Genomic DNA, 57,671 nt, shown 5'->3' with positions numbered 1-57,671 from the left:
TTGAGCTCGGCCTGGCTCATGCCCTTCATGTCCGGGAACTTGTCGTGCGAGGCCGCGTAGCCCCACATGATGTAGTCGTCCTCGACGCCGGTGCCGTCGAAGCGCATGACGTGCAGGATCACGAACTCGCCGTGCGGCCCGAACAGCAGCGTGATGCCGCCGTCGGCCAGCGGGGGCAGCAGTTTCGCGTTCTCCTCGGTCAGCGGCAGCTTGCCCGCGACCGACGTGATGCCGGTGTCGACCACCTTGGCGTGCGGCAGGTGCTGCCGGCGCACCTTCGACTGCGCGCCGTCCGCCCCCACCAGCACGTCGCCGGTCTCGGACGTGCCGTCGTCGAAGAACGCCGTGACCGTGCCGTCGTCGTTCTGGGTGAAGTGCGTGAACGTCTTGCCGAAGCGCACGACGTCTTCCAGGCCGCCGAGCAACGCCGTGCGCATCGCGATCCGGCTGACCGACTTCTCGCTGCGGCTGTCGTCGCGGTCCGTGTCGATCTCGCCGACCAGCAGTTCCTTGTACTTCTCGGTCCGCATGACGATGTGCCGCGGTGGCCGGGCGGTGGTGCGGACGAACTCGGCGAACACCTCCGGCGGCAGGCAGCTGTGCAGCGCCTTGCTGCCGTCCGGGCTGATCCCGACGCGATAGCCGATCAGCATGCTGCGCGGTGTCCGGTCGCGTTCGAAGACGGCGACGTCCACGCCACCCTTCTTCAGGCCGTGCGCCAGGCACAGACCGCCGGTCCCCGCACCGATGACGAGTACACGCATGACAACCTCCCCCTCACTAAATCTCTTAGTTGGGAAGATATTCAGTTATTGAGAGTCTTGTCAATCGTCCTGACCGAGTCTCCGGAGGCGCGCGGTGGCGAGCGCGAGCCTGACGTCGTCCGGTGCGAGCAGCTTGACCAGCTGTTCCAGGGCCTCGACGTCGTGTTCGCCGGAGTCGGTCTGGGTGAACGCCCAGAGCGCGTTGCCGTCGCCGCGCTGCAGGACCGCCTTGCGCACGCTGGTCGCCAGGTCGTCCCGCTCGGCCAGCACCACGGGCGCCTCGGAGCGCCGCAGCAGCGAGCCGCGGTACCGGCTCGCGGCCAGTGGCACGTCGGCGGCCTTCAACGCGGTCCGGACGGCGAGGAAGTCGGCCTCGACGTCCGCGGTGAGCCGGTACGGCCTGGTCGCGAGCACGTCCGGCCCCAACTGGGCGCGCAGCCGGTGCAGCTCCGCGCGCACGGTCGTCGGGTTGCCGCGTTCGCCGTAGAGCCGCAGCGCGAGCTGGTCGGCGGTCAGCCTGCCGTGCAACGCGAGCGCGCACAGGATCTCCGCGTGCCGCGACGAGATCGGCACCTCGCGGCCGTCCAGCACCACCTTGGGCTCGGGCAGCAGGAACGACAGCGACAGCACGCTGCGCCGCACGTGCCGCTGCCGGGGGATGCGCAGCAGGTAGCCGTCGGACAGCGGTTCGAGCACCGCCTCGCGGCCGTCGGGCAGTTCGACCCGGTCCGCGGACACGTCGACGCGCGAGGGCAGCAGCCCGTGCGGCTCGACGGCGACGACCCGGCCCGTCTGGCTGAGCAGTGCGCCCGGCTCCCCGCGCAACGCGATCAGGTGCCGCATGTTGCGCGACCGCAGCTCCTCGTCCTGCGAGTGCATGCGCGCGAGCATCTCCAGCTCCGCGAGGCGTGCCGAGGCCGACACCAGCGCCACCATCGAGGGGTGGACGGTCTCGATCGGGCCACTGAGGTCGACGACCCCGATCGTGGTCCCCGAATCGGGGTCGCGGATCGGGCTCGCCGCGCAGGTCCAGTGGTGGTAGGTCCGCACGAGGTGCTCGGCCGAGTGGACCGTGACGGGCGAGTTCAACGCCAGCGCGGTGCCCATGCCGTTCGTGCCCGCCGCACCCTCCGACCAGAGCGTTCCCTCCGCCAGGCCGACGTTCTCCGCGTAGCTGCGGGTGCACTTGGAACCCTCGCACCACAGGATGTGGCCCTGGGCGTCCGCGACGACCATGATGTGCCCGGCCTCCTCCGCGAAGCCCAGCAGCGTCTCGCGCAGCAACGGCAGCATCGGGTGCAGCGGGTGCCTCTCGCGCAGGTCGGAGAGCTCGTCGGCGGCGAAGACGGTCGGCGCGGTGTGCAGGTCCGGATCGACGTTGGCGGCGAGTGACCGCTGCCACGACGCGGAAATCACTGAGCGTGGCAAATCAACCGTGTGAGTACCACTCAACACGGCATCTCTGACTCTGCTCAGCAACAGTCTGTGTTGCCCGGGTTCGTGGGCCACCGATCCATCCACGGCTTGCAACGAGCATGCAACGTTCTGCTGCCTACTTTCTCATTTTCCCCACCCCGCTTGCGCGGTGGGCCGTCTCTGGCAGGGAGTCGAGGATGACGCAGTACGCGGCGCCGGGGCAGCCCGGCAGCGTGGTCGCGTACCGGGCGAGGTACGACCACTTCATCGGCGGCGACCACGTGTCGCCCGTGAGCGGCGAGTACGTGGAGAACGTCACCCCGGTGACCGGGGAGGTGTTCACCGAGGTCGCCCGCGGCACCGACGCCGACCGCGCCCGTGCGTTGCACGCGGCCAGCGGCGCCGCACGCGCGTGGGGCGACACCACGGCCCGAGAGCGCGCCACCGTGCTGTGCGAGATCGCCGACCGCATCGAGGAGCACGCGACCGAGCTCGCCGTCGCCGAGACGTGGGACAACGGCAAGCCGGTCCGCGAGGCCCTGGTCGCCGACGTGCCGATGGTGATCGAGCTGTTCCGCCAGTTCGCCGCCGTCGTCCGCGCCGAGAGCGGCGAGGTCGAGCAGCTCGGCCGCAACACCTGCGACTACCGCTCGTACCAGCCGCTCGGCGTGGTGCACGAGCGCCTCTCGTGGACGTTCCCGCTGCTCAACGCGTGCCGCGTGCTCGCCCCGGCGCTGGCCGCCGGCAACGCCGTGGTGCTGGAGCCCGCGCTGCAGACGCCGGCCTCGATCCACGTGCTGATGAACGTGGTCGCCGACCTGCTGCCGCCCGGCGTCGTCAACGTCGTCACCGGCTCCGACGACCACCCGGTCGCCATCGGCCGTTGCCCGAACATCTTCTTCGCCGACGTCACGGCGCAGCGCGACAACTTCCTGGACAAGGCGCTGGAGGGCTTCGCGATGTTCGCGGCCAACCAGGGCGAGATCGCGACGGCCCCGTCGCGCGCGTTGATCCAGACCGCCGCCTACGAGGAGCTGCTGCACCTCGCGACCGTGCGCACGCAGGCGTTGCGCGTGGGAGACCCGCTCGACACCGACACCATGGTCGGCGCGGTCGTGAGCCTCGCACAGCGCGATCGCGTTCTCGCGTACGTGGAGCGCGGCAAGGCCGAGGGCGCGCGCCTGGTGACCGGTGGCGAGGCCTCGGGCCACTACGTCCAGCCGGTGATCTTCGAGGGCGACCACCGCTCGGCCGTCTTCGCCGACGACGTCCTCGGCCCGGTCGTGTCGGTGACGAGGTTCGACGACCGCGACGACGCCCTGAAGATCGCCAACGAGGCCACCGCCCAGCTCGGCGCCGGCATCTGGTCCCGCGACCTCGCGCTGGCGCACAACGTCGGCCACGAGCTGCGCGCCGAACGCGTGTGGGTCAACAACTACTACGCGTACCCGGCGAGCACGGCCGTGCTCGCCGACTACCGCCGCGTGAAGCACCTCGTGGTCAGCTACTCCGACCGCGGGCAGGGGTACTTCTAGTCCTTCCAGGGCACCTGCTTGCCGGGGTGGAAGTTGATGCCCTGGACCCTCCACCGCGGTGCCTGCGCGCCGAGCCGTCGCGCGAACCCCGTCCAGTCGTGGACCTCCGCCGGTGCCCAGCCGAGCTCCGCTGCCACCGCGAGGCGCGGGAACGCCAGGTGCTCGACGTCGGCGGAGGTCTTGACGGTCTCCGTCCACAGTGGAGCCTCGACGCCGAGGACGTCCTCCTCGGTGACACCCTCCAGGTAGGCGCCGGGGTTCCAGTCGTAGGAGTCCCGGACGTCGACCAGGCCCGCCCACTTCAGGCCCAGTTCGGTGTCCTCGTCGTACTTCATGTCGAGGTAGACGCGGTTCCCGGGCGACATGATGACCTTGTGGCCGCGCTTCACCGCGGCGGCCACGTTGTCGTCGGTCGTCGTGGTGCCCCAGAACTGCGGGATCGCCTCGGGGTTCTCGCTGGTCTTGACGAACTCGTGCCAGCCGATGACCGTCTTGCCGTACTTCTCCACGAGCGGCAGCACGCGGCTCATGAACGTCGCGTAGTCCTCGTCGGAGGTCGTCAGCGCCTCGTCACCGCCGATGTGGAGGTACGGGCCGGGGGTGATCGCGGCGATCTCGCGGATCACGTCCTCGACGAACCGGTACGTGACGTCGTCGTTGATGGCCAACGAGCTGAAGCCGACGTCGATGCCGGTGTAGAGCGGGCGCTTCTCGCCGTCCCCGTTGAGCTCGGCGTAGCTCGCCTGCGCGGCGTTGGTGTGGCCCGGCATGTCGAACTCCGGGATGACCGTGATGCCCCTGGCCTGGGCGTAGGTGACCAGGTCGCGGTACTCGTCCTGGGTGTAGAAGAACTTGCCCGTGCGGCCGCCCACCTCGGTGCTGCCGCCGATGGTCGTGAGCTCAGGCCAGCTCTGGATCTCCAGGCGCCAGCCCTGGTCGTCGGTGAGGTGGAGGTGAAAATAGTTGATCTTGAACGCGGCGACCTGGTCGAGGTAGCGCTTGACCTGGTCCGGGGTGAAGAAGTGCCGCGTGACGTCGAGCATCGCGCCGCGGTGGTGGTACCGGGGGTGGTCGAGGACGCTCACCCCCGGGATCTGCCACTCGACCTGCTGCTCGGTTTCGGCCTCGATCTCGGCCGGGAGTAATTGGCGGAGCGTCTGGACGCCGTTGAAGTGGCCCGCCGCGAAGTTCGCCCGGATGACGATCCGGGTTTCGGTGACGTCCAGCAGGTAGCCCTCCTGGCCGGTTTCCGCGGGTGCGCCGTCGGTCAGGACGATGCCCTCGTCCGCCGTGGTGTGCTCGATCGGCAGGGCGAAACCCGTGGAGGGGCGCAGGATCGAGGCCAGCAGTTCGGCTGCGGCTGTTGCGTCCTCGGAGGTCGCGTGGATCTTGGTGTTCGGCGTCAGGGTGAAGGTGACGTCGGGCTCGGGCTCCACCCGGACCGGGTGGGGGAGCAACTCCTGCAGACGGCCAGCTGTCTCGGTCACCAGCACTCCTGATCCGGCGATCGCCGCCACCGCTGCTGGTGGCGGCCTTCGATCACCGTTTCAGGAGGCCGGTTTCGGTGTCAAGGTTCAGACCAATTTCGGTGCGCGCCGGTGGTCGGGCGTGGCCGCGCTGCCTCAGAGGTGCTCCTTGCTCAGCTTGCGCCACAGGGCGGGCAGCGCCGCCTCCGTCCTGTGCGCCAGCTCCACCTCCTTGCCGTACAACAGGCCGAACGTGAACCCGTTCTCATCGCCCCGGCCCAGTGCCAGCAGGACCGGGCGGGCCACCACCGAGTCCTGGTGGTCGCCCAGCAGCGTCTGCACGTCCTTGGCGCGCTTGCGCAACGCCTTGGCGTGCTTGCCCAGTGCGGGTTCCGCCACCTCTGCCGAGTAGCGCAGGCGCTTGGCCGCCTTGCGGGCCTCGTGCAGCGGTTCGTCGCCGTCGTTCTCGCCCAGCGCCGCTTCGATGCGGACGTCCAGGCGGTGGCGCGCCTTCTCCACCAGACGCGGGAGCACGTCCTTCGCCTTGCCCGACGCCGACGACGTGAGCGGCGGCGAGGTCAGCAGCTCGTCGATGGAGTTCAGCAGGGTGAAGTAGCGCTCGCTGTCCAGGGCGGCGACGGAGTCCTTGTGCGCCTGGGCTTCCAGCGGGGCGAAGTGGCGGGTCATGCGGGCGGCCACGTCGCCCAGGGCCAGTTCCGGCGGGAGGGCGTGCAGGCCGTCCTCGAAACGCTTGCGGAGGACTTCGAGGTCTCGCGAGGTGCCGAGGACACCGGCGAGCCACTTCAGTTCGTCGGTGAGGGCTCGGGTCTGCTCGCGGTCGACGATCTTGCCGAAGGCCTGGAGTGCCGAGCGCATGCGGCGGGTGGCCACGCGCATCTGGTGGACGGCGTCGTGCTCGTCGCGGCGGACGCGCGGGTCCTGGTTCTGCAGGGCCGCCCGCTGTTCGTAGAGGTACGCGAGGACGACGTCGCCCGCCGTCGGCTTCTTGCCCAGGGTGGGGCCGGAGTCCCGCTTCACGCCGATCACCTGGGAGAGCTTGGACTTCGACGACGACGGGTGGATGCCCGCGTCGCCCAGGTGGCGTTCGACCGTGTCGAGGAGCGCGCGGTCGCCGCTCTCGCCGAGTTCCACCTCGATCTCGCGCCACGAGGTGGTCGTGGTGGAGGAGCCCATGGTCTGGGCGGTGACCACGTCGTCGACGACCTCGGCCAGCATGTCGCCCTGGCCGTTCGAGAGCTGCCAGCGGCGGCGGTTGGTGCGGATCTCGGCCACGGGCGTGAGGCTCTGGCCTCGGGTGTGGGCGCGGACCAACGAGGAGAGGTCCTTCGGGGGCTTCTTCACCGTGCGGCCGAGAGGGACGCGGACCTCCTGGCGGGAGTCCTCACCCGCCGGCAGCTTGAGGTGCCAGCCCTCGTCCGAGCCGCCCGTCCTCCGGCGCAGGGTCACGCCCGCGCGGGCCAGTCGGTAGTCGTCGGTGTCGAAGTACGTGGCTTCGAGGTCGAACTCTTCCGGGCCGGTCGCCACGCCGGTGATCTCTGTGAGATCCGGCAGGCTCGCGTCCGATGGTGCCTCGTACTTGCGTTCGGTCTCAGTAACGGAGGTCGCCATTTTCTATTAATACCTCGTTTTGTCCGGGTTCACCCAGCGTCGTGACGGTGCGTGAGGGGTGGTGCCACGGGCGGGCGGAACCACGCCTCGAATGCGTGTATTGGGCGGGTACCCGCTTTGCGCGGTCCTCAGTGTCCGGTTCGCTGGTCGCGTGCCCACGGAGAAGGAACGGCTCGACGTGGTCGAGCCGCAGGTCGCCACCCTGATCAGCCACGTCGGTCAGCTCGGCGCCGAGCTCGAGCGCGTCACGGCCCGGCTGACCGTGCTGGAGCGGCGGCTCTCCGGAGCCGGCGACGGGCCGCTGGTGGACCTGGACGCCGTGGCCGACGACGTCGAGCCGGTGGTCGAGGCGCTGCGCAAGGCGTGGGACGCCGAGCAGGAGATCCTCTCCGGCCCCGCGCGCGTGGAGCTCCGGCAGGAGGTGCTCGAGTTCGACGGCCTCAAGGCCCGCCGCGACGACGCGCGGTCCAAGTTGGACGGTGGCCGGGTGCCGCGGTTCGAACGGGACGCGCTGTCGCACGAGGTGCGGCAGATGGAGTGGCTGATCAATGCGAACGAGGCGAGCGCGCGGCGGGCGGCCGAGCGGCTGGAGGCCGACGAGGACGCCTCCGGTGAGGAGTGGCGCACCGAGGCCGTGCTCGCGGGCGACAAGGCGCGTGAGGAGATCAAGGACGCGGCCGCGCGGCGCATCTCCGACGCGCTCGGCCAGTACGCGCGCATGCCCGTGTGGTTCCGCGTCGGACTGGGGGAGATCCCCACGCCGGACCCGTCGTTCTGGCTCGAGTCGGCGATCGCCGTGCTCGCGTACCGGCTGGAGTACGGCGTCACGGACGCGGTCACACCGCTCGGCACGCCGCCGTCCGCCGCCTCGGGCAGCCAGAACTGGGTGCGCCGCGCGAACGTCCACGCCGACATCACCGACCGCCTCACGACGCTGGCCGCGACCTTCCACCTGCAGTAGCCGACGGGATCAGCCCGTGCGCTGCGGCATCAGGTTTCCGCCGACCATCGTCGCCAGCACCGGGATGTCCGCGATCGCGTCGCTCGTGCGCGGGTCCTCGCCGAGCACGACGAGGTCCGCGAGCTTGCCGGGCGTGAGGCTGCCCAGCACGTCCTCCTTGCGGCACGCGTAGGCGCCGCCGAGCGTGTACGCGCGGATCGCCTCCTCGACGGTGACCGCCTCGTCCGGACCGACCGCCCGGCCACCGGACGAGCGCCGCCGCACCATGAACTCGATGGCGCGCAACGGCGCCCCGTCCGCGACGGGCCGGTCGGAGCTGCCCGCGACGGTGATGCCGTGGTCGAGGAACGAGCGCCCGCGGTACATCCACGGCGCCCGCCGGGAGCCCATGATCTCGCTGTAGTCGTCGCCGTAGGCGTGCAGGAACGTCGGCTGGACGACGGGGATCATGCCGAGCTCCGCGATCCGGCCGAGCTGGTCGGGACGGACGAGCCCGCAGTGCTCGATGCGGTGCCGGGCGTCGGCGCGCGGCCGTTGCCGCTGGGCCTCGGCCACCGCGTCCAGGGTGAAGTCGATGGCGCGGTCACCGATCGCGTGGATCGCGAGCTGCCAGCCCGCGTGGTGCCCGTCGAGGATCGCCGCCCGCATGAACTCCTCGGACTCGGCGAGCTGACCGGAGTTGTCCGTGCCCGCGTACGGCTCGGTCAACGCGGCCGTGCGCGCGATCATGCCGCCGTCGGTCCACAGCTTCATGGCGCCCAACGACAGCATGTCGTCGCCGAAGCCGGTGTGCAGGCCCAGGTCGATCGCGCGCGGGATCCCGTCGGCCGGGTCGGCGGCGGCGTCGTGCAGGACGTACGCGGACACCATGAGCTGCACGCGGATCGGCAGCCGGGCGCGCTGGTACGCGGCCGCTTCGAGGGGACTGCTGGCGATCAGGCCCGCGCCGATGCCCGCCTCCGCGCACATCGTCACGCCCTCGGCCAGCACCTGCCCGGCGCTCGTCCGCAGTTCGGCGACGATCTCGTCGAGCGAGTACGGCAGTCGCAACGTGCGCGCGGCCAGTTGCTCGTTCTCGGTCAGCCAGCCGTCGCTCGTGATGCCCGGGAGTTGGCGCAGCACCACGGAGTTGACGACGCACGCGTGCCCGGACAGGTCGGCCACGTACACGGGCCTGCCGCCGCTGATGCCGTCGAGGTCGGTGGCGGTGAGCGGGCGGTCCATGATCCGCGGGTCGTACCCGGACGCCTCGATCCATCCCGTGCCGGGAGCGCCGGCGAGCCGGTCGAGGACCCCGGACACCGTCGCCAGTCCGGTGACGTCGACCGTGCGGCGGCCGTTCCACGCCAGGTGGGTGTGGGCGTCGATGAAACCGGGCAGCACCACGGTGCCGCCCAAGTCGACGGTCTCAGCGGCGGGCAGGCCCTCGACCTGCTCGTCCAGCCCGGCGATGCGGCCCTGCCAGATGCCGATCGTGTGCGCGGCGGGGCGTGCCGGGTCCATCGTGAGGGCCCGGCAGCCCGTCAGCTTGAGGTCGAGTTCCACCCCGTGAGTGTCTACGCCGTCGCGAGAACCGGCACGGGGGTGTTGGTCAGCACGGACGCCAGGATCTCACCCGAGCGCACCGCGACGTTGGACAGGAGCGACGACGTGATGCCGTGCGAGTGCTCGGTGCCGCCCTGCAGGTAGATGCCGCCGCGCAACGACGTCTGCACGCGGTAGTCGCGGCCTATGACGAGACGGCCCCTCTGGTCCCGTTCGCACGCCGTCTCGAGAGAGCCGAGCATCGGCGCGGCCTCGTCGTAGCCGGTCGCGAGCAGCACGAGGTCGGTGTCGACGAACTCCTGCTCGCCGGTGACCAGCGACTGGATCACCGCGCGAGCGCCTTCCGCGGTCTCCTCGACCGCGACGAGCCGGGTCATCTTCATCATCTTCAGCCGCTCGGTGCCGAGCACCTTCTCCTGGTACGCGGTGCGGTAGAGCTGCGCGATGAGGTCGACGTCGACCACGGAGTAGTTGGTGTTGCGGTGGTAGTCCATCAACCGCTGCTTCACGTCGACCGGGGCGTCGTAGTAGTGGTCGACGGCCTCGGGGTCGAAGATCCGGTTCGCGAACGAGCTGTCGTCGGCGGGGGAGTAGCCGTAGCGGGAGAACACCGAGCACACCTCGGCACCGGGGAACTCGCGGTGCAGGTACGCCACGGCCTCGGCGGCGCTCTGCCCGGCACCGACGACGACGCAGCGCTCCGGGTTCTTCAGCTCGCCCACCCGGTGCAGGAACTCGCTGTTGTGCCACACGCGGTCCGACAGCGTGATGCCGTCGGGGACGGACGGCCTGAGTCCGGTGGCGAAGACGAGGTTGCGGGCGTGGTACACGTCACCAGTGGCCGTCGTCACCTCGAACAGGTCGTCCTGGATCGCTTCCACGCCAACGGCTTCGATGCCGTACGCGACCACGTCGTCGACCTGCGCGGCGGCCCACTCGAAGTAGTCGTGGAACTCGACGCGCAGCGGGAACAGGTTCTTGTGGTTGACGAAGTCGATCAGCCGGCCGCGGTCGCGGAGGTAGCACAGGAACGAGAAGCGGCTGGTCGGGTTCCTCAGGGTGACGAGGTCCTTGAGGAACGACACCTGCATGGTGGCGTCGTCGAGGAGCATGCCCCGATGCCAGCCGAAGGCCTGCTGGCGTTCCAGGAACACCGCGGTGACAGGGGTTTCGGCCTGCTCGTTGTGCTCGGTCAGAGCGATGGCGAGCGCCAGGTTCGAGGGACCGAACCCGATACCGACGATGTCGTAGATCGGATGCATGAGCACCGAACTTAGGGCAGCCTAAGCTTGCTTGGCAAGCCGTCAGTTAGGTTAGCCTGACCGTATCGCACCGAGGTGAAGGAGGACACCCCCATGAGGGTCGTCATGTTCGGGTTCCAGACCTGGGGTCATCGCACCCTGCAGGCACTTTTGGCGTCCGAGCACGAGGTCGTCCTGGTGGTGACCCACCCCAAGGGTGAGGGCGCGTACGAGAAGGTCTGGAGCGATTCGGTCGAGGACCTGGCCCGGGAGAACGGCGTCGACGTGATCGTCCGCGAACGCCCGGAGGACCAGGAGCTGCTCGACGCGCTCAAGGCCGCCGAGCCCGACGTGATCGTCGCCTGCAACTGGCGGACCTGGATCCCGCCGCAGGTCTTCGCGTTGCCCAAGCACGGCACGTTGAACGTGCACGACTCGCTGCTGCCGAAGTACGCGGGCTTCTCGCCGTTGATCTGGGCGCTTCTCAACGACGAGAAGGAAGTCGGCGTGACGGCCCACATGATGGACGACACGCTCGACGCCGGCGACATCGTGCTGCAGCGCTCGGTCCCGGTCGGCCCGCGCGACACGACCGCGGTGCTGTTCGAGAAGACGCTGGAGCTCTTCGGGCCGATCACGGTCGACGGCCTCGCCGAGATCGCGTCCGGCCGCACGGACTTCACCAAGCAGGACCGTTCGCAGGCCTCGTTCTTCCACAAGCGCGCGGAAGAGGACCTGCGCATCGACTTCACCTGGACGGCCGAGGAGCTCGACCGCCTGGTGCGCGCGCAGTGCGCGCCGTACCCCAGCGCGTTCTGCTTCCACCGCGGTCAGCGCCTGGAGGTCATCGAGGCGGACGTCTCCTCCGAGGTCTACGGCGGAACCCCCGGCCGGATCTTCTACCGCGAGGGCGACGGCGTGGCGGTCGTCGCGGGCGCCGAGGCACGGCGCGGCCGCAGCAAGGCGTTGCTGGTCAAGAAGGTTCGCACCGCCGATGGCACCGAGCTCAAGGCGCACGAGTACTTCAAGAACATGGGCGGTTACCTGACTTCCCGTCCCTGACACGACACGCGGAACACGGGCCGGGTGACCGGCTCGTGATCCGCATGGTCGATCATTGCCGCATGAATCGCGCGGCGGTGACGTCACTGGTGGTCTTCGTGCTGCTCGTGGCGTTGGGTTGGTACCTCACGAATCTCCAGTCCTCCCAGGAGAACCCGCCCACGCCGCCCGTGCCCACCGGTTCCGCTCCGGCCGGTTCGTCCGATCTGGGCGCCTTGGTGATCGCGCCGGAGGGCAAGATGGCTGGCTACAGCCGCGACCGCTTCCCCCACTGGGCCTCGCAGGGGAACTCCTGCGACACCAGGGAGATCGTGCTGCAGAAGCAGGGCACCGACGTCAAGACCGACAAGGACTGCAAGGCCGTCTCCGGCACCTGGAACAGCGTCTACGACGGCGTGGTGATCAAGGAGGCCGGCGAGGTCGACATCGACCACACCGTCCCGCTGGCCGAGGCGTGGCGTTCCGGCGCCGACAAGTGGACCGACGACGAGCGCAAGGCGTTCGCCAACGACCTCGGCGGCATCCAGCTGCTCGCCGTGACCGCGAAGTCCAACCGCAGCAAGGGCGACCAGGACCCGGCGAAGTGGAAGCCGCCGGTCGCGGCGTACGGGTGCACGTACGCGCAGCACTGGATCGCCGTGAAGATCACCTACAAGCTGACCGTCGACCAGGCCGAGCACGACGCGCTGGCCGTGTTGCTCAAGACCTGTTAGCCCGGCCAGAACCCCGGGTTCCGGGTGGGCGTGAAGTCGAGGAGCCCGCTGCGGAACCCGCCGGTGAGCAGGTCGAGCAGGAACGCGCTCACCGGTCCGTCGTGCTCTTCCCAGCTGGAGAACTCGGCGTCGCACAAGGCGATCGTCCACTGGTCCGGCTCACCGTCGGCGCGCCAGAAGAAGGTGACGCCCCTGTCCGCCGTGCCCCACGGGACGAGACCGTCCGGTGCCTCGTGCAGGGCGCTCAGGTAGTCGTCTAGCGACTCGTCGTCCGCGATGGGCGAGACCACCTCGACGACGTGGTCGAAGACGCCGTTGCCCAGCGCGGACATCAACTCCTTGTAGTCGCCGGGGAACACGAGCCCCAGGTGCTCCTCGGCCTCCGCCCACAACTGTCCGGGCACACCCTTCGGCTCCTGCCCGAGCAACCTGAGCAGGTCCGCGCTCCCCGGCAACTCTTCTCCCTCGTGTGCGGGTTGTGCGACACGGCCCGACCCCCCAGGCGGGCCGCATCGCCATCCCTCTCGCCCGGCCAGTCCCCACGACAGGCCGGTTTCCCCCTATCCGACCTGGACGGACTCGAACAGGCCGGACAGCTTCCAGTGCGTCACGTACCCCATCGCCTCGGCCGCGATCAGCACGTCGAGCTTGCCGAGGTTCGTGCGCGCCGGCATCTGGTACGCCTTGCCGCGCCGCGCGTCGAGCACCATCGGGACGGCGCCCGGCAGCGTGTCCGCGACCGTGTGCTGCAGGATCCGCAGCCCGACGTTGGCCGCCTCCCTGGTCAGCGGCACCTCCTTGGTGTGCACGAGCACCGCGTACGTCGTGCCGTCCTTCTTGCGCAGCCCCAGGTGCGGCCGCACCTTCAACGTGAGCTCACCGGCGCGGTAGGTGGCCCCCTCCACGGGCACGCCGGTCGCCTTGAACGACGTCAGCCAGGGCAGGAAGCCGTCGGCGATCTCCTCGAACGCCCGCGGCTGGCCCGTGCGGTTGGCGTTCTGGACCGCCTTCTTGAGCTCGATCTCCGGTTCGGTCGAGTTGACCGCTCGTCGCATGGCGTCGCGGATCGGGTTGTAGAACCCGCAGACCCTGGTGTCCGAGGCCAGGTACATCCCCCGCTGTTCCGACACGATGTTGATGCGTCCACGCTGACCGCTCATGACGTACTCGGTGAACGACAGTGCGGTGACGCTGACGTTGTTGTCCGGCAACGTTTTCTCCCCTCGTACCGCGAGCTTCACCTGACGTTATCCGAGGGGTCCGACAAAAACGGGGCTGCTCCGAACGGTCCAACCGTCACGGAATGTTGAACAATCACTCGATTAGGTGACACATAGAGTTGCGACCTCGATCGCAATCGGTGAACGGACCGTGACGAACCGGCAACCGATCACGGACATGACCGTTCGTCTGCCGTTCGCCGACGCTCACCGAACGCTCACCGCAAGACCAGCGGCTGTAACACTCCGTAGAAGATCAACACGGAAGAATGGACTTCGTCAGGAAGAGTTTCGGCGAGGGAGCACGATGGCGGTCAAAGCGGAGCGTTCACCCGATAGAGCGGGTGACGTGGAGGTTCCGCAGTCGTGGCAGCCGGCGAGATGGCCGGCCCACCCCGCCACCTGGCCGCACGCGGTCCAGGTGACCGTGATCCTCGTGCTGATCGCGCTGCTGCTGTGGGCGATCGCCGTGACCCTCGGCCCCGACCAGGCCTTCATCGTCGGCTCCGCGGGCGTCGCGGCCAAGCTGATCTGCATGTACCTCGACACCCGCGAGAGCAACTAGCGCCCGTAGCGCTCCGCCGAACGCGCTTTGGCCTTCGCCGCCTCGACCTCGCGGTCCTTCGGCGGCGCCGTCGTGACCAGCGCGTCGAGCAGTTCCTGCGTCGCCGCCGCCACGGCCGCGACCGCCTTGTCGAACGCCGCCTGGTTCACCGCCGACGGCTTGGTCGACCCGCCCACCTTCCGCACGTACTGCAGCGCCGCGGCCTGCACCTCGTCGGACGTGGCGGGCGGTTCGAAGTTGTGGAGCACCCGGATGTTTCGGCACATGCCTCCACTATGACCTGCTGGGCGGCGCCGCGCGGGTGTGGATGCGTTCTCCCTGCTTGCCGAACAGGCTGAGGATCTCGGCCGGCCGCCCGTCCGCGCTGCTGAAGCTGTGCGGCTGCCGGCAGTCGAACTCGGCCACCTCACCCGCGCGCAGCACGACCTCCTGGTCGCCCAGGCGCAGCCGGATCCGCCCGCTCAGCACGTAGAACCACTCGTACCCCTCGTGCACGCGCGGTTCTTGCAGGTCGGAGTCGGTGATGATCATCTTCCACGCCTGCAGCGGACCGATCGACCTGGTCAGCGGGATGCCGACACGGCCGTGACCCAGTTCGCGCGGCTTCATCACGACGCGCGGATCACCCACCTCGGGCGCGCCGACCAGGTCGTCCAGGGTCACCTGGTAGGTCCGCGACAACGGCATCAGCAGCTCCAGCGTCGGCTTGCGCTGGTCGGTCTCGAGGCGCGACAGCGTCGACTTGGAGATGCCCGTCATCTCGGACAACGCCGCCAGCGTCAGGTCGTGCTCCGCTCGCAGCGCGGCGAGCCGTTGCCCCACGGTTGTTGCCATAATGGCAACTTACTTTGCCAAAACTGGACTGTCGACCGCACCCTCGAACCATGACGTACGAAGTGGTGATCATTGGTGGGGGAGCGGCCGGGCTGAGCGCCGCCCTGATGCTGACCAGGGCGCGCCGCAGCGTGCTCGTGGTCGACGGTGCCGAGCCGCGCAACGCGCCGGCCGCGCACATGCACAACTACCTCTCTCGCGACGGCCTTTCGCCGTTGGAGCTGCTCAAGCACGGACGGGCCGAGGTCGAAGGATACGGCGGCGAGATCGTCAACGACGAGGTGCGCGGCGTGACCAAGACCGATGACGGGTTCGCCGTCGAGCTCTCCGGACGAACCGTGCACGCCCAGCGCCTGCTGTTCGCGACCGGCCTGGTCGACGAGGTGCCGGAGGTCCTGCGCGCCCGCTGGGGCCGTGACGTCTTCAGCTGCCCGTACTGCCACGGTTACGAGGTCCGCGACCAGAAGCTGGTGGTGTTCGGCGAGGAGATGAAGGTGGCGCTGGTCCGGCAGTGGTCGGACGACGTCACGCACGTCCCGTCCGTCGACGGCATCGAGGTCGTGGACGACAGGCTGGTCGCGGTGATCTCGAACGGCGAGCGCGTGCCGGCCGATGCGCTCGTGTACTCCGCACCGGTCAAGCCGCGTGACGAGTTCCTCCTGGCGTTGGGCGCCGAAACCGAGGAAACGATGATGGGCCCGTTCGTGCGCACGGACGCGAGGGGCCGCACGAGCGTTCCCGGCGTCTACGCGGCAGGCAACGTCACGGACCCCGCGGCCATCGTGATCGTCGCCGCCGCCCAGGGCGCCCAGGCGGCCGGGATGATCAACGTGGACCTGCTGGGGCTCATGCCGGCAGGCTGATCCGGAACGTGGAGCCCTCACCGAGTGCGCTGGTCACCGACAGCGTGCCACCGTGCGCCTCCACGAGGTGCCGCGTGATCGCGAGTCCGAGCCCGCTGCCGCCCGTGCGACGGCTGCGGGACTTGTCGGCCCGCCAGAACCGGTCGAACACGTGCGGCACGTCCTCGGGCGCGATGCCGCTTCCGGTGTCGGTGACCTCCAGGACCGCGTTGTCCTGCTCCCGGAACAGCTTCACGACGACCTCGCCTCCGGGCGCGGTGTAGCGGACGGCGTTCGCGACGAGGTTGCCGAGCGCCTGCCGCAGCCGCACCGGGTCCGCGGTGATGTGCACCGGCGTGGTCTCGGCGCGCAGCAGGACCTCGCGGTTCTGCTGCGCGGTGACGACCTGCTCCACGACGTCGTCGAGCGCGATCGGCTCGGGGTGCAGCCGCAGCGTGCCCGCGTCGGCCTGGGCGAGGTCGTGCAGGTCGTCGACGAGTCGTTGCAGCAGGAGGGATTCCTCCAGCAGCATGCCGATCAGGTGCGGGTCCGGCTCGGCCAGCCCGTCCTGCGTCGCCTCCAGCCAGCCGGTGATGTTGCCCAGCGGCGTGCGCAGCTCGTGGGCCACGTCGCTGACCATCGCCTGTCGCTGCCGTTCGGTCTCGGCGAGCTTCTCCGACATGGCGTTGAACGACTTGGCCAGCTCGCCGATCTCCCCGGCACCGCCGTCGACCCGTGCCGTGCGGTCGCCTTCCGCCGTGCGCTTGGTAGCAGCCGTGAGTGCGCGGATAGGCCGTACGAGCTGTGTCGCGGTGACCCACGACGCGAAGCCTGCGATCGCGAGGATTCCCAGCGCCACCAGCGTGATCCGGGTCGCACCGGTCGTCGACAGGTCGATCGGCCGGGGCTCGTCGCCCGTCACCTGCGTGAGGAACAGCTGCACCGGCTCGGCGACGTACGGCTGGAGCTGCTCGCGGCGCGCGGTGTCCATGCAGCTCACCACGTCCGGTGGGGAGTCGCGGACCATCAGGACGTCCCAGTCGAGCATCACCCTGCTCGGCGGCTTGTCCACGATGGACGGTTCACCCTTCTGCGCGGCGAGGCACTTGGTGAACAACGCCTGCAGTTCCTCGTACGCGGCGGTCTCCGTGGCCGTGAGGGTGTAGAGCCGGTCGCCGACCGTGCAGTCCTCCCACTTCGACAGGTTGCCGGGCTGGTCGTTGGAGAGCCGCGGCCTGCCGTTCGGTGCGTCCACGATGGTGATGTAGCGGTTGCATTCGCTGAGCTGCGCCGAATAGGCGTGCAGGAGCCGGTGCTCCTCGTCGGTCAGCTTGAACGGTCCGACCGCCCGCCGGTCGATCTTGCCGTTGACGTTCAACGGGTCGACGACCGCTCTGGGGGTGATGGGAAGCTGCGGCGAGTTCTCGTCGCCGGTGTCGACGAGCTTCCTGCCGGTGTGGTCGGCCAGCGCGATGCGCCGGTCGTACTTCCGCGCGATCTCGTCCGCCGTGCCCTTCGCGCCCGACCAGTCCTGGTGGGTCGCCGCGTACCCCACCAGTTCGTCGACGATCGCGGCATCGGTCTCGAGCGCCTCGCCCTGCTCCTGCCGGATCGCGCCGGTCGTCGCCTGGCTCGCGAGCCACGCCGTGACGGCGATCGAGCAGGCCGCGATCACCAGGGAGAACAGGAAGAACCGGACGAGGAGGCTTCTCATACGAGCTTGTACCCGATGCCGTAGACGGTGAGGAGGCGTTCCGGCCGGCGCGAGTCCTGCTCGATCTTGCGGCGCAGCTTCATCATGTGCACGTCGACCGTGCGCGCGGTGATGAACCCGTCCTCCAGCAGCTGTTCGCGCGTGAACACCCGTTGCGGCTGTGCGGCCATCTTGGCCAGCAGGCGGAACTCCGCGGGCGTGAGGCTCACCAGCTCGTCGTTGATGCGCACTTCGTGACGGATCGGGTCGACGGTCAAATCCCCGACCTTCAGCACCGTGGCGTTCGTCTCGCGCGCACGGCCGGTACGCCGCAGGATCGTGCGCACGCGCGCCACCATCTGCCGCGGCCGGAACGGCTTGGTGATGTAGTCGTCGGCGCCGAGGTCGAACCCGAGCAGCACGTCGTCCTCGGTGGACCGCGCGGTGAGCAGCACGATCGGCACGTCGGACTCGGCGCGGACGGCGCGCACCACGTCGATGCCGTCGACCAGCGGCATCATGACGTCGAGGACCAGCAGGTCGGGGTTGCGCCGCCGGGTCTCGTCGATCGCCGCGCGTCCGTCGTGGACGACCACCACCGAATGCCCGTCGTGCTGGAGGTACCGGCGCACGAGTTCGGCCTGGTGGACGTTGTCCTCGGCGACGAGGATGTGGGCACACACAGAGCGAGTATGCAGCTCTTCACGACAGCCAAGCGGAACGCAAACAGGTTCTTCATCAGTTCCGGCGAGCGTTGCCGTCATGAAGGTGCACCTCGCCCTGGCGGCCGTCGGCCTGACGGCCCTGCTGCTCACGACGACCCAGCTGGCAGGCGAAACAGCTCCCGCGGCCGCGCCGACCACCACCACCACCACGTCGTCCCCGGAGCCCGTCCCGGTCTCGCCAGCGCCGCCGGTTCGGGTGTACGCGTCCAGCTCGGACCTGCCGGACGGCCCGGAGTTCCCGGTGGCCGGCGCGGGCACGTTCCACGTGGTCCCGGGCAACGGCCCGGTCGTCGGCACAGGCCCGTTGCGCACCTACGCCGTCGAGGTCGAAAACGGCATCACGGTCGACGAACAGGCGTTCGCGGCGTTCGTGGACGCCACACTCACGGACCCGCGCGGCTGGACGGCCCGTGGCGCGCGCTCGGTGCAACGCGTGTCCGGCGCCGCGTCGGTGCGCATCCGGCTCACGTCGCAGCAGACAGCGCGTTCCGTGTGCGGGTTCGAGATCCCGGTCGACGTCTCGTGCCGTGACGGCAACTTCGTGTTCCTGAGCGCCGCCCGCTGGTTCCGCGGCGCGGTCGCGTTCCTGCCGGACCTGACCGCCTACCGGACGTACATGGTCAACCACGAGGTCGGGCACGCGTTCGGGCAGGGCCACGCGCCGTGCGGCGTGGCGGGTGGTCCGGCGCCGGTGATGATGCAGCAGACGTTCAGCGTGTCCAACGACGAGATCGTGCGCATCACGCAGGGCGTGCCGCAGGGCGCGGTCATCCCGCAGGACGGGAAGGTGTGCACGCCCAATGGTTGGCCATACCCGTGAGCCGCCGCGTCACGCGCTCACGGCGCACCGGCTGCGACATTCGCTCGGGCTGAACCCGTGCACGCGCTTGAACGCGGCGCTGAACCCGAACGCGTCCGCGTACCCGACCTTGCGCGCCACCGACGCCACCGTCGCCGACGACTCGGCCAGCAGATCGGCCGCCACGGCCATCCGCCACTCCGTCAGGTACGTCAGCGGCGGCACCCCGACCAGCTTGGCGAACCTGCTGGCCAGCGTCGTCCGCGCCACCCCGGCCTCCCGAGCCAGCAACGCGAGCGTCCAGGGCCGTTCGGGATGGGCGTGCATCGCCTTCAGCGCCGGCCCGACCACCGCGTCGGCCTGAGCGCCCAGCCACCCGTCCCCGTGCTCGCGGTCGAACCACTCCTTGAGCGAGCAGACCATCAGCCAGTCCAGCAACCGGTCCGCCACCACAGCCGGCCCGCCCGTGCCGATGGAGTCGTAGAACTCCGCGCACCCGTCCTCGCCGGGCGCCACGAGCGCCGCGGGCAGGATCTCGGTGAGCTTGCGCGCCACCGACCCCATGACGTCGTACGTGCCACTGATCATCGTCGCGTCCCCCAGCACCGCGACGGATCCCTGCACCACCAGCACGTCACCGGCCCGCGCGACCACGTCCGCGGCCCGCACCTCCCCGGCCGTCACCGCGCACAGGGTGAGCCCGCCGAACACCTCCGACCCCGACACCTCGGTCCGGCGCACCCCGGCCCCATCCGCCCGCATCCCCCGCAACAGCTCGTCGAACGGCTCCATGCCTCCAAGATACGGCCCGAACGATCGAACATCATCGATGAACTCTCGCCCATGTCGCCTTCGCGGCCCTCGCGGTTGGCTGGCCTCATGACAGACGACATCCTGGTTCTGGGCGCAACGGGCAAGACGGGCCGCCGCGTGGTCGACTCCCTCGAGGCCGCAGGGGTGACGCCGCGCAAGGCGTCCCGCGCCACCGGCTTCGACTGGAACGACCCGACGACGTGGAAGCAGTTCCTCCACGAGGTCACCGCCGTGTACCTGATCGCCCCACAAGACCCGGCGCACGCGGCACAGTTCACGGACCTGGCCACGACCGCGGGCGTACGCCGCCTGGTCCTGCTCTCCGGCCGTTCCCTGGACCAGGTCCCCACGACCTTCGCACCAGGCATGCACGCCGCCGAGGCAGCCCTCCGAACCGGCACCACCCCGTGGACCATCCTGCGGGCCAACAACTTCAGCCAGAACTTCTCCGAAGAGGCCTGGACCGCGGACGACCTGGCCCTCCCGGTCGACGACACTCCGGAACCGTTCGTGGACGTCCGCGACATCGCCGAGGTGGCAACCCTCGCCCTCACCACGGACGACCACCACGGCCAGACCTACGACCTGAGCGGCCCGCAAGCCCTGACCTTCGACGAGGCCGTCGCCAAGATCTCCGCCGCCACGGGCCACCGCAAGACCCTGACCCGCCTGACCCCGGCCGAGTACCGCTCGTACCTCCTGGCAGAAGGCCTCCCAGAAGAGGTGGCGACAGAACTCAACGCGCTCTACGACGCAATGCGAGCAGGCATCCTGGCCACCCCGACAGACGACATCGCCCGCCTCCTCGGCCGCCCGGCCACCAGCTTCGACACCTACGTCTCGGACACCTGGCGCTGACGAGGCAACAACAGGTGCACGGCGAACCCGGCCGCCGTCGCCAGCACCGCCTGGTAGACGACCGACACCTGGTACCCGCCGCCGACCATGAACGCGGCCTCCAGCCCGGTCGTCCACCAGCCGGCCAGCTCACCGAGCCCGAGCACGTGCCACCCGAAGAACCCGGCACACCACCCGGCCACCGCCCAGGCGGCCGTGCCGCCCCGCTTGACGAAGAGGAAGGTGGACACCGCGGCCACGGCGTTGAAGGCGAGGGCGATGCCGGTCAGCGTTGCGTCGGCGCTCCAGACCAGGCTCGCCACCGTTTGCAGCACGAGCACGCCGACGACCAGCCCGACACCCAACCGCGTCTTGTCCACGTGCCGATTATTCAGCCGGGGTCTTTCGGGCGTGCGCCGACCACCGCCGTGCCGTGCCGTGCTCCTTCATTGCTGCATCTGGCGGCTGTTTGCTCGGCGTTCGGTTGAAATCGTCTTCAAGTGGGACTTGGGGACATCACCGCTGATGCGGTGCGTGCGGCGCTGGCGGAGCACGACCGGATGGGGTTGCCGGACTTCTGCGACCACCACGGCTTCGACCGGTTGCGCAATTACGTGATCGCTGCCGGCGGACGCAGGTACGGCTCTCGGGTGATCACAGCCGCCGCTCACGGCCACCTGCCCGGTCTGGCACCGTTGCATCCATCGGACGTCGCGGACGACGAGGTCGTCAACGAGATCTTGAAGAGCCTGGGGTTCGAGGTCAAGGAGCTGCGACCACCCCCGTGGTCGCGCGAGGAGCTGATCCTCGCGTGCTCGCAGTTGTTCTCGAACAACAGGGTGGCGCAGAAGGCCAAGGAGCCAGCGGTGCAGGAACTCGCGGTGCTCCTGCGGCAGCTGCCGTTCCACGCTCCGCAGGACCGCGGGCACAGCTTCCGTTCGGTCAACAGCGTCCAGCGCAAGCTCTACGACCTGGAAACCAGCCTTCCCAACTACGCGAAGAAGAAGACCCGAGGCGGAGCGCTCGACGAGATCATCGTCGAGGAGTTCGTCGCCGACGAGATCACAATGCACCGTCAGGCCGCCGCCATCCGTGCTGCGCACATCCCCAGGGCATGGGCTCTCTTCTCCGCCGAGGACAACCGCAAGTACAGCGGCAACACCGGCTACCCGGACGTCCTGGGGTCGAGCTACGTGTACGACGACGAGGCCCACCGCGCGCACCAGGTCCGCGAAGGCCATGTGATCGTCATCTGCGACAGCGAGGACGTGCTCGGCATCGGCCGGATCAGCCGCATCGACCGCCAGGACGGTGTGCTGAAGCAGCAGGAGGTGTGCCCTCACTGCGAGAGCGGACAGTTCGACGAACGCGGGAGTCAGCGCCCCCGTTACCGGTGCCGCCGTGAGGGCTGCAACCACGAGTTCGATGAACCGAGCACCAAGCACATCACCGTTAAGCAGTACGTCGCGTACTACGGCGGTACCTGGCGCGCACTCGATGGAGCCATTACTGCGGACGAGGTCAAGGAAGCCTGCGCAGACGAGGCGTGGGAAGGCACCATCCGACCTCTGGAACTCGGCAAGCTCGAAGCGATGCTGGCACAAGTGGCAGTGCCACTGCCCTCACTGGAGGCTGAGGCCCGTACCGCGGCAAAGGTGAAATCAGCGCGCAGCGCCATTGGCGAAGGCGACGGAAACGCTCCCAAGGGCGGTCGACGTGAGAGCAAGACGAAGGCGCGCAACGGCCAAGGCGGTTTCCGGAAGGCACTGATCCAGCGGTACGGCCACGTCTGCGCGATCACCGGCCCTTGTCCGGCCGAGGTGCTGCAAGCAGCACATCTGCGCAACTTCGCCGAGCACGAGACCCACAACCCGGCCGAGGGCGTGTTGCTGCGCGCGGACGTGCATCTGCTGTTCGACAACGACCTGCTCGCGGTCGACCCCACCACCTGGCGCGTCGTGCTGGCCTCGTCCCTGAGCGACTACCCCGCTTACGCCTCGCTCGACGGCGCCAAGTTCGCTGACGGTCCTTGTGAGAAGGCGATCACCGACCACTTCATCGCGGTCACGGCCACGTGGTCTTGATGCACCACGAATGGCTCCACGGCGTGGCCCGTGCCCGGACACGAAGAGGGCCGCTGACCTGTTCACGCAGGTCAGCGGCCACATGTTCCAGCGCCCCTGGCAGGATTCGAACCTGCGACCTCGGGATTAGAAGTCCCTCGCTCTCTCCACTGAGCTACAGAGGCTGGAGGGGTGCGAAAGCGGCCACGACGCGTGGCCACCGGTGCCCCCACCGGACACATCGTCCGGAGTCGATCGACTGTTTCCGCCCTACGTCCAATCGGGTGATGAAAACAGTCTAAACGTGACTCAGATCACTTCCGTGGGGCCGTTGAGGCTCTCTCCACGAGGGAGACGCCGAGTCTCGTCGGGCGGGGTGGTCTTCCGCCGGCCAGTAATTTCAGGGCCAGCTCGCCCGCTCTGCGGCCCTTGTCGGCCAGGGGTTGACGCACGGTAGTCAGCGGTGGGTCGCTGTAGGCCGCTTCGGGGACGTCGTCGAAGCCGACCACCGAGATGTCCGCGGGAACGGACAGGCTCAGGTCGCGGGCTGCCTGGAGGGCGCCGAAGGCCAGTTGGTCCGACGCGCACAGCAAGGCGCTCGGGCGTGGCGTGCGGGTGAGCAACCACCGCGCGCCTAGACGTCCGAACTCGCGATCACTGCCGCGCGCCTCCCACACCGGAACATTGTCCGGTTTCACCCCTGCTTTTTCCAAAGTGTCGAGGTAGCCGCCCAGGCGGTCGCGGCTCACGCGGAACGGCACGGCCGAACGGCGCTCGTGCGAGACCGGTCCCTCTAGGCCGTCCGGGTGTAGCGCGAACGTCAGGACGCCGAACCTCGTGTGGCCCAGTTCCAGCAGGTGTGTCGCGGCCGCGGAGGTGCCGGTGTAGTCCTGCACCTCCACGCGTGCGGAGTTCGGCAGTATCGGTTGGTCGATCACCACTAGCGGCAGGCCTCGGGCGGCCACTGCGTCCAAAGCCGGTGCGTGGTCCGGCAGGGAGTAGGCGACCATCACGTCCGCTTGGGCGCGCGACACGATGGACGGGCGCGGGCCGCCGGTCGAGTCGCCCGGCATCAGGACGAGGCTGTGGTCGTGGCCGTCGACGGTCTGGGCGAGGCCGTCGAGCACGATCGACAGCGCCGGGTCCGAGAACGCTCCGGACAGGCCTTGGGGCAGCATGAAGCCCACTGCTGCGGACGAGCGGGTCGCTAGTGAGCGGGCCACCGGGTCGGGGCCCGCGTAGCCGAGGGTGCGGGCCGTTTCGAGGATGCGTTCGCGCAACGACGACGACAGCTGGTCTGGGCGGTTGTACGCGTTCGACACCGTTGCCCTGGAGACCCCGACGGCCGCGGCGACGGTGTCCAGCGTCGGCCTGCGTCGGCGGTCGGAGTCCACGAACGCATCGTATGCGAGAGATCGCAACGCATCCGCTGGCGCTCCTGAAGCGCTTCAGTCATGCTGGATCGCATGTCCCCGCGTCTGGCCACGTTCGTCGTCTTCCTCTTGAACGGTGCCGTCTTCGGCACTTGGGCCTCCCGCGTGCCCGCGCTCGCCGAACAGATCGGTGCGGAGGTCGGCAGCCTCGGCCTGGCGCTGCTCGGGGCTAGTGCCGGTCTGGCATTCACGGCGCCGTTGGCGGCACGGGTCTGTGCGCTCTACGGCTCGCGTTGGGTGCTGATAGCTAGCAGCCTCCTCAGTCCGCTGCTTCTGCCCGTGCTCGCGTTGTCGGAGTCACCGCTGCAGTTCGGACTGACGCTTGTGGCTCTAGGGGCGAGCATCGCCGCGATGGACGTGTCGATGAACATGGCCGCGGTCGTCGTCGTCCGCAGTCTGCAGCGGCCGTTGATGCCGCAGTTCCACGCGGGGTTCAGCGTCGGCGGCCTCATCGGCTCGTTGGGCAGTGCCGCCGCCGCTCAGGCGCAGTGGACGCCCATGAAGCACTTCCTCCTGGCGGCGCTCGTCGGTGCACTGGTGGCCGTGCTCATCGCGAAGAACGTCCCCGGAGGAGTGGGGGAGCGCCACAGGGACGAGGCTGCCGAACACGTGAACGTGCTCAAGAGCCCGGTCCTCTGGCTGTTGGCGGGCGTCGCGCTGTGCAGTGCCATCGCGGAGGGGGCGGCGGCGGACTGGTCTGCGTTGTTCATGGTGCGTGAGCGCGGTATGAGCGACGCGGCGGGCGCGTACACCTATGCGGGCTTCTCGGTCGCGATGGCGCTCGCACGGTGGTTCGGCGAACCGTTCCAGCGCCGCCTGGGCCCGCACGGCCTGCTCGCCGCGGGTGGTGGCCTCGCCGCGACGGGCCTGGGGCTCGCGGTGCTGGTCCCGATCCCGGCGGCCGGGTACCTGGGGTTCGGCCTGGCCGGCCTGGGCCTCGCGTTCTCGTTCCCCGTGGTCATGGATCTGGCGAGCGAGACCGGCAAGCGCGCTGACGGCAGCGGTGGGGAGAGGCAGCTCGGGCTGGTCACGACGATCGCCTACAGCGGCTTCTTGGCAGGTCCGCCGATCGTGGGCGGGCTGGCGCACGTCAGCTCTCTCGTGGTGTCCCTCGGGTTCGTGGCGGTCGTCACGGCGCTGATCATTCCGACGACCCTGCTGGCCAGGAGGGCGGCTAGGCAGGCGGCATCCGTTTGAGCGCTTCCTGCCTGAGCGGCTCCAACGCCCTGCTCGCCTCGCTCTCGGTGGCGTCACCGCTCATGCCGACGGCCACCAGCAACGACTCGTCGCGCGTCACGGCGATGGTGGCCGTGCACACCGTGTCCTTGCCCGCGCCCGGCCGCGTGCAGCTGAGCCAGGTGGCGTGCTTGGACGTCTCGACCTCGCGGCCCTCCGTCTGCGACTTCTTCGACGCCTCGAACGACCGGTACGGCACCGCCACCATCACGTACGAGCCCTCGTTGAGCGTGAACAGGCACGAGTTCGCGAGCTCGGTGCGCGGAACGGGTTGGAACTTCAGCGTGCCGAGCGGCTTGAGGTCCTTCTCCGTCACCAGGGCGCACGGGTCGACGCCGGCGGTCTTGCGCGGGGTCGCGATGGCGAGCGGCGGCAGCGGGGCCGCGACCGGGTCGCCCTGGACCGAGTACGCGCAGCCGGTCAGCGAGACCAGCACGAACAGCAGGAGGAGAGAACGTCTCACACGGGGCAACACTAGAGCGTCGTAGGCTCCGGGGCGTGCCAATCGAACGCTCCACCAGAACGGGTTTGGTGCCCCTCGTCGCCATCGGCTTCGCCGTGGCCGCCCTCGCGGCCGTCGCGCTGAGCTCGTTCGAGAGCAACCCGCCGGTCGGTGTCCAGATCGTGCGGGTGCTGACCGAGACGGGTGCGGTGGTGACCATCGGCTCGTTGCTGCTGGCGGCGTTCCTCGTGCCACCGCAGAAGTCCGGCACTCTCGCAGCGGACGGTTACGCGGCGATGCGCACCGCCGGGTGGTTCGCGCTCGTGTGGCTCGTCGGTGCACTGCTGTCCGTGCCCTTCACCACGGCGGCCGCGATCGACAGGCCGGTGAGCTCGTTCACGTTCAGCCAGATGATCGCGACGGCGATGCTGCTGGAGCAGTCGAAGGCATGGCTGCTGACGGCGATCATCGTGGCGTTGCTCGCACTGGGGTGCCGTCTGGTGCTCACGTGGGGATGGACGACCGTCCTGCTGTTCGGCGCCATCTTCGCGTTGGTGCCGGTTGCCGTCACGGGCCACTCGTCGTCCGGCGGCTCGCACGACATGGCGACGAACAGCCTGTTGTTCCACCTCGTCGCCGCGGTGCTCTGGGTGGGTGGCTTGATCGCGTTGCTCGCGCACGGCAGGCGTGGCGGTGCGCACCTCCCGCTCGCCGCGACGAGGTTCTCGAAGATCGCGCTGGTCTGCTGGATCGTCATGGCGGTCTCCGGCGTGGTCAACGCGCTGGTGCGCATCACGCTGGCAGACCTGGTGACGTCCACCTACGGCCGGCTGACGCTCGGCAAGCTGGCGTGTCTGCTGGCGCTCGGCGTGTTCGGCTACTTCCAGCGCGAACGCGGCGTGAAGGGCGTGGTCGACGGCAGGCCGCACGCCCTGCTCAAGCTGGCCGGCCTCGAGATCCTGCTGATGATGTTCACCATCGGCCTGGCCGTGGCGCTCGCCCGCACGCCCCCGCCCGGCGGCAGCACCGAGCTGCCCAGTCGCACGGAGATCGCGATCGGCTACGACCTCGACGGGCCGCCGACGCTCGCGGCCATCCTGTTCGACTGGCGCTTCGACCTCATCTTCGGCACCGCGGCGCTGGTCCTCGCCGCGCTCTACGTGCTGGGCGTGCGCAGGCTGACCCGGCGCGGCGACAAGTGGCCGGTCGGACGCACCGTCGCGTGGCTCTGCGGCTGCTTCTCGCTGTTGTTCGCGACGTCGTCGGGCATGGGCCGGTACTCGCCGGCGATGTTCAGCGTGCACATGGAGGCGCACATGGTGCTCTCCATGCTGACGCCGATCCTGTTCGTCCTGGGCGGGCCGGTCACGCTGGCGTTGCGCGCGCTGCCGGTCAACAAGGAGGTGCCGGGGCCGCGGGAGTGGGTGCTGGCGTTCGTGCACTCCCCGGTCGCGCGGCTGCTGACGAACCCGTTCGTGGCGCTGGCACTGTTCGTCGGCTCGTTCTACGCCCTGTACTTCTCGGGGCTCTTCGAGGCCGCGCTGCCGTTCCACTGGGCGCACCTCGCGATGAACGCGCACTTCATCCTCGCCGGGTACGTCTTCTACTGGCCCGTGATCGGCGTGGACCCGTCACCGAACAAGCTGCCGCCGCTCGGCCGGTTGGGGCTGTTGTTCGCGTCGATCCCGTTCCACGCGTTCTTCGGCGTCATCCTGATGAGCTCCACGACCGTGATCGGCGAGCAGTTCTACCGCGGCCTCTCGCTGCCGTGGGTGCAGAACCTGCTGGAGGACCAGCGGCTCGGCGGCGGCATCGCGTGGGCGGCGGGGGAGATCCCGTTGCTGGTGGTCATGGTCGCCCTGCTCACGCAATGGGCGCGGCAGGACGGCCGGGACGCGAAGCGGTACGACCGCAAGGCCGACGCCGATGGGGACGCCGACCTCGAGGCCTACAACGCGATGCTGCGGAAGATCTCCGAGAAGGGTTAGACCGACAGGGGGCGGCGGAAGCCGCGGACCGCGAAGAACGCGCCGACCGCCGCGATCACGCCGCTCGTGACCAGCGCGCCGGCCACACCGGTGACCGGGTGGGCGAGCGCCAGGCTGCGGGCGGCGTCGACCGCGTAGGTGAGCGGGTTGACCTTCGCGATCGCCTGCAGCCAGCCGGGCAGGCCGCCCACCGGCACGAACGCGCTGGACGCGAACATCAGCGGGAACATCGCCAGGAAACCGACGGTCTGCATGAGCTCCGCCTTGCGCACCCAGGCGGCGATCGCGATGAACACCCAGCTCAGCGCCCATCCGACGACCAGGGCCAGGCCCAGAGCGGCGAGGGTGCCGAGCATGCCGCCGTCCGGGCGGAAGCCGAACACCAGGACGCCGAACGCGATCATCAGCACCAGCTGGAACGCCGTGCGGACCGCGTCGGAGAGGTTGCGTGCCAGCAGGACCGTGCTCGGGCGGATGGGCAGCGAGCGGAACCGCGCGAGCACACCGTTCGACATGTCCTGCACGAGTCCGATGCCGGACGCGAGAGAGGACTGCATCGCGGTGTTCACGAGGATCGCGGGCAGAAGGAAGTTGATGTAGCTCATGCCCGGCGGGAAATTCGCCGTGGACGTGATGCTGCCGAAGATCTGGCTGAACAGCGTCAGCATGATCAACGGCTGCAGGATGCTGAAGAACACGAGTGCGGGCGTGCGCAGCAGCGCGCGCAGAGAGCGGCCGGTCAGTACGAGGACTTGGGTCGGGTAGCTGCTGCCGTGCCAGGTCAAGGTCGCCATGATTCCCCCTAGTTCGCGGCGAGAGTGAGGTAGACGTCGTCGAGCGTGGGCTCCTTGAGGCCGATTTCGTGCGCCTCCAAGCCGTTGTCGTCCAGCGCGCGCACGACCGTCGCAAGGTCGCGTGACGCGCTGACGGGGGTCGTGAGCGTGAGGCCTTCCGCGACCGGCGTGAGCCCCACGGAGTTGATGGCCTTGAGCGCCGTGTCCACTTCGGACGCCGAGTCGAGCGTGACGGTCACCGTGCGCTGGCCGACCTGCGCCTTGAGCTCGGCCGAGGTGCCGGACGCGACGACCTTGCCGTGCGACAGCACGGTGATCGAGTCGGCGAGCCGGTCGGCCTCGTCGAGGTACTGGGTCGTGAGCAGCACGGTCGTGCCGTCCGCGACGAGCTTCTCGACGATCTCCCACATCGCGAGGCGGCTGGCGGGGTCGAGGCCGGTGGTCGGCTCGTCCAGGAACAGCACCTCGGGGTTGCCGACCAGGGACGCGGCCAGGTCGAGGCGCCGCCGCATGCCGCCGGAGTAGGTCTTGGCGTTGCGCTTGGCGGCGTCGGTGAGGTCGAACTGCGCCAGCAGGTCGTCCGCGCGGGCGTGGGCCTGCCTGCGGCTCGCGCCGAGCAGGCGGGCGATCAGGACCAGGTTGTCGTGGCCGCTCAGCTGCTCGTCGACGGCGGCGAACTGGCCGGTCAGGCCGATGCGGCTGCGGACCTCGTGGCTCTGCTTCACCACGTCGAACCCCGCGACCTTCGCGGTGCCGCCGGAGGGCGGCAGCATCGTGGTGAGGAGGTTGACCAGCGTGGTCTTGCCGGCGCCGTTGTGGCCGAGGAGGCCTAGAACGGAGCCCTTCTTCGCGGTGACGCTCACGCCGTCGAGCGCGTTCACGTCACCGAACCTCTTGCTCACGTCATGCGCTTCGATCATGAGCTCACTCATCTTGTCTCCCCCTTGAGCGCGCCGTGCAGGAAAAGCTCGACGATGGCGGCGGGTTCGGCGGCGGTCTGGCCGAAGCCCGAGCCCATGCGGTTCGTGAAGACGGTGCCGAGCAGCATCCGTCCGGCCAGGTCGGGGCTCACGCGCAGGTCCGCGTCGCCGAACAGGCGGCCGACGGCGTCGGACAGCTGCTGCATGCCGATCGGTGGCCCCTTGTGCTTCTTGTGGTCCTCGTCGTTCGGGTGGTAGCCGGACTCGCGGAGCGCACCGATGAGGCCCCACATGCGGTCGAGATAGCCGCTGAACGCGGCGACTCCCGCCGTGAGCCGTTCCTCCAGTGGCACGTCCGACGGGATGGCATCGAGGCGTGCGACCTCTTCGTCGGAATGCAGCGCGCGCTGGACGCACGCCTCCAGCAGCTCCGCCTTGTCCTTGAAGACTCGGAACACCGTGCCTTCCGCGATGCCGGCCGCGGCGGCGATCTGGCTGGTGGTGACGTTCGCGCCCGCCTTGACGACGAGCGGCAGCGTGGCCTGGACGATCGCCTCGCGGCGGTCTTCCGGGCTCATCGCGGGGGCGCGGCGGCGGCGTGGTTCCTCTGACACGTCCGCCACTGTATGAGTGAGTACTCACTCATGTCAATGAGTGGGCGCTCACTCACTCGCGGCGGCCTAGCACACACCCCTGACGATTCCGCGGTCCGAGCCCGTTCAAGATCTCGACCTGTCCACAGCTCGCGAGTTGTCCACAGATCCGCCGCCGCCCCGCCCGGCCCGACCGCTCCCGGAGCAGCCTGGACCACGACCCCGCGACCTGGAGGCGAGCCCGATGTCCTGGAATTCCACGCTGATCACCTGCGTTGGCACTGTCGTCAGCGAGATCACGTACAAGCACGGCGAAGACGGCAAGACGTCCGCGTTCTTCCGCATGAGCTCGACCGAGCGCCGGTACAACACGGCGGCCGGCGACTGGGAGGACGGGGAGACGTTGTGGATGAACGTCTCGTGCTGGCGGAAGCTCGCCGACAGCGTGAAGACCACGCTGTCCAAGGGCGATCCGGTGATCGTCCAGGGCAAGTTGCGCATGCGTTATTACGAGAAGGACGACGGGAAGAAGCTCGCTGTTCACGTGGACGCCATGCACGTCGGGTTGGACTTGAGCCGCGTGCAGTCACTGGGCGCCGCCACGCTCGTTGAGCCTCGGGTCGCGGAAGATCTCTCGGAGGAAACCGTTCCGTTCTGAGCCGTTCGGGGCAACCCTGTGCCGGACTTCGGGAACCCACCCGATCGGGTAGCGCGTGCCGGAGAAGATGTACGTACCGAGATCCACGGAGAAGGAGGGAAGCTCGTAGGTCGGAGCCGCTGAGGACCGATCGCCGACAACCGTTCACGTTCGAACGGAACAAGCAGGTCACCGACCCACGTGACGCTCGTCGCGGGTGTGGGCGGCCGCTTGTCGGCGACCGAGGTCAGGAGCCTCTGGGCACCGCTCTACGATCGCCGCCATGGCCGAGTTCATCTACACCATGAAAAAGGTGCGCAAGGCGCACGGTGACAAGGTCATCCTCGATGACGTCACGATCATGTTCTACCCCGGCGCGAAGATCGGTGTGGTCGGTCCCAACGGCGCCGGCAAGTCGAGCGTGCTCAAGATCATGGCGGGGTTGGACCAGCCCAACAACGGCGAGGCGTACCTGTCGCCCGGTTACACCGTGGGCATCCTGCAGCAGGAGCCGCCGCTCAACGAGGAGAAGACCGTCCTCGGCAACGTCCAGGAGGGCCTGGGCGAGATCAAGGTGAAGCTGGACCGCTTCAACGAGATCGCCGAGCTGATGGCGACCGACTACTCCGACGAGCTGATGGAGGAGATGGGCAAGCTCCAGGAGGAGCTCGACCACGCCGACGCGTGGGACCTCGACTCCCAGCTGGAGCAGGCGATGGACGCCCTGCGCTGCCCGCCGCCCGACGCCGACGTCACCAAGCTCTCCGGTGGTGAGCGCCGCCGTGTCGCGCTGTGCAAGCTGCTGCTGAGCAAGCCCGACCTGCTGCTGCTCGACGAGCCCACCAACCACCTGGACGCGGAGAGCGTCCTGTGGCTGGAGCAGCACCTCGCGCAGTACACCGGCGCCGTGCTCGCCGTGACCCACGACCGGTACTTCCTGGACAACCTGGCCGAGTGGATCCTCGAGATCGACCGCGGCCGGACCCACCCGTACGAGGGCAACTACTCCACCTACCTGGAGAAGAAGGCCGAGCGTCTCGCGGTCCAGGGCAAGAAGGACCAGAAGCTGCAGAAGCGCCTCAAGGACGAGCTCGAGTGGGTGCGCTCCGGGGCCAAGGCCCGCCAGGCGAAGTCCAAGGCGCGTCTCGACCGCTACGAGGAGATGGCGGCCGAGGCGGAGAAGACCCGCAAGCTCGACTTCGAGGAGATCCAGATCCCGCCGGGCCCGCGTCTGGGCAACGTCGTGGTCGAGGTCGACAAGCTCAAGAAGGGCTTCGGCGACCGGGTCCTGATCAACGACCTGTCGTTCACGTTGCCGCGCAACGGCATCGTCGGCGTCATCGGCCCGAACGGCGTCGGCAAGACCACGCTGTTCAAGACCATCGTCGGTCTCGAGCAGCCGGACAACGGCGACGTGAAGGTCGGCGAGACGGTCCTGCTGTCCTACGTCGACCAGAACCGCGGCGGCATCGACCCGAAGAAGAACGTGTGGGAGGTCGTGTCCGGCGGGCTCGACTACATCCACGTCGGCAACGTCGAGATGCCCTCGCGCGCGTACGTCAGCGCGTTCGGCTTCAAGGGCCCGGACCAGCAGAAGCCCGCGGGCGTGCTGTCCGGTGGTGAGCGCAACCGCCTGAACCTGGCGCTCACGCTCAAGCTCGGCGGCAACCTGATCCTGCTGGACGAGCCGACGAACGACCTGGACGTCGAGACCCTGGGGTCGCTGGAGAACGCTCTTGAGCAGTTCCCCGGCTGCGCCGTGGTCATCTCCCACGACCGGTGGTTCCTCGACCGCGTCGCCACGCACATCCTCGCGTGGGAGGGCACGGACGAGGACCCGTCGAAGTGGTACTGGTTCGAGGGCAACTTCGAGGGCTACGAGAAGAACAAGCTCGAGCGCCTGGGTGCCGACGCCGCGAGGCCGCACCGTGTCACGTACCGCAAGTTGACACGGGACTGAGAGGGCAACGGCGACGTCGTGGCGGCGAGGGGCGAGACGCAGGCGAACGTCGAGGTGAGCACGCTGGTCGTGCCCGCCTGGATGCTGCGTTGGCGCGCACCGGAGCTCGCTCTGGTGCTGGGTGAGCGCGCTGTCGCGCTCGCCTCGACCCGCCGCGACGAAGCCGACCGCCTGAGAGCGGAGTCGCTCGTGGTCTTCGCGGGCAACCGCATGGGCCGCGGCGTCCGCGTCGCCGACAGGGCGATCGACGCCCTGAAGGCGGCCCAGGCCGCTGGTGAGCACGAGACCGGGTGGCTGCTGCGGGTCGAGCTCGCGGCGTGCGCCCGGTCCGTGGGCGCACCGCTGACGGGGTTCGCGGCGGTCACCCCGGTGCTGGAAGCGCCGGACGTGCCCGCGGAACTGCGGGCCTCGGCCCTGGTGCAGGCGAGCGAATGCCTCGTCACGGTCGGCCGCGGTGACGAACCCGCGCGGGCGCTCGCCGAGGCCGATCAGCTCTACGTCGCCGACACCACGCTCGACGAGGACACGCGTCTGCTGCTGCGCGGTCAGATCCGTGCCGTGCAGGCCGCGCAGCACCGGCGCTGGGGCGACCTCGCCGCGGCGATCGGGGCCGCACGCGAGGGCCTCGACCTGCTGAGCAGGTTCTCCGATCCCGACGCGGACAGCGGTCAGGGTGTCGGCAGGCTCAGGCTGGAACTCGCGCTCGCGCTGATGGACGCGAACCGGCTGCTCGACGCGAGCGACGTCGGCGCCCCGCTGCTCGACCGCCCGGTGCGCGCGCCTTCGGCGTCCACCACCGGCTGGTTGCGCCTGGCCCTCGCCACGCGGGTGCACCTGCCCGCGGGCAGGGTCGGACTGGCCCGCGAGATGTTGCGCGAGGCGGTGGCGAGCGCCGAACGCCACCAGCTCGACACGCTGCTGGCGGAAAGCCTGCTGGCGCTGGCCCACGTGCACGAGGTGTCCGGCGACCTGGCCGACGCGCTGAAGGACCTGCGCTCGGCCCACGCCGCCGAACGCCGCCGCGCCCGCGCCGTCTACGCGGTGCGCGCCCGGCTCGCCGCGGAGTTCGCCGGTGTGCACCGCCAGCCGGCCGACCTGCACCAGCAACTGGCGAGCGTGCTCAGGCCGGTCGAGGGCATGCAGGTGGTCACCGACGGCGTGCTGTCCGCCGCACTGAAGCAACAACTCCGGCAGTGGCGCCCGGTCCAGGTCCGCAAGGGCGACGGGCTGAACGCCAAGCGTGCTCGGCGCGCTGCCGAAGACATGACCGTGGAGGGTTTGTCCGCGGCCCGACAACACGCCGCCGACCGGTGGCGCATGGTCCAGCCGTTCGGCGAGCCCGATGACAAGACCCCGGAAGCCGTGGAACCGCCACCCGCACCCCTGCCTTCTTCCTCCCCTCCCTCTTCCCCTTCCGACCGCACGGTCCCCGCGTCGGGCCTGATCGCCTCCGCGGGCGCCATGGTGAGCGGCCGGCGTCGTGCCGCCCGCGTGGCCGCCGGTGAGATCGACGACGACCGGCCCACCACCATCGCCGAAATCCCCATCACCCCCGCGGCTCCCGAGCCGGAGCAGCCACCCCAGGCCGAGCCGCGGCCCCAGCTGACCGTCGAGCAGGAACGCAAGCGCAAGGTCGAGCAGCAGCTCATGGAGCTGCAGCGCGAGGCCCGCCGCCAGATCGAGGCGGAACGCCAGGCCCGCGCCGAACAACGCGCCCAGGCCGAACGCGAGGCCCAGGCCGCCGAGGAGGCGGCCCGCCAGGAAGCCGCCCGTGAGGAGGCGGCCCGCCAGGAAGCCGCCCGTGAGGAGGCGGCGCGCCAGGAAGCGGCCCGCCAGGAGGCGGCCCGCCAGGAGGCGGCGCGCCAGGAGACGATCCGCCAGGAGGCGGCGCGCGAAGAGGCCGCCCGCCAGGAGGCGGCGCGCGAAGAGGCCGCGCGCAAGGAAGCCGCTCGTCTGGAGTCGGAGCGTGAAGCGGCCGCCCGCCTGGAGGCGGCCCGTGCAGAGGTCGCGCGCCAGGAGGTGGCCCGCCTGGAAGAGGCTCGCGCGGAGGCAGCGCGGCAAGAGGCGGCGCGGGAGCAAGCCGCCCGCGACGAGGCCGCTCGCCTGGAAGCCGCTCGTCAGCTGGCCGCCCGTGACGAGGCGGTGCGCCACGAGGTGGCTCGCCTGGAGAGCGTGCGCCAGGAGGAGGCCCGCCGCGAGGCGGCGCGTCAGGAAGCGGTGCGCAGGGACGTCGCCCGGCAGGAGGCGGCGCACCAGGAGGTCGCCCGCCAGGCCGTCGAACGCGAGGAGGTCGCCCGCCAGGCCGTCGAACGCGAGGAGGTCGCCCGCCAGGCCGTCGAACGCGAGGAGGCCGCCCGCCAGGCCCTCGAACGCGAGGAAGCCGCCCGCGCGGAGGCCGCAGGGCGTGCCGACGCGTCCGGGTCGCAGCCGGAAAGCGTCCTCGACATGCTCAAGGCGCAGGGTCTGCGGGCAGGCGGCCGCCGCCGTGCCCGCGAGGCCGAGGCGCAGTCCGGCGCCCCGTCGTGGCGCGTCGAACCGCCGTCGAGCCGGCGCGGTGACGACCAGGCGGCAGACGCGTCGCCGAACTACTTCGCGGACGCCGGCACCCGTTCCCGCTCCGAACGCCTGGCCGACCAGGTGAACCCGGACGGTCCGGCGCGGTCGGGCCTGGCCGCGGCGTTCTCGCGCCCGCCGGAGTCCCCGGACTTCGGCCCCCACACCGACGAGCCCGCCTTCCCGCTGCACACCCCGGCCGACGGTTTCCCGGCCGTCACGGCCGACCCGGACGAGCGCAGGCTCCCCGACCTCGACTTCAGCGGACTGGACTTCAGCGGCCTCGACTTCGGTGCCTCGAAGTCGACCGCGTCCGTTCCGTCCCCGCCGCCCGCGCCCGAGGAGCACCCGGACCCGGCGGAGCCGGAGAAGAAGCCGCTCCCGCCCCTCCCGGACCCGGTCCCGGACGTACCGGTCCCGGACGAGATCCCGAAGACTCCCGAACCGGACCTGCTGTCGACGAGCTTCCTGAGCTCGGCCGACGTCGACGACGACCCCTCGGACGTCCCCACGACCCCGGTCCGCGCACAGCAGGCGGAGCAGGCCCAGCCGACCTTCGGCAGCCAGGCCGGCTTCGGCACGCAACCGACCTTCGGCACGCAGACGTTCGGCACCCAGTCGGCTTTCGGTGGGCAGTCGGCCTTCGGCGGGCAGGCGGGGTTCGGTGCGCAGCCCGTCTACAGCATCGAGGCGGAGTACGGCAGCGCGCCCAGCCGCAGCACGGAGGCGGGCGGCACCGAGCGGGGCGACGGCGACGAGTGGGGCGCCGGCACCGGTCCAGCCCGTGGCGCGGGGTCCGGTGGCGGCCAGGAGTCCGCGTACAGCACGGACTTCGCCTACGGCGCGGAGCCCGGGCAGGCCATCGGCCAGACGGCGTCCCCCGGCTCGGCAGACCTCACCTCCGACCCGAGCGCGACGGATCCGCAGCCGTCGACCGCGACGGAGCCGGCGTCCAGCGAGGCCGCGTCACCCGGCTCGGTCGAGTCGTACGACTTCTTCGCCACCAGGTCCGAGGGCGGGGACGCGGCCACCGAGAAGATCAGTGCCGCGGCGGTGCCGGACGACCCGGCGGGCCGTCCGAGCAGTCGCCGCAGGCCGAGCGAGATGAGCCTCGCCGACCTGCTGGCCGAGGCGCTGGTCGCCTACGAGACCGGGCGCCGCTCGGACGAGGAGCAGCTGGACGCGTCGGACCTGGCCGCGCCGGAGTGGTCGTCCGACGAACCCGCGGCGCAGGCCGCGGTGGTGGATCGGCCGGACCGTCCCGTCGAGGCCGAGCCCGCGGACACGGGCTTCCGGCCGGGGGAGTCGTTCGGCGTGGTGGCCGAGGAGCGCGCGGTGGGGTCGGACCCGGGAGCGGGGACGGCGTTCAGCATGGAGTCGTTGTTCCGGACCAGCCGGCCTGAGGACGACTCGGAGGCCGAGGCCTCCGTGGAGGAGATGTTCGGGTCGGGCGCGTCGTACATCGTGCAGCTGAACAGACCTGCCGGGCCCTCGCCGGAGGACCGCGAGAACCACGCGGACGCGCTGTTCCGGGTCGGTGGGCCCGCCTTCGCGGAGTCCGAGCAGGAGAAGACCGGGCCGATCCGCCCGGTGGCACCGGTGTCGGACACCGAGACGACCGGTCCGATTCGTCCTTTCCGGGCGGACGGGCCTCCCGGGTGGACGCTGCCGGGGGTGTGAGGGTGGCCAGCGCCACACCTCAAGCCTTGCCCAACCCCTCCCCGCCGGGTACCTGGGCAGAGGTCGCACGAGCGGTCCCGTGCTCACCCGGAAGGGGCGGCCGGTGACGGCCGGCGGTTCCACGGAGGTCACGCCGTCGTGGGGCCCATGATCGGATGAACGTGTGGAGCGACGGGGTGTCGGGGCCGGCGGAGACAGCCGGCGTCCTGTCGTGCCCGCGGATGTGGAAAGCCTTGTCCCCACTGATGATGTGACTCGATTCAGCCCACGATTCAGTGGCCAGTCAGTGCCCCTCCTGTTGCCGGTGACGGCCGCCACCCCATCTATGGTGGGGCCGGACCCGGCACACAGAGGTGCCGGATAGCGTGGAGTCGCCTGAACATGACCTCGACTGGAGCCCCGACCCGAACCGACGACGTCTCCGCGGCCCCCGCCGCGGGTGATGGCAGTCGAACGGCCAGTCCTGAGCAGGTCCGTGACGAGCTGATCGAACGGGCCGCCGCCAATGCCCCCGAACTCGCTGACCTGATCCGCCTCTTCTACCGCCACGTGCCCGCCGAGGAAGTCAACGACGACGACCCGGTGGACCTGGTCGGTGCGGTGCGGTCGAACTACCAGCTCGCCGAGAGCCGCGTCCCCGGACGCCCCGCGGTGCGCATCCTCAACCCGACGCGCAGTGCCGACGGGTGGCAGTGTCCTGTCACCGTCGTCCAGGTCGTCACGGACGACATGCCCTACCTCGTCGACTCGGTCGCGTCCGAGCTCACGCGCGGTGGTGTGCAGGTGCAGCGTGTCGTGCACCCGATCGTCGTGGTGCGGCGCGACCCGGTCACCGGCGAGCGCACCGAGGTGCTGCCGACGGCCGATCCGGCGGATCCGCCCGCGGACGCGCTGGCCGAGTCGTGGATGAACATCGAGGTCGACCTCATCACCGACGCCGACCGCGCCCGTGAGCTCGAGACGCGCCTGCTGGCGGTGCTGACCGACGTCCGCGAGGTCGTCGAGGACACCGACCGCATGGTCACCACGGCGTTGCAGCTGGCCGAGGAGCTCGGCAAGGACTCGTCCGAGGCCACCACGGACGGCGCGAACCTGCTGAGGTGGCTCGCGGACGGGCACTTCACGTTCATGGGCTACCGGCAGTACGAGCTGGTGCGCGAGGACGGCGAACCGGCGCTGCGGGCCGTGCTCGCGAGCGGCCTGGGCGTGCTGCGCCAGGACAGCCTCGCCGCGCGCAGCCTCACCGCCGGGCCGGACAACGGCGCGCAGGCCCTGAGCCCCGACCTGCTGGTGCTGACGCAGGCGAGCGCGCAGAGCAGCGTGCACCGCAGCGTCTACCCCTACTACGTGGGCGTGAAGACGTTCGACGGCGAGGGCAACGTCACCGGCGAGCACCGGTTCCTCGGCATCTTCAGCACCACGGCGCTGCACGAGAACGTGCTGGACATCCCGGTCGTCGAGCGCCGCGTGCGCGAGGTGATCCACCGCGCCGGCTTCCCGCTGCAGTCGTACTCGGGCCAGCGGATGCTCGAGGTGATCCAGAACTACCCGCGCACCGAGCTGTTCTCCGTCGACACCGAGACGCTCTACCAGACGACCACGGGCGTCATCGCTCTCGCGGAACGCCGCCGGCTGCGGCTGTTCCTGCGCCGCGACCCGTTCGGCCGCTTCTTCAGCTGCCTGGTCTACCTGCCGCGCGACCGCTACACGACGACGAGCCGCCTCGCGATGCAGGAGGTGCTGCTCGCCGAGCTCGGCGGCCTGAACCTCGAGTACAGCGCGCGCATCGGCGAGTCCGCGCTGGCCCGCGTGCACTTCATGGTCCACACGGACCCGGCGCGCACGCTGGAGCCGGACGTGCAGGCGATCCAGGCGAAGCTGGGCGAGGCCGTCCGCAGCTGGGACGACCGCATGGTCGAGGCCGTCGGGGGCGACGACCTCGGCGCCGAGTCCGCCACGGAGCAGGGCCAGCGGTTCGCCTCGGTGTTCCCCGAGGCCTACAAGGAGGACTTCCCGGCCGCCACGGGCCTCGAGGACTTCCGGCGCATCGAGAAGCTCGTCGAGGGCGACCTCGACATGGTCTTCTACGTGCCCGAGAACGCTGAACCGGGCGAGCGGCGCTTCAAGCTGTTCGTGACGGGCGAGGGCATCACGCTCTCGGACGTGCTGCCGATGCTGCAGCGCATGGGCGTCATCGTGGTCGACGAGCGGCCGTACGAGATCGCGCGCGAGGACGGCGTGCAGTGCTGGATCTACGACTTCGGCCTGCGCATCGACAAGGCCGCGCTCGCGCAGCTCTCCGAGGCCGACCTCGACGGCGTGCGCGTGCGGTTCCAGGACGCGTTCGCCGCGGTCTGGCGTGGTGAGGCCGAGGTCGACAGGTTCAACTCGCTGGTGCTGCAGGCCGGGCTCACCTGGCAGCAGGCCGCGATGCTGCGCGCGTACGCGAAGTACCTGCGCCAGGCGGGCACGCCGTACTCGCAGGACTACATCGAGGACGCCGTGCTCGGCCACACGAGCGTGGCGATCGCGCTCGTGGCGTTGTTCGAGGCCCGGTTCAACCCGGCGCTGAGCGACGCGACCAGGGCCGCGCACACCGAGACCATGGTCACCGAGATCGGCAAGCTGATCGACGACGTGACGAGCCTCGACGCGGACCGCATCCTGCGCAGCCTGCTGAGCCTGATCAACGCCACGCTGCGGACGAACTACTTCTTCCGCGACGCCGACGGCAACGGGCGGCCGTACCTGTCGGTCAAGCTCGACCCGCAGGCGATCCCGGACCTGCCGCAGCCGCGGCCGAAGTTCGAGATCTTCGTGTACTCCCCGCGCGTCGAGGGCGTGCACCTGCGCTTCGGCAGCGTCGCGCGCGGTGGCCTGCGCTGGTCCGACCGCCGCGAGGACTTCCGCACGGAGATCCTCGGCCTGGTCAAGGCGCAGGCCGTGAAGAACGCGGTGATCGTGCCGGTCGGCGCGAAGGGCGGCTTCGTCGTCAAGAAGCCGATCCCGGCGACGGGCGATCCCGGCATCGACCGCGAGAACTTCATGTCCGAGGGCATCGCCTGCTACAAGATGTTCATCTCGGGCCTGCTCGACCTCACCGACAACCTGATCAACAACGAGGTCGTGCCCGCGCCGCAGGTCGTGCGCTACGACGGCGACGACACGTACCTGGTCGTGGCCGCGGACAAGGGCACCGCGACGTTCTCCGACATCGCGAACGGCGTGAGCCAGAGATACGGCTTCTGGCTGGGCGACGCGTTCGCGTCCGGTGGCTCGATCGGCTACGACCACAAGGCCATGGGCATCACGGCCAAGGGCGCGTGGGAGAGCGTGAAGCGCTCGTTCCGCGAGCTCGGCGTGGACACGCAGACCGAGGAGTTCACCGTCGTCGGCATCGGCGACATGTCCGGTGACGTGTTCGGCAACGGCATGATGCTGTCCGAGCACATCCGGCTCGTGGCGGCGTTCGACCACCGGCACGTCTTCCTCGACCCGAACCCGGTGGCGGCCACGTCGTTCGCCGAGCGCGTGCGGCTGTTCAACGTCCCGCGCTCGTCGTGGGACGACTACGACCGCTCGCTGATCAGCGAGGGCGGCGGCATCTTCCCGCTCACGGCCAAGTCGATCCCGATCTCCGAGCAGGCCCGCGTCGCGCTGGGTCTCGACGAGGGCGTCACCAAGCTGTCCCCGCCGGAGCTCAAGAAGGCGATCCTGCTCTCGCCGGTCGACCTGCTGTGGAACGGCGGCATCGGCACGTACGTCAAGGCGTCGACCGAGTCGCACGCCGACGTCGGCGACAAGGCCAACGACACGATCCGCGTCAACGGCGACGAGCTGCGGGTCAAGGTCATCGGTGAGGGCGGCAACCTGGGCCTGACCCAGCGCGGCCGCATCGAGTTCGCCCGCAAGGGCGGCAAGGTCAACACCGACGCGCTCGACAACTCCGCCGGCGTCGACTGCTCCGACCACGAGGTCAACATCAAGATCCTGCTGGACCACCTGGTCCGGGAGGGCTCGGTGGAGCAGCAGCAGCGCAACGAGGTCCTCGCCGAGATGACCGACGAGGTCGGCGAGCTCGTGCTGGCGGACAACTACTCGCAGAACAGCGTCCTCGGTGTCAGCCGGGCGCACGCGGCCCCGATGCTGTCGGTGCACGCGCGCCTCACGGCGGACCTGGAGGCGCGCGGCGCGCTCAACCGCAAGCTGGAGGCCCTGCCGAGCCCGGCCGAGTTCAAGGCGCTGGAGAAGAGCGGCCAGGGCCTCACCTCGCCCGAACTCGCCACGCTGCTCGCGTTCACCAAGCTCACGCTGAAGGAAGAGCTGCTCTCGAGCGACATCCCGACGATCGACACGTTCACCCGCAAGCTCCCGGACTACTTCCCGAGCCTGCTGCGCGAACGCTTCGGCGCCGAGATCCCGAACCACCCGCTGGCGCGGCAGATCATCACCACGGTCGTCGTCAACGAGGTCGTCGACGGCGGCGGCATCTCCTACGCCTTCCGCCTGGCCGAGGAGACGAGCGCCTCGGCGACGGACGCGGTCCGCGCCTACGCCGTGGTCACCCAGGTCTTCGACCTGCCGTCGATCTGGCGCGAGATCGAGGCGCTCGACACCGTGGTGCCGACGGACGTGCAGGACAACATGGTCCTCGAGACCCGCCGCCTGCTGGACCGGGCGTCCCGCTGGCTGCTGTCCAACCGCCCGCAGCCGCTCGCGGTGGGCTCGACGATCAACCGCTTCCGCAAGGTGGTCGAGGACCTCAGCCCGCACGCCTTCGACCTGTTGCAGGGCAAGGAACTCGACGTGGTCGCCGGCAAGGCGGACCGCTACGTCGAGCAGGGCGTCCCGGCCGAGTTGGCCCGCAAGGTCGCGGCGCTGCTCTACATGTACGGCCTGCTCGACGTCACCGAGATCGCCGAACTGGCCGAGCGCGAGTTCGGCCCGACCGGCGGCGCCGGCCCGGAGCGCACGCACCGGGAGACGGCCGAGCTGTACTTCGCGCTGTCCGACCACCTCGACATCGACCACATGCTGGACTCGGTGACGAGCCTGGAGCGAGGCAACCGCTGGCACGCCCTGGCCCGGCTTGCACTGCGCGACGACTTCTACTCGTCGCTGCGGGCCATCTCGGTCGACGTGCTGCGGGCGAGCGACGAGGACGACACGGCGAGCGAGAAGATCGCCAAGTGGGAGCAGGCCAACGCCTCGCGCCTGTCCCGCTCGCGCGGTGCGCTGGAGGAGATCAACCGGGTGCACCAGCTGGACCTGGCGACCCTCTCCGTGGCCGCGCGCCAGGTGCGGAGCATGGTCAGGTAGCAGGCAGCGAAAACGGGGCGCCGCGGAATCCCCTCCGCGGCGCCCCGTTCTGTGTCAACGTCAGACGACCTGTTCGAGTTCCGCGCGCTGCGCGATCGCCTGTCCCAGCCACCTGCGGCCCAGGTAGACGAGCAAGGCCACGCCGACCGCCGCGACCGTGCCGGCGCCGGATCCCATCCACAGCCCCAGGACCTCCATGCCGTCGGCGGGGGAGGGGATGTCCGCGAACGTCACGTAGACGAACAGGGCCGCCATCACGACGGCCCCCGCGGTGATGGCGCCGATCGCGATGTTCGTCCAGGTGACCGAACGGGACTCGAACACGGTGTCGTCCCCCGCCCGCTGCAGCATCACTCCGAGGGAGACCGCCAGCACCTGCAGGCAGGCGACGAAGACGATCGCGAACACCACCAACGGCACCCGCACGGACTCGTACGGCGGGAAGAGCCCGGCCTCGTCCGCCGCGGTCGTCGGGATCACCACGACCTGGGCGAACAGCCCGCTGAGGAACGCGATGGCGAGCAGGGTCTGCAGGAAGAACACCAGTGCGCGGGTCATGAATCGAGTATCGACAGCTGCCTATCGATTTTCAATCGGCTGGTGTGGAGGTCCTGTGAAGGTTCACGCGGTCGTGGGCGGTAGGGTCCCTCCATGGGTGTCTTCGTCACTGGTGTGCGGCCGCGATGGTCGGACATGGATGCGTTCGGCCACGTCAACCACGCCAAAACGGTGACGTTGCTCGAAGAGGCCCGGATCGAGCTGCTGTTCACGGAGGCGGCCCGCCACGGGGTCAAGGAGCTGGCCGAGGGCATGGTCGTGGCGAAGCTCGTGGTCGAGTACCTCGCGCCGATCGTGTTCACCGGTGAGGACATCATCGTCGAGATGTCGGTGCGGGAGTTGAAGTCCGCGTCGCTGACGCTCGACTACGTGGTGCGCTCCAGCCGGGACGCGAACAGCCCGGTGGTCGTCAGGGCGGAGACGCTCATGGCGCCCTACAACGTGACGACAGCACGACCGCGCCGCCTGACCGAGGCCGAGCGCGACTTTCTCGCCGGGTGGCGGGCAGGGGGAAACGGTGCCTGAGCTGGTGTTGGCCGACGCGGCCGAGAGAGACGACCTCGGGGCGTTCGCCGCGCGGGCGGTGCGGCTCGACGCGCAGGGCGTCGTGCGGCTGCGCAACCGCAACGAGGAGCTGCTGGACGCGTGGGTGGCCACGCCGTTCGACGCGCTCGCCACGCGAACCGTTGCGGGACAGGCGAACCCGGCCGACGTGACGGTGTCCGGCTCGGAGCTGCTGACGGGGCTCGCGGTCATGCGCGACGACCGCATCGACCCCGGACCGGCCAAGGACCTGATGTGGCGCTCGGCCCTGCCGCCCGCCGAGGGCTGGCTGGTGGTCGACCGGCTGCCCGTCGAGGTCGTCGCGAAGATCGCCGACGAGGGTGTCGAGGTGGCGCGCGAGAACACCGGCCCGCAGGGCACGCCGCCGGCCTCGTTGCTGGACCAGACGGTGCTGACCGTGAGCGGGTCCGGGCTGGACGTCAAGATCCCGCTGCGGGTCCTGTTCGCGTTGTCGGGCATGGGTTTCCTCGGCGACGACGGGGACGTCCGCGTGACGGCGACCGACTCGTGGCTGCGGATCGACGCCCGGTTCGGCGCGGTCGTCCGGCGCCGCCACTCCATGCTGCCGCTACTCGTCTGACCTGGAGTTAACTGCAGGTTCTTTTCGGGAAATCACTGCGCCGCAAGCGGATGCGCGTGGCACCATGTCGCGCGTGTCTGCCGAATCGCCGCAGGAGGAGACCGAGTACCGGGTCTCGACCCTGGAGCTCTTCTTCGACCTGGTCTTCGTCTTCACGATCACGCAGCTGACCCAGAAGCTGGCCGACGACATGTCGCCGGCCGGTTTCGGGCAGGTCCTGCTCATGCTGTTCGTGATCCTCTGGATGTACTTCGGGTACGTCTGGCTCACGAACGCCGTCCCGCCGAACACCACGCTGCGGCGGGTGCTGCTCATGTGCGGCATGGGCGGGTTCCTGATCATCGCGCTGGCGATCCCCTCCGGGTTCGCCGCCGCCGGGCCCGCGTTCGGGATCGGGTACCTGATCGTGAACCTGGTCCACTCCGGGCTCTTCATCTCGGCGGGCGGGCCGGGGTCGGCCGCGGCGATGGCACGGCTGGCGCCGTTCAACCTCGGCTCGGCGGTCCTGGTGCTGGCCGGCGGGTTCCTGCCGCCCGTGTGGCGGGCCGCCGCCTGGTTCGCGGCCGTGGTGCTCATGGTCGTGTCGCCGTACGTGAACCGGCGGCACGGCGAGTTCCGCATCAGGCCGGTGCACTTCGTCGAACGGCACGGGCTCGTGGTGATCATCGCCCTCGGCGAGTCGATCATCGCGATGGGCATCGGGGCTGCGGGCCTGCCGCTCAACTTCCAGCTCGTCGTGGCGGCCCTGCTGGGCCTGACGCTCGCCTACCAGCTCTGGTGGTGCCACTTCGGCCGGGACCAGGACGTCCGGGCCGAGCACAGCCTCGCGGCCATGACGCAGGTCGAACGGTCTCGCGCGGCGCTGTCGGCGTTCGGCTGGGCGCACGTGCCGATCCTGCTGGGCATCATCGTCGTGTGCGTCGGCATCAAGAAGACCATCGGGCACGCCACCGAGCACCTCTACCTCAGCGGCGCGCTGGCGCTGGGCGCGGGAGCGGCCGTCTTCCTGGCCGGGCAGGTGTTCTTCCGCCACCGCATGGGCATCGGCACGGTCCGGTGGCGGGTGATCGCCGGTGTGGTCGCGCTCGCGACCATCCCGATCGGCCTGTGGCTGGCGATCGCCCAGGTGGCCGCGCTGGTCCTCGTGTTCGGTGCGCTGCTGGCCGTGGAGGGCAGGCTGCGGGCGTGACCGGCACGCCCGCAGCGGGACGGCGTCAGGCCAGCCAGACGGCCGTGTCGGGCGGCAGTTGGTCGCCGTCCATCGGGCCGGACGACAGCAGCACCTGACCCGGCGGCAGCGGCACGGACGCGCCCGACGTGTTCAGGGCGCAGATCAGCCCGCCGCCCTTGCGCCGGAACGCGAAGCAGCCGGCCGGGGCGCCGTACCACTCGAGCTCCGTGCCGGCGAACGACGCGTTGGACTTCCGGTGCTCCAGCGCCTCGCGGTACAGCGAGAGCATCGAGCCCGGGTCCTCGAGCTGCGCCTCGGCGGTGAGGTGGTCCCACTCGTTCGGCTGCGGCAGCCAGGTGTTCACGGCCGTGGAGAACCCGAACGGCGGGCTCGCGCCCTCCCACGGGATCGGCACGCGGCAGCCGTCACGGCCGCGTTCGGTGTGCCCGGAACGCTCCCAGGTCGGGTCCTGCAGGGCCCAGTCCGGCAGCTCCACGTTCGGCAGGCCGAGCTCTTCGCCGTTGTAGAGGTAGATGACCCCCGGCAGCGCCAGCTCGACCAGCGTCATCGCGCGGGCCCGCTGCTCGCCCACCGCGCCGCCGCCGTAGCGGGTCACGTGGCGGACGACGTCGTGGTTCGAGAGCGTCCACGTGGCGGGGGTGCCGGTCAGGGCGACCGCGGCCAGCGAGTGCTCGATCGCCGAACGGACCGCGTCCGCGTCGAAACTCGCCTCGACCAGGCGGAAGTTGAAGCCCAGGTGCAGCTCGTCGGGACGGACGTAGGCGGCGAAGCGCTCGTCGTCCTTCACCCAGATCTCGCCGACGGCCATGGTGCCGGGGTAGCCGTCCATGACCTTGCGGATCATGCGGTGGATCTCGTGCACGCCGTCGTTGTCGAACCGCGGGTCGTGCGCGTCGTCGCTCAGCACGCCGGGCGCCTGCGGGCGGATCTCCATGTCCGGCAGGCCCTCGGGCTTGGCCATGCCGTGCGCCACGTCGATGCGGAAGCCGTCGACGCCGCGGTCGAGCCAGAACCGCAGGGTGCGCTCCAGGTCCGCGCGGACCTCCGGGTGCTCCCAGTTCAGGTCCGGCTGTTCCGGCGCGAACAGGTGCAGGTACCACTGGCCGTCCGGGACGCGGGTCCACGCGGGACCGCCGAAGACCGACGTCCAGTTGTTCGGCGGCTGCGAGCCGTCGAAACCGCGGCCCTCGCGGAAGATGTAGCGGGCGCGCTCCATGCTGCCGGGGCCCGCGTGCAGGGCCTCCTGGAACCACTCGTGCAGGTCGCTCGAGTGGTTCGGCACCAGGTCGACCGTCACCCGGATGTTGTGCTCGTGCGCGTCCGCCACCAGCCGGTCGAACGCGGCCAGGTCGCCGAAGAGCGGGTCCACGTCGCGCGGGTCGGCGACGTCGTAGCCGTGGTCGGCCATCGGCGAGCGGTAGAACGGGGTGAGCCACAGGGCGTCGACGCCGAGCAGCTCCAGGTAGCCGAGGCGGGACCTGATGCCGTCGAGGTCGCCGACGCCGTCGCCGTTGGAGTCGGCGAAGGAGCGCACGTACACCTGGTAGAAGACGGCGTCACGCCACCAGGCGGCCTCTTCGGCGATCTCGGGGCTGAGGTCGGAGGATCGTCGCACGGGGGGTCATCCTGCCATTCGTCTCGCTGCTAAAAGACCCGAACGGGTGATGGTCGGTTACGAGAAGCTGTTCATCAAGCTGTTCGCGGCCATCTCCATGTAGTCCCAGAGCTGCTTGCGGTGAGCCTCGTCCAGGCCGGCTTCGTCGACGGCGATCCTCATGCAGCGCAGCCACGCGTCCCGTTCGATCGGTCCGATCTTGAACGGCACGTGGCGCATCCGCAGCCTCGGGTGGCCCCGGTTGTCCGAGTAGGTGTGCGGTCCGCCCCAGTACTGCATCAGGAACAACCGCAGCCGCTCCTCCGCAGGTCCGAGGTCTTCTTCGGGGTACAGGGGGAGGAGGACCTCGTCGGACTTCACCTCTTTGTAGAAGCGCGCGACGATGCGGTGGAACGTCTCCTCGCCACCGACCTGTTCGAAGAAGCTCACGGGGTTTCCCACACACCCATCCTGACTCACGCGGGCCACCCCGTGCAGGGCGCCCCGGGTGTAGGCCGTGCCATAGGGGTGTGAACTGGCAGGACGCCGGGTGATCATCGTCTCGAATGGGTGTTCTAACTCACCCGGCGCCTGCGTTTGGACCTCACTTGGCGGTGAAGCCGGCCTCTTCCAGCGCGGGCATCAGCTGCGCGCGCAGGTTGCGCTGGACCGCCCACTGGCGGCCGGGGCGCGTCTTCACGGTGACCCGCAGGGTGATGCCGTCGACGGTGAACTTCTCCACGCCGAGGACCTCGGGCTTGGCCGTGATGTCCGTCTTGAGCGGCTCCTTCTCGGCCACCTCGGCGGCCGTGCGCTCCAGCACGGCGGTGGCCTCGGCGAGGTTCGCGCCGTAGCTCAGCGGCAGGTCGACGACCGCGACCGCGAAGCCCTGCGACGAGTTGCCGACGCGCAGGATCTCGCCGTTGCGGACGTACCAGACCGTGCCCCCGGTGTCGCGGATCGTGGTGGTGCGCAGGGCGACCGCCTCGACGGTGCCGGTGATGGACGGGCCGAGGTCGACGACGTCGCCCACGCCGTACTGGTCCTCCAGCAGCATGAACATGCCGGACAGGAAGTCCTTCACCAGGTTCTGGGCGCCGAAACCGATCGCGACGCCCAGGATGCCCGCCGACGTCAGCACGGGCGTGATGTCCAGCCCGACCACGATCATGATCTCCAGGAACGCGATTCCGAAGATCAGGATCGTGACGATCGACTTCAGCACCGAGCCGATCGTGCGGGCGCGCTGCTCACGGCGCTCGGAGACGAGGTTCCCGAGCGCCTGCGGAGCGCGTTCCCGCAACGGCTTGAGCAGCCCCGGCTTCTTGCCCTCCTTGCCGGGGATGGTGATCCGGTCGATGACCTTGCGGAGCAGAGCCCGGAGGATGAAGGCGGCGATCAGGATCACGACGATCTTGATCGCGCCCGTCAGGATCATCGGGCCGTACTTCTCGAAGAAGCCGACCGCCTGCGCGGTCTTGTTCGAGATGTCGTCCACGGGACTCGTCACGTGGTCGTGCCCTCCTACAACTCCATGCCGGTGGCATTCGCGAGAAACGTCAGTTGGTCCACGGCGAGAGACACCGTCCGGCTCACCGACCGCCCGGCGTGACCGACTTCGGTCTCGCGGCGGATCAGCACCGGGTGCTTGGTCGGATCACTTGACGAAGCGTGCTGCAGCGCCGCGCACATCTTCCTGGCGTGGTTGGGGTCCACACGAGAATCCGACTCGAACACCGTGAACAACACAGAAGGGTACTCAACGTCCGTTACCACTTGGTGATAAGGCGAGTAGGAGAGCAGCCAGCCCAGTTCCTCGGACACGCTTGCGCTGCCGTACTCGTCCGCCCACAGCCGCCCGAGCAGGAACTTCTCGTAGCGCACCATGTCGAGCAGTGGCGCTGAGCACACCACGGCCGCGTACAGCTCGGGGCGCTGGGTCAGCGCGGCGCCCACGAGCAGGCCCCCGTTGGAGCCTCCCATGATCGACAGCTGCTGCGGCGTCGTCCACCCCGTGCGGACCAGGTGCTCCGCCGCGGCGTGGAAGTCGTCGAACACGTTCTGCTTGTTGGCGCGCATGCCGGCGACGTGCCAGTCCTCGCCCTCCTCGTCGCCGCCGCGCAACGACACGTGCACCCACACACCGCCCGCCTCGACCCACGCCAGCGTGGTCGCGCTGTAGCCGGGGCCGCGGCCGATCGCGAAGCCGCCGTAGCCGGTGAGCAGCGCGGGACGGGGCAGGTCGGGCTTCTGCTCGCCGCTCACGACGAACATCCGGACCGTCGTGCCGTCCTTGGAGGAGTACGCGATCTGCTGCGTCGTCACGGCCGGCAGCTCGACGCGACCCGGCGCGGCCTCGTGCAGCACCGTCTCACCGGTGGCGCGCGAGTACCGGAACACCGACTGCGGCGTCACGAAGTCCGTCCACCCGAACCACACGGTGTCCTGGTCGTGCGGCGTCTGGGAGTCCACGACGGACATCCCGTGCAGCGAACCCGTGCCGGGCAGCGGGATCTCCCGCTTGTGCGCGCCGGTCGCGGCGTCGTGCAGGTGCAGTTCGGACACCGCGTGCCGGGTGCGCAGGACGACCAGGTCGCCGTCGAGCCAGCGCACGCCGTCGAGCACCGAGTCGGGCTCCTCGGCGATCAGCTCCGTCCACTCGGTGGGGTTCGCGGGATCGGCGACGCACAGGCGCTGCCGGGGCGCGCCGTGGTTGGTGTGGAGGTAGAGCCTGCCGTCCCTGGCCACGGACGCGGAGCACTGGACGCCCGCCTCGGTGAGGATCACGGGCTTGAGCTCGCCGTCGCCGTGCAGGTCCGCGATCCACACGGAGTCGTGCTTCAGCGTGCTGGGCGACCCGCTCACGACGAGCCAGCGGCCGTCGTGCGAGACCGTCACCGAGTAGTAGAAGGTGTGCGCCTGGTCGTCGCCGTGCACGTTGAGGTCGGTCTGCGGGTCCGTGCCGACCCGGTGGCGCCACACGCGGCGGTGGAACAGCTTCTCGTCCTCGGGCAGCAGCGCCGGGTCGAGCTGGCGCACGTAGTAGAACTCCTCGCCGCCGGGCAGCCAGCCGATCGCGGAGTAGCGGCACCGGTCGATGGGACCCTCGACGAGCTCGCCGGTCTCGACGTCGATCACGTGCAGCAGCGAGTGCTCGTTGCCGCCGACGGACACCTGGTACGCGAGGCGGGTGCCTTCGAGACTGGGGGACCAGGCGTCCAGAGTGGTCCTGCCGGACGGGTCGAGGGCGCTCACGTCGAGCAGCACGCGTTCGGTGCCGTCGCTCTCGCGCACCAGGACGACGGGGTGGTCCTGCTCGGGACCGCGGCGGGTGAAGAACGCCCTGCCGGCGCGCCAGGTCGGAGTGGACACCGATCCCGTGCGCATCAGCTCCCGCAGCCGGGCGTCCAGGCGCTCGCGGCCGGGCATCGCGTCCAGCCAGGAGCGCGCGAGCACGTCCTGCGCCTGCGACCACTCCGCGGTGCGGGGGTCTGCCGTGTCCTCGAGCCAGCGGTACGGATCGGCGACGGTGCGCCCGTGGAGCTGCTCGGCGATGTTCAGCCGCTCGGCGATCGGGTAGGTGATCGTCGCAGGCAGTGGAGTGGAAGGGACCTCTGTCACCTTGTCAAGGGTAGCGGTCTCTTGAAAACCATCTTCGATAGGGAGCGGGTTCACCTCAGGTTCGATCACGCATCCGTGACGCGTCACTTATCACACGTGATTTTTTCCTGGTAAGTGTGGTCTCCTATGGCTGAACCGGTGGAGGTGGTCGCGTGCCAGACCGACAACCGACCCCTATCGGCGGCTCGCTCCAGGGCGAGATCGCGCCGACGGTCCCCCCATGCCGAAATCAGCCCGAGCTGCGGGCGGTGCCCGACGGGGATCGAGACGGGGGAGGTTCCGGTCCGACGCCGGTGGTCTTCCCCTGGGGCAGACGCAAGGTCCTGCTGCTCAACGCCACTTTCGAGCCGCTCACGGCGTTGTCGCTGCGCCGCGCGGTCGTGCTCGTGGTCTGCGGGAAAGCCGAGGTCGTCCACGGGGACGCCTCCGGGCTGGTGCTGCACTCGTCGAAGTCCGAGGTGCTCGTGCCGTCCGTGATCCGGCTGAGCTCCTACGTGCGCGTGCCTTATCGCGGCCGCGTGCCGATGACCCGTGCCGGGCTCATGCACCGCGACCGGTACCGCTGCGCCTACTGCGGCGGGCGGGCCGAGACGATCGACCACGTCGTGCCGCGTTCGCGTGGCGGACCTCACACCTGGACCAACTGCGTCGCCTGCTGTGCGAAGTGCAACCACCGCAAGGCGGACAAGCTGCTGTCCGAACTGGGCTGGCGGCTGCGCGTCGTTCCGGCGGCGCCGCGGGGCCCGCACTGGCGGTTGCTCGCCGGGGTGGCCGAGGCGGATCCGCAGTGGTTGCCGTACCTGGGTGAACCCGCGGCCTGATCTGCCGCGTCCGGGCGGGTCAGGCCGCGAGGGAGAAGTCGTTCCGGCGTGCCGTGATGCGTACGGAGTCGTGGGCCGTGATGCGGACCGAGTCCTGCTGCGCGGTGATGCGGACCGAGTCGTCCGTGGCGGTGATGCGCACGGAATCGTCGGTAGCGGTGATGCGGACCGAGTCGTCGTGCGCGGTGATCCGGACGGAATCGTCGTGTGCGGTGATGCGGACGGAGTCGTCCGTTGCCGTGATGCGCACCGAGTCGTCGTGTGCGGTGATGCGCACCGAGTCGTCGTGTGCGGTGATGCGGACCGAGTCGTCGTGCGCCGTGATCCTGACCGAATCGCTCTGAGCGGTGATGCGCACGGAGTCGTCGAGGGCCGTGATGCGCACCGAGTCGGCGCACGTGATCCTGACCGAATCGCTCGCCGTGATGCGCACGGAGTCGCTCATGGTGATGCGCACGGAGTCGCTCGCCGTGATGCGCACCGAATCGGACGCGGTGATCCGAACGGAGTCGTCCCGCGTGATCCGGACGGAGTCACTCGCGGTGATACGCACTGAATCGTCCTTGTAGCTCGGAAGAGTGAAGGTCACGGCCTGGGCGGGGGTCATCGTGAACATTTTGTGTCCTCCAACTCGTCCGGGGCGGGTGCGCAAGACCCGTATAGGTGAAAAGCTAAGAGGTGGGTGATCCGGGAACAAGACCCCAAACCGGCACCCGTTCGCCTCCGACCGGGTGAGGCCTGACCGGGTGTAACCGCTGCGCCGCACGAGAGCACTCGTTGGCCTTACTGGCCGGTATGGACACGCTCTGTAACGTTCGATCTGATGGAACGTGATGTGGGTCATACCGTGAAAGGCGTGCGGGAACAGGGTTTCCGAGCGCTCACCAGGGCCTGGGCGGTGTCGCTCGTGGGCGACGGCGTGCGGGTCGTCGCGCTGCCGTTGTTCACCGCCGCGAGCACCCGCAGCCCGCTCGCCGTGTCCGCTGTGGCCGTCGCACTCACGTTGCCCTGGTTGCTCGTCGCGCTGCCCGCCGGCGCGCTCGTGGACCGCTGGAGGCCCCGGACCGTTGTCGTGGTGGCGCATTGGCTGCGCGCCGGGGTGACCGGAGTGCTCGCGCTGGCGGTCCACACCGGACACGCGACGGTCGTCGTCTTGTGCGCCACGGCTTTCGTGCTGACCTCCGCCGAGACGTTCGCGGACTCGGCGTCCCAGGTGCTGCTGGTCGAGCTCGCGGGGCCGGGGGAGCTGGAGGCGGCGAACGGCAGGTTCGTGGCCGTCGAAACGGTCGGCATGGACCTCGCCGGTCCGCTGGCCGCCGCGGCGCTGTTCTGGTGGGACCCGGCGGCCTGCTTCGCCCTCGACGCGCTCTCGTTCGCCGTCGCCGCGGTGTTCGTGTCCCGCGTGCCGGACGTCGCCGCGGAACGCTCCGGAGGTGATCTCCGGGGGCAACTGGCCGAGGGCGCGCGGTTCCTCGTGCGGACTCCTGGGCTGCGGTCACTGGTAGTTGCCGTTGCAATCACAGCTTTCTGCGCCGCCGCGATCAACGCGATGCTGGCGCTCTACTCCATCCAGGTACTCGGCCTCGCCGAACCGGTGGTTCCCGCCCTGGTCGTTTGTATGGCGGCCGGTGCTCTGCTAGGTGCGTGGCTGTCCCCGCGGCTCGCGAGGCGGTGGGGTGCGGGCCGGGTCATGGTCGGGTTCCTGGCGTTGCTCGGCGCCGCGTTCGCGTTGTTCGGGCTCACGCCGTGGCTGGTGGTCGCGGTGATCGCGTGCGTGCTGTTCGGCCTGGCGTCCGCGGGGTGGAACGTGCTGTCCGCGACCCGGCGGCAACGACTCACGCCCGGACCGATGATGGGGCGTGTGACCAGCGCTTACCGGGTGCTCGCCTGGGGCCTCTCGCCGCTCGGCGCGGGCCTCGCCGGACCGTTGGCGCAGGCCACGTCGCTGGGCACCGTCTACGTCGTGGCGGGCTCGATCGTGGGATTCACCGCGATCTTGCTGGCCCGGCCGCTCGTGCGCGGCTGAGTTCGGCTACCGTACCCGCCGTGACCATCGTGGAGACCGTTCTCGTCTTCGCGCTGATCCCGCTGGCGATCTACGGCGTGATCACGCTGCTGACGGTGAGGCCAAAGGCCACCCGGATTCCCCGGTACAGGCCCGGCCAGGAGTGGGGCTACGCCCCGGTGTGGTGGAGCGCGAACCCGGCTGGGTTGAGCGCGGAGCACCACAGCGTCGCCGAGCCCGGTACCGCGGGCTCGACCGCCAAGGGAGGCGCACGTGGCAACTGGTAAGGCGATCGAGGCCGTCGACCCGGCGTCGCTGCCGCTCGGTGCCGTCGTGACGAACAGCGGCCGGGTGTCCGCGGCGAAGATGTACGAGCCGCACGCGCCGGAGCTGCCGTTCACGCCGGCCCAGCTCGCGCAGCTGGACGAGGCGCTGACGCTCTCCAGCCGCACCACGGGCCTCGACTTCAGCGTGTACCTGGGCGAGCTCGGCTCGAACGCCCACGAGCGCGCTCAGGAGCTGCACGGCTCCACCGAGCGCCCGTCGCACCACGTCCTCGTGGCCGTGTCGCCGGGCGAGCGCGTCGTCGAGGTCGTGACGGGCGAGGAGTCCCACCGCCGTCTCGCCGACCGCGGCGCCAAGCTCGCGGTGATGAGCATGGTCGCGTCCTTCAAGGAGGGCGACCTCGCGGGCGGCCTCATCTCGGGCCTGCGCATGCTGACCGACCAGGCCGGCAGCACGACCCGTTCCTGATCCTGCTCCTCCGAACCGCCCCCGGTGCCGCACCGGGGGCGTTCGCGTGTTCACGGGCTGACGGCGTTCTGGGCCACCACGAGGTCGGAGATCTTCTCCCAGCCCAGCCTGCGGTACAGGTGCACGCCGTCGGTCGAGGCGAACAGCAGCCCCGTCACCGCGCCCCTGGCCAGCGCCTCGGTGATCAACGCGCCCATCACGACGCTGCCCAGGCCACGCCGCCGATGTGTCTCCGCGGTCTCGATGCGGTGGGCGACGGCGTCCTCCCCGACGACGGCCATCAGCCCGCTCGCCGCCACCTCACCGTCCGCCAGCACCCGCACGCCGATCACCGCGTCCCCGGTCACCTCCACGACGTACCCCGCGGGCGGTTCCGGCGCCGGGTGACCCGCCAGGTCGCGCCGCATGAACGTCTCGTCCGGCCGTGCCACGACCAGACCGGCGGCTTCGAGCTCCGCGATCACCTTCTCCGGTGAGTGCGTGGGGACGCTCAGCCAGTTCGGTTCGGCGGACGCGGCCACGACCGCGGCCAGCGCGGCGGTCTCCGCGTCGTCCGTCGCGATCCACTCGAACACCCGGTGCGGCCGGTTCACGTGGACGACCAGGTGGCCGTCGCGGTGCTCGGACGTCAGCCCGTCGGCCGCGATCCAGCCGCGGTGCCAGCGCTCCACCAGTTCGCCGATCATGCTTCCCCCTCGCCGTTGGACGCGATCACCACGTCGGAGATCCTGTACCAGCCCAGCTTCCGGCACAGCCGCAGGCCGTCCGCGTTCGCGAACACCAGCCCCTCCTGTGCGCCGGCCCTGACGGCCTCCTCGACCAGCACGTTCATCACCAGGCTGCCGAGTCCCCGGCCCCGGTGCCCCGGCTTCGTCCTGAGGCGGTGCGGCACGGCGTCCTCGCCCACGACGGCGATCAGTCCGCTCGCGACGTCCTCGCCGCCGAGCGACGCCACGACCTCGATCACCTCTCCTGGCGTGACCCGCACCGAGCAGCCCTCGGGAGGTCTCGGCTTCGGGTGGTCGAAGAGGCCGCGCCTCAAGAAGGTCTGCCGGTCGTGGACCACGAGTCCGGCCTTCTCGGCCACCCGGGTCACCTCGTCCGGCACCGTGGTCGGCACCGTCAGCCTGGTCGGCACGAACGAGAGCCGGACGTCCTCGGCGTGGGCCACCACGTTCGCGTCACCGGCGAGGATCCGTTCCTCCCGCCTCCCGGGCAGGTCGGCCCAGACGTGCCAGTTGTCCAGCAACGGGTGCGGTTCCAGCGACTCCGCCCTCGACCAGCCCGCGACCCAGCGGTCGACCAGCACGCCGAGCTCCACGCACAGCTCGAGCCGCCGCTCCAGTTCCGCCGTGGACAGTTTTACCGCGACACCGTTGCGCCGCAGGTACTTCAGCAGTCCGAGGAAGTGGTCGGGAACGGCCTCGTACGCCACCTCCGCCGCCTGCCACACGAGCTCGATCCCCGGCAGGAACCACCAGTTCTCGCGCACCGGCGTGATCGAGTACGCCTCACCGAGGGAGTGGCCGGGCCCGACGAGCGCCTCGCACAACGCCAGGTGCAGGCCGTGTTCGTCGGTGGCGTACGTGCCGTCGACCACGTGCACACCGGCCGAGGGGTGCACGTGGGGTGTCCTGAGAGCGACCTCGTTCCACCACCTCCGGCCCTCGGAACCCAGTGGTGCCCACAGGTTCCGCTCCGCCGGCACGCCCTCCCGCCACAGGCGCCACACCTCGCGTGCGGCGGGCGGGGGACGGTGGCCCAGCACCGGGACTTCGTCGCGGCGGGACTGGTCGAGCACGACGTCGGACAGGTCCTCACCCGCGGCGGACGGGACCACCGACACGACGTCCAGCACGATCCCGGCGAGGTCGAGCACCCGGCCGTCGCGGTCGAGGACGCGGAGCGCCACACCGCTGTCGCAGGGCAGGAGGCGGTACGGGGTGTCGCACCCGATCAGCGTCACGACGTCCCCGGACAGGCCCTCGACGTCCGTCGCCCTGGTCAGGACCTCACCACCGCCGCGCACGACCTCGTAGCCGAACAAACGCACCCCCGGGAGACGGGAAGGCCCCGTGCCGCCATCAAAGCGGCACGGGGCCTTCCCCTCCAAGCGATTTCAGGAGCGGTCGAACTCCTGCGCGGCCAGTGCGCGCACGATGCCCGCCCTGCCCTCGGACACCAGGCGGCGCAGGGCCGGCGGGTGCTCGTCGGCCAGCCACGCGTCAGCGGCGTCCACAGTGGACTTCGCGATCGACCACGCCGGGAACATGCCCACGACCATCGACTGCGCGCGCTCGGACGAGCGGCGGTCCCACACGCCCTTGACGTCGGCGAAGTAGCGCTCGACGTACGGCGCGAGCAGCTCCTTCTGGCCGGGGTGCGAGATGCCCGCGATGATCGCCTCGCTGACCGCGTTGGGCAGCTCGTCGTCGTTCACGGCGCGGTCCCAGGCCTCGTCCTTGGCCTCCTTGGTCGGGCGCAGCGCGCGCGTCGACTGGGCGCGGCGGTGGCCGGTGGAGGTCGGGTCGCGCTCCTCCTCGGCGGTGATCTCCGCCAGGTCGGCCTTGCCGTGCGCGACGAGCGCCTGCAGCAGGCGCCAGCGCAGGTCGGTGTCGACCTCCAGGCCCTCCAGGCTCGCGGAACCGTCGTACCAGCCGCGCAGGACCTCGACCGTGGCGTCGTCGAGCACCGACGAGGCCAGCGCGTTCACGAACGCCAGCTGGTGGTCGGAACCCGGCTCGGCCGCCTGGGCCAGTTCGAGGGCCTTCGCCACGAACCGGCGCCAGCCCTCCGCCCGCCACGAGCTGTCCGCGTAGGACGACAGCGAGGTCTGGGCCTGCAGCAGAAGGCGTTGCACCACACCGACCTCGGACTCCGAGCCCAGGCCGCCGAGGACCAGGTTCACGAAGTCGCGGGCCTTGAGCTCGGCCTCGCGGGTCATCTCCCACGCGGCCGACCAGCACAGCGTGCGCGGCAGCGGTTCGGCGATGTCCGAGATGTGGTCGATCAGCCCGGCCAGCGAGTCGGGGTCGAGGCGCATCGTGCAGTACGTCAGGTCGTCGTCGTTGACCAGCACGATCTTGCCGCGGTGCACGCCGACGAGCTCGGGGACCTCGGTGCGGTCGCCCGTCACGTCCAGCTCGTGGCGGTGCGTGCGGACGAGCTTGCCGGAGCCGTCGTCGTCGTAGACGCCGATCGCGATGCGGTGCGTGCGCAGCTCGCCGGCACCCGGACGCGCGCCGCCCTGCAGCACGGCGAACTCGGTGAACTTGCCGTCGGCGTCCACGGTGAACTTGGGGCGCAACAGGTTCAGGCCCGTCGTCTCCAGCCACTGCGCGCTCCACCACGACAGGTCGCGGCCCGACGCCTCCTCCAGCGCGCCCAGCAGGTCCGCGAGGGTCGCGTTGCCCCAGGCGTGCTTGGCGAAGTAGACCCGCAGGCCCGCCAGGAAGTTCTCCAGCCCGACGTACGCGACGAGCTGCTTGAGGACCGAAGCGCCCTTGGCGTAGGTGATGCCGTCGAAGTTGACCTCGACCGCCTGCACGTCGGAGATGTCCGCGGCGACCGGGTGCGTGGACGGCAGCTGGTCCTGCCGGTACGCCCACGACTTCTCGATCTTCGCGAACGTCGTCCAGGCCTGGCGGTACTCGGTGGCCTCGGCCTGCGCGAGCACGGACGCCCAGGTGGCGAACGACTCGTTCA

50 protein-coding genes and 1 tRNA gene (2 of these 51 running past the window's edge) are annotated in these 57,671 nt (G+C 69.9%); 22 read left to right on the top strand and 29 right to left on the bottom strand.

Annotated features, from left to right (window positions below; all coding sequences use genetic code 11):
- Window positions 1–764, bottom strand: the 5' portion of a protein-coding gene (locus ND450_RS24755) for an NAD(P)/FAD-dependent oxidoreductase (protein WP_253321069.1). 511 nt of this gene lie to the left of the window's left edge; 764 of the gene's 1,275 nt are visible here — the first part of the coding sequence; the start codon lies at window positions 762–764; the stop codon falls past the left edge of the window.
- 60 nt (window positions 765–824) lie between these two features.
- Window positions 825–2,180 (bottom strand): GAF domain-containing protein, encoded by a 1,356-nt coding sequence (locus ND450_RS24750; protein ID WP_253321068.1) that lies wholly within the window; start codon window positions 2,178–2,180, stop codon window positions 825–827.
- Between the two features lie 197 nt (window positions 2,181–2,377).
- On the opposite strand from ND450_RS24750, the gene ND450_RS24745 reads away from it, so the two are divergent.
- On the top strand, window positions 2,378–3,715 hold the full coding sequence (locus ND450_RS24745; RefSeq protein WP_253321067.1) for an aldehyde dehydrogenase family protein: 1,338 nt from the start codon (window positions 2,378–2,380) through the stop codon (window positions 3,713–3,715).
- Here ND450_RS24745 and ND450_RS24740 read toward each other — a convergent pair.
- Entirely contained in the window at window positions 3,712–5,202 is a 1,491-nt protein-coding gene (locus ND450_RS24740) for a beta-N-acetylhexosaminidase (protein WP_253321066.1), read from the bottom strand. The two genes, ND450_RS24745 and ND450_RS24740, sit on opposite strands and share 4 nt — an antisense overlap.
- 135 nt (window positions 5,203–5,337) lie before the next feature.
- Window positions 5,338–6,810, bottom strand: a complete 1,473-nt coding sequence (locus tag ND450_RS24735) for a CYTH and CHAD domain-containing protein (RefSeq protein WP_253321065.1) — start codon at window positions 6,808–6,810, stop codon at window positions 5,338–5,340.
- A 151-nt stretch (window positions 6,811–6,961) separates the two neighbouring features.
- On the opposite strand from ND450_RS24735, the gene ND450_RS24730 reads away from it, so the two are divergent.
- Window positions 6,962–7,771 carry a hypothetical protein gene (locus tag ND450_RS24730; protein WP_253321064.1) on the top strand — a complete coding sequence of 270 codons (810 nt, stop codon included), beginning with the start codon at window positions 6,962–6,964 and terminating at the stop codon, window positions 7,769–7,771.
- Window positions 7,772–7,780: 9 nt separating this feature from the next.
- On the opposite strand, the gene ND450_RS24725 is transcribed toward ND450_RS24730, so the two are convergent.
- Together ND450_RS24725 and ND450_RS24720 are read right to left on the bottom strand one after the other, a co-directional pair.
- Complete coding sequence (locus ND450_RS24725) at window positions 7,781–9,316, bottom strand: amidohydrolase (protein ID WP_253321063.1); 1,536 nt, start codon at window positions 9,314–9,316, stop codon at window positions 7,781–7,783.
- Window positions 9,317–9,327: 11 nt separating this feature from the next.
- On the bottom strand, window positions 9,328–10,578 hold the full coding sequence (locus ND450_RS24720; RefSeq protein WP_253321062.1) for a lysine N(6)-hydroxylase/L-ornithine N(5)-oxygenase family protein: 1,251 nt from the start codon (window positions 10,576–10,578) through the stop codon (window positions 9,328–9,330).
- A gap of 93 nt (window positions 10,579–10,671) precedes the next feature.
- On the opposite strand from ND450_RS24720, the gene ND450_RS24715 reads away from it, so the two are divergent.
- Complete coding sequence (locus tag ND450_RS24715) at window positions 10,672–11,619, top strand: methionyl-tRNA formyltransferase (RefSeq protein WP_253321061.1); 948 nt, start codon at window positions 10,672–10,674, stop codon at window positions 11,617–11,619.
- 62 nt (window positions 11,620–11,681) lie between these two features.
- Complete coding sequence (locus ND450_RS24710; RefSeq protein WP_253321060.1) at window positions 11,682–12,332, top strand: HNH endonuclease family protein; 651 nt, start codon at window positions 11,682–11,684, stop codon at window positions 12,330–12,332.
- Here the strand turns inward: ND450_RS24710 and ND450_RS24705 are convergent.
- Together ND450_RS24705 and ND450_RS24700 are read right to left on the bottom strand one after the other, a co-directional pair.
- The gene (locus ND450_RS24705) at window positions 12,329–12,787 is read right to left on the bottom strand and encodes an SMI1/KNR4 family protein (RefSeq protein WP_253321059.1); all 459 of its coding nucleotides are present in this window, start codon (window positions 12,785–12,787) and stop codon (window positions 12,329–12,331) included. The genes ND450_RS24710 and ND450_RS24705 overlap by 4 nt on opposite strands.
- Before the next feature lie 105 nt (window positions 12,788–12,892).
- Complete coding sequence (locus ND450_RS24700) at window positions 12,893–13,543, bottom strand: hypothetical protein (RefSeq protein WP_245786467.1); 651 nt, start codon at window positions 13,541–13,543, stop codon at window positions 12,893–12,895.
- Window positions 13,544–13,901: 358 nt separating this feature from the next.
- On the opposite strand from ND450_RS24700, the gene ND450_RS24695 reads away from it, so the two are divergent.
- Window positions 13,902–14,117, top strand: a complete 216-nt coding sequence (locus tag ND450_RS24695) for a hypothetical protein (protein WP_253321058.1) — start codon at window positions 13,902–13,904, stop codon at window positions 14,115–14,117.
- Here the strand turns inward: ND450_RS24695 and ND450_RS24690 are convergent.
- Both ND450_RS24690 and ND450_RS24685 read right to left on the bottom strand, forming a co-directional pair.
- Window positions 14,114–14,383 (bottom strand): DUF2277 domain-containing protein, encoded by a 270-nt coding sequence (locus ND450_RS24690; protein WP_089922145.1) that lies wholly within the window; start codon window positions 14,381–14,383, stop codon window positions 14,114–14,116. The two genes, ND450_RS24695 and ND450_RS24690, sit on opposite strands and share 4 nt — an antisense overlap.
- Window positions 14,384–14,390: 7 nt before the next feature.
- The gene (locus tag ND450_RS24685; RefSeq protein WP_253321057.1) at window positions 14,391–14,951 is read right to left on the bottom strand and encodes a cupin domain-containing protein; all 561 of its coding nucleotides are present in this window, start codon (window positions 14,949–14,951) and stop codon (window positions 14,391–14,393) included.
- A 50-nt stretch (window positions 14,952–15,001) separates the two neighbouring features.
- Here ND450_RS24685 and ND450_RS24680 point away from each other — a divergent pair, with 50 nt between their 5' ends.
- Window positions 15,002–15,814, top strand: a complete 813-nt coding sequence (locus ND450_RS24680; RefSeq protein ID WP_253321056.1) for an NAD(P)/FAD-dependent oxidoreductase — start codon at window positions 15,002–15,004, stop codon at window positions 15,812–15,814.
- Here ND450_RS24680 and ND450_RS24675 read toward each other — a convergent pair.
- Entirely contained in the window at window positions 15,798–17,507 is a 1,710-nt protein-coding gene (locus tag ND450_RS24675; protein WP_253321055.1) for a cell wall metabolism sensor histidine kinase WalK, read from the bottom strand. The genes ND450_RS24680 and ND450_RS24675 overlap by 17 nt on opposite strands.
- Window positions 17,504–18,169: a response regulator transcription factor gene (locus ND450_RS24670; RefSeq protein ID WP_253321054.1), complete on the bottom strand. Its 666-nt coding sequence runs from the start codon at window positions 18,167–18,169 to the stop codon at window positions 17,504–17,506. Before ND450_RS24670 ends, ND450_RS24675 begins: the two co-directional genes overlap by 4 nt.
- 79 nt (window positions 18,170–18,248) lie before the next feature.
- Here ND450_RS24670 and ND450_RS24665 point away from each other — a divergent pair, with 79 nt between their 5' ends.
- Window positions 18,249–19,031 carry a DUF3152 domain-containing protein gene (locus ND450_RS24665; RefSeq protein ID WP_253321053.1) on the top strand — a complete coding sequence of 261 codons (783 nt, stop codon included), beginning with the start codon at window positions 18,249–18,251 and terminating at the stop codon, window positions 19,029–19,031.
- A gap of 9 nt (window positions 19,032–19,040) precedes the next feature.
- Here the strand turns inward: ND450_RS24665 and ND450_RS24660 are convergent, their stop codons facing one another.
- Window positions 19,041–19,802 carry an AraC family transcriptional regulator gene (locus tag ND450_RS24660; RefSeq protein WP_253321052.1) on the bottom strand — a complete coding sequence of 254 codons (762 nt, stop codon included), beginning with the start codon at window positions 19,800–19,802 and terminating at the stop codon, window positions 19,041–19,043.
- A gap of 87 nt (window positions 19,803–19,889) precedes the next feature.
- On the opposite strand from ND450_RS24660, the gene ND450_RS24655 reads away from it, so the two are divergent.
- Window positions 19,890–20,681 (top strand): NAD(P)H-binding protein, encoded by a 792-nt coding sequence (locus tag ND450_RS24655; RefSeq protein ID WP_253321051.1) that lies wholly within the window; start codon window positions 19,890–19,892, stop codon window positions 20,679–20,681.
- Here the strand turns inward: ND450_RS24655 and ND450_RS24650 are convergent.
- The gene (locus ND450_RS24650) at window positions 20,657–21,040 is read right to left on the bottom strand and encodes a hypothetical protein (RefSeq protein ID WP_253321050.1); all 384 of its coding nucleotides are present in this window, start codon (window positions 21,038–21,040) and stop codon (window positions 20,657–20,659) included. The genes ND450_RS24655 and ND450_RS24650 overlap by 25 nt on opposite strands.
- Before the next feature lie 120 nt (window positions 21,041–21,160).
- Here ND450_RS24650 and ND450_RS24645 point away from each other — a divergent pair, with 120 nt between their 5' ends.
- Window positions 21,161–22,744, top strand: a complete 1,584-nt coding sequence (locus tag ND450_RS24645) for an HNH endonuclease signature motif containing protein (RefSeq protein ID WP_253321049.1) — start codon at window positions 21,161–21,163, stop codon at window positions 22,742–22,744.
- 91 nt (window positions 22,745–22,835) lie between these two features.
- On the opposite strand, the gene ND450_RS24640 is transcribed toward ND450_RS24645, so the two are convergent.
- Window positions 22,836–22,908: transfer RNA gene (locus tag ND450_RS24640), tRNA-Arg, on the bottom strand.
- A 129-nt stretch (window positions 22,909–23,037) separates the two neighbouring features.
- Window positions 23,038–24,117, bottom strand: a complete 1,080-nt coding sequence (locus ND450_RS24635; protein WP_253321048.1) for a LacI family DNA-binding transcriptional regulator — start codon at window positions 24,115–24,117, stop codon at window positions 23,038–23,040.
- 72 nt (window positions 24,118–24,189) lie between these two features.
- Here ND450_RS24635 and ND450_RS24630 point away from each other — a divergent pair, with 72 nt between their 5' ends.
- Window positions 24,190–25,353, top strand: coding sequence for an MFS transporter (locus ND450_RS24630; protein WP_253321047.1), 1,164 nt, complete (start codon window positions 24,190–24,192; stop codon window positions 25,351–25,353).
- On the opposite strand, the gene ND450_RS24625 is transcribed toward ND450_RS24630, so the two are convergent.
- On the bottom strand, window positions 25,331–25,855 hold the full coding sequence (locus tag ND450_RS24625; protein ID WP_089922171.1) for a hypothetical protein: 525 nt from the start codon (window positions 25,853–25,855) through the stop codon (window positions 25,331–25,333). The two genes, ND450_RS24630 and ND450_RS24625, sit on opposite strands and share 23 nt — an antisense overlap.
- A 35-nt stretch (window positions 25,856–25,890) precedes the next feature.
- Between ND450_RS24625 and ND450_RS24620 the strand changes: the two genes are divergently transcribed.
- The gene (locus ND450_RS24620) at window positions 25,891–27,822 is read left to right on the top strand and encodes a cytochrome c oxidase assembly protein (RefSeq protein WP_253321046.1); all 1,932 of its coding nucleotides are present in this window, start codon (window positions 25,891–25,893) and stop codon (window positions 27,820–27,822) included.
- Here ND450_RS24620 and ND450_RS24615 read toward each other — a convergent pair.
- Genes ND450_RS24615 through ND450_RS24605 form a run of 3 tightly spaced genes read right to left on the bottom strand, consistent with a single transcriptional unit; the run spans window position 27,819 to window position 30,150 of the window.
- On the bottom strand, window positions 27,819–28,616 hold the full coding sequence (locus tag ND450_RS24615; protein WP_253321045.1) for an ABC transporter permease: 798 nt from the start codon (window positions 28,614–28,616) through the stop codon (window positions 27,819–27,821). The genes ND450_RS24620 and ND450_RS24615 overlap by 4 nt on opposite strands.
- A gap of 8 nt (window positions 28,617–28,624) precedes the next feature.
- Entirely contained in the window at window positions 28,625–29,548 is a 924-nt protein-coding gene (locus ND450_RS24610; RefSeq protein ID WP_253321044.1) for an ATP-binding cassette domain-containing protein, read from the bottom strand.
- The gene (locus tag ND450_RS24605; RefSeq protein WP_089922270.1) at window positions 29,545–30,150 is read right to left on the bottom strand and encodes a TetR/AcrR family transcriptional regulator; all 606 of its coding nucleotides are present in this window, start codon (window positions 30,148–30,150) and stop codon (window positions 29,545–29,547) included. Before ND450_RS24605 ends, ND450_RS24610 begins: the two co-directional genes overlap by 4 nt.
- A 223-nt stretch (window positions 30,151–30,373) precedes the next feature.
- Between ND450_RS24605 and ssb the strand changes: the two genes are divergently transcribed.
- From ssb to ND450_RS24585, 4 genes are all read left to right on the top strand, one after another.
- Complete coding sequence (gene ssb, locus ND450_RS24600; RefSeq protein WP_253321043.1) at window positions 30,374–30,787, top strand: single-stranded DNA-binding protein; 414 nt, start codon at window positions 30,374–30,376, stop codon at window positions 30,785–30,787.
- 262 nt (window positions 30,788–31,049) lie between these two features.
- Complete coding sequence (gene ettA / locus ND450_RS24595) at window positions 31,050–32,726, top strand: energy-dependent translational throttle protein EttA (protein ID WP_089922176.1); 1,677 nt, start codon at window positions 31,050–31,052, stop codon at window positions 32,724–32,726.
- An 18-nt stretch (window positions 32,727–32,744) separates the two neighbouring features.
- A complete protein-coding gene (locus ND450_RS24590) occupies window positions 32,745–36,959 on the top strand; it encodes a hypothetical protein (RefSeq protein WP_253321042.1) in 4,215 nt (1,404 codons plus the stop codon).
- A 381-nt stretch (window positions 36,960–37,340) separates the two neighbouring features.
- Window positions 37,341–42,278, top strand: a complete 4,938-nt coding sequence (locus ND450_RS24585; protein WP_253321041.1) for an NAD-glutamate dehydrogenase — start codon at window positions 37,341–37,343, stop codon at window positions 42,276–42,278.
- 60 nt (window positions 42,279–42,338) lie between these two features.
- On the opposite strand, the gene ND450_RS24580 is transcribed toward ND450_RS24585, so the two are convergent.
- The gene (locus ND450_RS24580) at window positions 42,339–42,836 is read right to left on the bottom strand and encodes a DUF2975 domain-containing protein (protein WP_253321040.1); all 498 of its coding nucleotides are present in this window, start codon (window positions 42,834–42,836) and stop codon (window positions 42,339–42,341) included.
- A 93-nt stretch (window positions 42,837–42,929) separates the two neighbouring features.
- Here ND450_RS24580 and ND450_RS24575 point away from each other — a divergent pair, with 93 nt between their 5' ends.
- The 3 genes from ND450_RS24575 to ND450_RS24565 all read left to right on the top strand — a co-directional run bounded on the left by ND450_RS24575 (window position 42,930) and on the right by ND450_RS24565 (window position 45,169).
- Entirely contained in the window at window positions 42,930–43,361 is a 432-nt protein-coding gene (locus ND450_RS24575) for a thioesterase family protein (RefSeq protein WP_253321039.1), read from the top strand.
- Window positions 43,354–43,980 (top strand): hypothetical protein, encoded by a 627-nt coding sequence (locus tag ND450_RS24570; protein WP_089922181.1) that lies wholly within the window; start codon window positions 43,354–43,356, stop codon window positions 43,978–43,980. Before ND450_RS24575 ends, ND450_RS24570 begins: the two co-directional genes overlap by 8 nt.
- Before the next feature lie 73 nt (window positions 43,981–44,053).
- Window positions 44,054–45,169: a low temperature requirement protein A gene (locus ND450_RS24565; RefSeq protein ID WP_253321038.1), complete on the top strand. Its 1,116-nt coding sequence runs from the start codon at window positions 44,054–44,056 to the stop codon at window positions 45,167–45,169.
- Between the two features lie 25 nt (window positions 45,170–45,194).
- On the opposite strand, the gene ND450_RS24560 is transcribed toward ND450_RS24565, so the two are convergent.
- The 4 genes from ND450_RS24560 to ND450_RS24545 form a co-directional block, all read right to left on the bottom strand.
- Window positions 45,195–46,787: a glycoside hydrolase family 13 protein gene (locus ND450_RS24560; protein ID WP_253321037.1), complete on the bottom strand. Its 1,593-nt coding sequence runs from the start codon at window positions 46,785–46,787 to the stop codon at window positions 45,195–45,197.
- A gap of 57 nt (window positions 46,788–46,844) precedes the next feature.
- Entirely contained in the window at window positions 46,845–47,228 is a 384-nt protein-coding gene (locus tag ND450_RS24555) for a globin (RefSeq protein WP_229693930.1), read from the bottom strand.
- A 142-nt stretch (window positions 47,229–47,370) separates the two neighbouring features.
- Window positions 47,371–48,204 (bottom strand): mechanosensitive ion channel family protein, encoded by an 834-nt coding sequence (locus tag ND450_RS24550; protein ID WP_253327985.1) that lies wholly within the window; start codon window positions 48,202–48,204, stop codon window positions 47,371–47,373.
- Window positions 48,205–48,290: 86 nt separating this feature from the next.
- Window positions 48,291–50,387 carry a prolyl oligopeptidase family protein gene (locus ND450_RS24545; protein ID WP_253321036.1) on the bottom strand — a complete coding sequence of 699 codons (2,097 nt, stop codon included), beginning with the start codon at window positions 50,385–50,387 and terminating at the stop codon, window positions 48,291–48,293.
- Window positions 50,388–50,539: 152 nt separating this feature from the next.
- Here ND450_RS24545 and ND450_RS24540 point away from each other — a divergent pair, with 152 nt between their 5' ends.
- The gene (locus tag ND450_RS24540; RefSeq protein WP_253321035.1) at window positions 50,540–51,208 is read left to right on the top strand and encodes an HNH endonuclease; all 669 of its coding nucleotides are present in this window, start codon (window positions 50,540–50,542) and stop codon (window positions 51,206–51,208) included.
- Between the two features lie 19 nt (window positions 51,209–51,227).
- On the opposite strand, the gene ND450_RS24535 is transcribed toward ND450_RS24540, so the two are convergent.
- Window positions 51,228–51,824, bottom strand: coding sequence for a DUF2345 domain-containing protein (locus ND450_RS24535; RefSeq protein ID WP_253321034.1), 597 nt, complete (start codon window positions 51,822–51,824; stop codon window positions 51,228–51,230).
- A gap of 240 nt (window positions 51,825–52,064) precedes the next feature.
- On the opposite strand from ND450_RS24535, the gene ND450_RS24530 reads away from it, so the two are divergent.
- From ND450_RS24530 to ND450_RS24520, 3 genes are read left to right on the top strand one after another with little or no spacing between them, the layout of a single operon-like run.
- Window positions 52,065–53,234, top strand: a complete 1,170-nt coding sequence (locus ND450_RS24530) for an MFS transporter (protein WP_253321033.1) — start codon at window positions 52,065–52,067, stop codon at window positions 53,232–53,234.
- A 20-nt stretch (window positions 53,235–53,254) separates the two neighbouring features.
- Entirely contained in the window at window positions 53,255–53,500 is a 246-nt protein-coding gene (locus ND450_RS24525) for a hypothetical protein (RefSeq protein ID WP_253321032.1), read from the top strand.
- Window positions 53,487–53,966: a DUF5130 family protein gene (locus ND450_RS24520; protein WP_089922189.1), complete on the top strand. Its 480-nt coding sequence runs from the start codon at window positions 53,487–53,489 to the stop codon at window positions 53,964–53,966. Before ND450_RS24525 ends, ND450_RS24520 begins: the two co-directional genes overlap by 14 nt.
- 50 nt (window positions 53,967–54,016) lie before the next feature.
- On the opposite strand, the gene ND450_RS24515 is transcribed toward ND450_RS24520, so the two are convergent.
- From ND450_RS24515 to pepN, 3 genes are all read right to left on the bottom strand, one after another.
- Window positions 54,017–54,652, bottom strand: a complete 636-nt coding sequence (locus ND450_RS24515) for a GNAT family N-acetyltransferase (protein WP_253321031.1) — start codon at window positions 54,650–54,652, stop codon at window positions 54,017–54,019.
- Window positions 54,649–56,019 carry a GNAT family N-acetyltransferase gene (locus tag ND450_RS24510; RefSeq protein WP_253321030.1) on the bottom strand — a complete coding sequence of 457 codons (1,371 nt, stop codon included), beginning with the start codon at window positions 56,017–56,019 and terminating at the stop codon, window positions 54,649–54,651. The genes ND450_RS24515 and ND450_RS24510 overlap by 4 nt, the downstream gene beginning before the upstream one ends.
- A 66-nt stretch (window positions 56,020–56,085) precedes the next feature.
- Window positions 56,086–57,671 carry the 3' portion of an aminopeptidase N gene (gene pepN, locus ND450_RS24505; protein WP_253321029.1) on the bottom strand. The gene runs 976 nt beyond the window's last position, so the window shows 1,586 of its 2,562 coding nt (coding positions 977–2,562); its start codon lies off the right edge, out of view; the stop codon is at window positions 56,086–56,088.

This window comes from Lentzea sp. HUAS12, assembly GCF_024125735.1.
GTDB lineage: Bacteria > Actinomycetota > Actinomycetes > Mycobacteriales > Pseudonocardiaceae > Lentzea > Lentzea albida.
Note: the sequence above shows the minus strand (reverse complement) of the source record. Positions and strands in the feature narration are given on the sequence as shown.

Bases quoted from the DNA above. Each gene is read 5' to 3' on its own strand.
- ND450_RS24745 (WP_253321067.1), top strand. From the start codon at position 2,378: ATGACGCAGTACGCGGCGCCGGGGCAGCCCGGCAGCGTGGTCGCGTAC.
- ND450_RS24735 (WP_253321065.1), bottom strand. From the start codon at position 6,810: ATGGCGACCTCCGTTACTGAGACCGAACGCAAGTACGAGGCACCATCG.
- ND450_RS24720 (WP_253321062.1), bottom strand. From the start codon at position 10,578: ATGCATCCGATCTACGACATCGTCGGTATCGGGTTCGGTCCCTCGAAC.
- ND450_RS24715 (WP_253321061.1), top strand. From the start codon at position 10,672: ATGAGGGTCGTCATGTTCGGGTTCCAGACCTGGGGTCATCGCACCCTG.
- ND450_RS24710 (WP_253321060.1), top strand. From the start codon at position 11,682: ATGAATCGCGCGGCGGTGACGTCACTGGTGGTCTTCGTGCTGCTCGTG.
- ND450_RS24690 (WP_089922145.1), bottom strand. From the start codon at position 14,383: ATGTGCCGAAACATCCGGGTGCTCCACAACTTCGAACCGCCCGCCACG.
- ND450_RS24685 (WP_253321057.1), bottom strand. From the start codon at position 14,951: ATGGCAACAACCGTGGGGCAACGGCTCGCCGCGCTGCGAGCGGAGCAC.
- ND450_RS24680 (WP_253321056.1), top strand. From the start codon at position 15,002: ATGACGTACGAAGTGGTGATCATTGGTGGGGGAGCGGCCGGGCTGAGC.
- ND450_RS24675 (WP_253321055.1), bottom strand. From the start codon at position 17,507: ATGAGAAGCCTCCTCGTCCGGTTCTTCCTGTTCTCCCTGGTGATCGCG.
- ND450_RS24665 (WP_253321053.1), top strand. From the start codon at position 18,249: ATGAAGGTGCACCTCGCCCTGGCGGCCGTCGGCCTGACGGCCCTGCTG.
- ND450_RS24660 (WP_253321052.1), bottom strand. From the start codon at position 19,802: ATGGAGCCGTTCGACGAGCTGTTGCGGGGGATGCGGGCGGATGGGGCC.
- ND450_RS24655 (WP_253321051.1), top strand. From the start codon at position 19,890: ATGACAGACGACATCCTGGTTCTGGGCGCAACGGGCAAGACGGGCCGC.
- ND450_RS24630 (WP_253321047.1), top strand. From the start codon at position 24,190: ATGTCCCCGCGTCTGGCCACGTTCGTCGTCTTCCTCTTGAACGGTGCC.
- ND450_RS24615 (WP_253321045.1), bottom strand. From the start codon at position 28,616: ATGGCGACCTTGACCTGGCACGGCAGCAGCTACCCGACCCAAGTCCTC.
- ND450_RS24610 (WP_253321044.1), bottom strand. From the start codon at position 29,548: ATGAGTGAGCTCATGATCGAAGCGCATGACGTGAGCAAGAGGTTCGGT.
- ssb (WP_253321043.1), top strand. From the start codon at position 30,374: ATGTCCTGGAATTCCACGCTGATCACCTGCGTTGGCACTGTCGTCAGC.
- ettA (WP_089922176.1), top strand. From the start codon at position 31,050: ATGGCCGAGTTCATCTACACCATGAAAAAGGTGCGCAAGGCGCACGGT.
- ND450_RS24585 (WP_253321041.1), top strand. From the start codon at position 37,341: ATGACCTCGACTGGAGCCCCGACCCGAACCGACGACGTCTCCGCGGCC.
- ND450_RS24580 (WP_253321040.1), bottom strand. From the start codon at position 42,836: ATGACCCGCGCACTGGTGTTCTTCCTGCAGACCCTGCTCGCCATCGCG.
- ND450_RS24575 (WP_253321039.1), top strand. From the start codon at position 42,930: ATGGGTGTCTTCGTCACTGGTGTGCGGCCGCGATGGTCGGACATGGAT.
- ND450_RS24550 (WP_253327985.1), bottom strand. From the start codon at position 48,204: ATGATCCTGACGGGCGCGATCAAGATCGTCGTGATCCTGATCGCCGCC.
- ND450_RS24535 (WP_253321034.1), bottom strand. From the start codon at position 51,824: ATGTTCACGATGACCCCCGCCCAGGCCGTGACCTTCACTCTTCCGAGC.
- ND450_RS24515 (WP_253321031.1), bottom strand. From the start codon at position 54,652: ATGATCGGCGAACTGGTGGAGCGCTGGCACCGCGGCTGGATCGCGGCC.